Source organism: Denitromonas iodatirespirans (assembly GCF_018524365.1).
Classification (GTDB): Bacteria; Pseudomonadota; Gammaproteobacteria; order Burkholderiales; family Rhodocyclaceae; genus Nitrogeniibacter; species Nitrogeniibacter iodatirespirans.
In genome coordinates this window covers 1-57,439 of sequence record NZ_JAEKFT010000013.1, presented here as the reverse complement: position 1 = coordinate 57,439, position 57,439 = coordinate 1, and the positions used below count along the sequence as shown (strand labels likewise).

Here is a 57,439-nt window from a genome sequence, read left to right as displayed (position 1 = left end):
CCAGTCGCCCCGGCCAGGAAGCCACCAGCGGCCGCTTCCGCCATATGCGGAAGTACGTATTGCAGCTCACCAGGCAGCAGGCCGCCGTCTATCTGCGGGTGTCCCCCCGCACGATTGCAGCATGGGAAACCGACGCCTCCGCCGTTCCCTTCTCGGCCTATGAGGCATTGCGGCTGCTCAGCGAGTCGCCCGAATTCCGGTTGTCGCATCGTCGCTGGGATGGGTGGTTCGTCAATCCGCAAAGCGGCGGGCTCGTATCGCCAGACCGGGGCCGGCTGGCTGTCACCCCTGAGGAAATCAACGGCCTTCCGCAGCTGTACGCGCAGCGCGAATTCCATCGGAGCGAGGCCGACCGCCTCAAGCGCGAACTGGCCGAGGCTATCGCCGAAAACACCCGACTCCGCGAATTGTTCCTGTCCGATGGCGTGACGGATCAACTGCGCGGCATGCATGACCAGCTTTCCGGGCTCCTTGGCCGCATCGGCACGGCCAAGGTTCTCGAGTTTCCTTCCGCCAACCACGCCATCCACTCACAAGCAAAGGTCGCCGCACAATGAAACCCCGCTCACCTCTTCCCGTCCTTCTCCACCCCAAGGCGCATCTTGTCGCTGCGCTCAATCACGCCCGACTGATCGGCCGTCTGCACGACATTGCGCCTACATATGACCACAGTCGAAATAAAGCACGACGGCTGAAAGCACGGTTGAACCGTGGTTTGACCAAGTAGGCAACAAGGGCGCGACGGTGGAACCGCTGTTTCTCAGCAAAGAGGAAATCGCCGAGCTGACCGGCTTCAAGCTGCATTCCAAGCAATGCGGCTGGCTGCGTCAGAACGGCTGGATCTTCGAGCAGAACGCAAACCGCCGGCCGATAGTCGGCCGCGCCTACGCGCGCCAGCGCCTCGGCTTCGCCAGCGACTCAGCGCCCACGCCATCCACCGCCCGCCCGAATTTTGACGCCCTGCGATAAGAGAACCCCATGGGACGCCGCCGCACCAAAGACCTGAACCTGCCACCCCGGATGCACCGGAAGGGTGAAACGTTCTACTACGTCACCACCACCCAGCCGCGCAAGTGGATCAAGCTTGGGAAGGATCTGAACCAAGCGCGCATCCGCTGGGCGGAACTGGAAGGCGAGGCGAGCAGCCCGGATGACCGCACCTTCGCGATCATCGCCCGTCGCTACGAGCGCGAAATCATCCCGGCCAAGGCGATACGCACCCAGCGGGACAACATGGCCGAACTGGCCAATCTGCTGAAAGTCTTCGGCACCATGCCGATCGATGCAATCCGCCCAGCCGACGTGCGAACCTATCTCGATCTGCGGGGAAGAACCGCCAAGACACGCGCCAACCGCGAAAAGGCGTTGCTGTCGCACATCTTCAACCACGCGCGGGAATGGGGTTACACCAACGCCCCCAACCCCTGTGCCGGCATCCGCGGTCACAAGGAAACCGGTCGAGACCGTTACGTTCAGAACAATGAATTCACGGCGGTGCGCGAGCACGCGCACTACACCGTGCAGAACGCCATGGACTTGGCTCTACTGACCGGGCAGCGGCCGGCCGATCTGCTGAGACTGACTCGCGGAGATATTCGCGAAGGTGCGCTTCACATCGTCCAAGCGAAAACCGGGAAGAAGCTGGCGATTGAGATCACGGGCGAACTGGCACAGCTCATTGAGTGCATCACGTCGCGCCCGGCGAAGATCGGTAGCCAATGGCTGATTCACGATGAAAGCGGTCAGCCGCTCACCTACTGGATGCTGCGCAATCGATTTGATAAGGCCAGGACGGCGGCCGGTGTGTCGTTCCAGTTCAGGGATATTCGGGCGAAGTCAGCTACGGACATGGAAGACCTTGGACGTGCTCAGCAGCTACTCGGCCACAAGACCCGTGGTATGACCGAGCACTACACCCGACAGCGGCGCGGGGAGAGGGTGAAGCCACTTAGATAGCTGCCGAGAGGTGCTGCGGATGTCGTGGCATGGTTAGGTGTACATGCCGGCAATCGCGGCATGGACGATCCAAAGCATGCCCATGATTTGATCGCCAACATCATCATCCGACTGTTTCTTGATGCTCTCTTCTAAGTTCTTTGTGGTGGTTGCGACATCATTGATCTGTCGATCAACTTCCGTTCGAAGATCGCTCAGCTTCTTGTCGGTAGCCCTTTGTTCGTCATCAAAGCGTGCGTAAATCGAGTTGATTTGCCCCTCCAGTGCCGCCATGCGCTCTTCTAAACTCTGTCCGCTTCGGCTTTGCGATATACGACCTCCAACAAAACCACTTCTGGAAACAAGATTGGCTCCCTTGAGATAGACAGTTGTCGAGTACATCCGCAAGGGGATGCGCCGCAGATATGTAGCTAGGCGTTCTTTCATGGGCCGCAATTTGAACAGTCGAAGGTTCGAATCGATTGACTTTACAATCCACATCACGCCGAAGATTTGCAGGGCTGCCGCTACCACGCGATTTAGCTGCTTCAAACCATCCCCGAGGCCAAGCACGTATGCAATCGAGAGATGGGCAACCATAAGTGCTATTGGTAAGAAAACCGGATAACCGTCCCATATCCAAGCAGGGAGTTGCTTGATGTGTGCCCAGCGAAGGGACCAGCCACGGAACTCTTGTTTATACACTGCGGGCCCTGTCAGTCTGTACGCTGCGCCATGATACATGGCTATCAACGTGGTGCGGCAGGTGGATTGGACGCTGAGTTGCTCCTGTGGAATTGCAGGTGTTTTGGCATAGGTGCCAAAAAAAGCTTCAGCTATTTCATGTGGTTGCAAAAGAGCGATAGGCGCCAATTTTATGCCGACGCCCTAGCTTTGCGCGCTTTTTGTCACAGTTTTAGCCCGAAAGTACGCGGAAATACTGAGAGTGACAAAATGGCTGCAAAACGATGACAAAACGCTCGCAACGCCACAGGTGACGGTGCCTTTTGTAGAAAAGGGGGCGAGTTTGTAGAAACGACGTGCCGTCGAAAGCGGCTAAAACCCGCGTGGCTATTGGTGGGCCCTGCGGGACTTGAACCCGCAACCAACGGATTATGAGTCCGCTGCTCTAACCGATTGAGCTAAAGGCCCCGGCGCACGGACCCGGGCGGGTCCGTGCGGGGTGAGGCGGATCAGGAGTCGCTGTCGAGGAAGCTGCGCAAACGCTCGGAGCGCGAGGGGTGGCGCAGCTTGCGCAGCGCCTTGGCTTCGATCTGGCGGATGCGCTCGCGGGTGACGTCGAATTGTTTGCCGACTTCCTCGAGGGTGTGGTCGGTGTTCATTTCGATGCCGAAGCGCATGCGCAGCACCTTGGCTTCGCGCGGCGTCAGGGAGTCGAGGACGTCCGAGGTGGCGTTGCGCAGGTTGGAGTACAGCGCCGCTTCGTTCGGGGCGAGGGTCGAGGTGTCCTCGATGAAGTCGCCCAGATGCGAGTCGTCGTCGTCACCGATCGGGGTTTCCATGGAGATGGGCTCCTTGGAGATCTTCATGATCTTGCGGATCTTCTCCTCGGGCATTTCCATCTTCTTGGCCAGGGTGGCCGGATCGGGCTCGAGGCCGGTTTCCTGCAGGATCTGGCGGCTGATGCGGTTCATCTTGTTGATGGTCTCGATCATGTGGACCGGGATACGAATGGTGCGTGCCTGGTCGGCGATCGAGCGGGTGATGGCCTGCCGGATCCACCAGGTGGCGTAGGTCGAGAATTTGTAGCCGCGGCGATATTCGAACTTGTCCACCGCCTTCATCAGGCCGATGTTGCCTTCCTGGATCAGGTCGAGGAACTGCAGGCCGCGGTTGGTGTACTTCTTGGCGATGGAGATCACCAGACGCAGGTTGGCCTCGGTCATCTCGCGCTTGGCGCGGCGGGCCTTGGCTTCGCCGGTGGACATGCGCTTGTTGATGTCCTTGAGTTCCTTGAGCGAGATCCCCAGGCGGGTCTCCATGTCGATCAGCTTCTGCTGCTCTTCCATGACCGCGGGGTGGACCCGCATCAGGCCTTCGGCATAGCCCTTGCCGGCGGCGATCTGGTCCTTGAGCCAGTCCAGATCGGTTTCCTGGCCGGGGAAGTGCTTGATGAAGTGGGCACGCGGCATGCCGGCCCGATCGACGCACAGGCGCAGGATTTCGCGCTCGTGGCTGCGCACCTGCTCGACCATGTGGCGCACCGAGTCGCACAGGTTTTCGATCATGCGGGCATTGAAGCGCAGGTGCAGGAGCTGGTCGGAGATCTGCTGCTGCAGCGCGAGGTAGGCTGGATCCTGGGAGCCTTGCTTGGCCAGCAGTTCGACCTGCTGGGCATACAGTTCGCGCAGTGCGGCGAAGTGCTTGAGGCCTTCTTCCTTGAGGATCTTGAGCGAGGCGGCGCCGTCGTCGGCTTCGCCGTCGCCGTCGTCATCGCTGTCGTCGTCGCTGTCGTCGGCGTCGTCGTCGCTGTCTTCGGCCGAGGCGCCGTCGTCGGTGTCGTCAGTCGAGGGAGTGAGGTCTTCGTCTTCGCCGTCGTCCGGGTTGATCAGGCCGTCGATGATCTCGTCGATGCGCATCTCGTCGCGCTCGACCTTGTCGGCCATTTCGACCATGCGGGCAATGGTCGTCGGGCAGGCGGAGATGGCCTGCACCATGTGCTTGAGGCCGTCTTCGATGCGCTTGGCGATCTCAATCTCGCCCTCGCGGGTGAGCAGTTCGACCGTGCCCATTTCGCGCATGTACATGCGCACCGGGTCGGTGGTGCGGCCGAATTCGGTGTCGACCGAGGACAGGGCCTGTTCGGCTTCCTCTTCGGCATCGTCGTCGCCGGACGAGGCGACGCCGTCGGACATCAGCAGATCTTCGGCAGAGGGGGCCTCGTCGAAGACGCGGATGCCCATGTTGCTGAAGGTGGCGATGATCGACTCGATCTGTTCTGCGTCGACGAGGTCGTCGGGCAGGTGGTCGTTGATCTCGGCATAGGTCAGGTATCCCCGTTCCTTGCCCAGCGTGATCAGCGATTTGAGCTGGGTGCGACGCACTTCTGCATCGAGCGGCGTCGCCGGCGCGGTAGCGGCGAGGACTTCGCTGATGGCGTTTTTCTTGGCGCGCGGCTTGGCGGTACGACCGCGTGCCGGGCTCTTGCGTGGCGTCTTGGAGTGTTCCTGGGCCATGGTGCTCCTCGGATCTTCGGAGAAGTCGGAAAAACAGAAAATTATATTACGAATCTGAGACTTTGGGTTGTGGCTTTGGGTTCCGCTTCTTTTGTTGTAGCAGTTGTGCGTAGCGTTTCCGCTCGTCCGGCGTGAGTTCACCGGCGCGGGCGGCCAGACGGTTGAACTCATCTTCGAGCGCCTTGGCATGCAGGGCGTGGACGGTGTCGTGGAAGACGGTCTCCACCACGGCTTCGTCGATCACGTCTTCGGCCTGCTCGGCACACATGCGGGTGAGCGTGAGTTCGTGCGGCGTGTGGCGGAAGTGCTCGAGCAAGGTGCCCATCGCGCTCTTGTTGCCGAGGTCGCCGACGCTGACGGCGTCGATGATGGCGATCAGCGCGCGGCCCTCGTCGCTGCCTGGCGGGATCAGGTCCACCGGCAGGCGGGCGGCCCAGGCGGGGTGGTGCAGCACGATGCGCAGCAGGTTGGCTTCGAGCGGCCGCGGTTGGTGGCGCGGGCCCCGCACGGCGGGCGGCTCTGCGTCGTCGCGCCGGCCCTTGCCCTTGCGCCACGGTTCGTTCGTCCGGCTGGGCGGCGGCGGAGGCGTCAGGCCCCAGGCTTGCATCAGCTCGCGTTCGTCGAGCGCGCAGCGCTTGGCCACGGCCTTGAGCACTTGCAGCTTGAGCACGCCGGCGCCGATGCGCAGTACCAGCGGTTTGGCTTCGTGGGCATAGCGGGCACGGCCTTCGGCGCTGCTCAGGTCGGCCTCGCCGGCCAGTTCGCCGAGCAGGAACTCGGTCAACGGGGTGGCGTTGGCCACCTGTTCGGTGAAGGCATCGGCACCGAATTCGCGCACATAGGTGTCGGGGTCGTGCTGGTCGGGCAGGAACAGGAAGGCGACCTGTTTGACGTCGTTCAGTGTTTCGAGCGCCGCCTCCAGGCCGCGCCAGGCGGCTTTGCGGCCGGCGGCGTCGCCGTCGAAGCAGAAGACCACGCGGTCGGCATGGCGGAACAGTTTCTGGATGTGGGTGGCGGTGGTCGAGGTGCCCAGGGTGGCGACCGCGTTGGGCACGCCATGCTGGGCCAGCGCGACCACGTCCATGTAGCCTTCGACCACGATCACCGTGTTGCTGCTGCGAATCGACGGGCGCGCCTGAAACAGGCCGTACAGCTCGCGGCCTTTCTCGAACAGCGGCGTTTCGGGCGAGTTCAGGTATTTTGGTTCGCCCTGGTCGAGGATGCGTCCGCCAAAGGCAATGACATTGCCGCGGCTGTCCTGGATCGGAAACATGATGCGGTCGCGAAAACGGTCGTAGCGGCGGCCCTGGTCGTTTTCGATGACCAGGCCGGCCTCCAGCAGCGATTTGTCGGCGTAATTGGGCACCACCTTCTGCAACGACTGCCAGCCGTCTGGGGCGTAGCCGATGCCGAAGCGGGCGGCGATCTGGCCGGTCAGCCCACGGCGCTTGAGGTAGTCGATGGCGCGCTCTGCGCCTTTGAGCTGCTCGCGGTAGAAGCGTGCGGCGGCACCCATCAACTCGGTCAGCGACTGCTCTTTTTGCTGCTCGCCGCGGCGCGCCTTGCGCTCTTCCGGCACGTCCACGCCGACCTGCCGGGCCAGTTCGTGAATGGCCTCGACATAGCTCAGGCCGCTGTATTCCATCAGGAAGCCGATGGCGCTGCCATGCGCACCGCAGCCGAAGCAGTGGTAGAACTGCTTGCTCGGGCTGACCGAGAAGGAGGCGCTCTTCTCGCCATGGAAGGGGCAGCAGGCGAAGTAGTTCGCGCCCTGTTTCTTGAGCGAAACATGGCGGTCGATCACGTCGACGATGTCGACGCGCGTCAGCAGGTCCTGGATGAAACTCTGAGGGATCAAGGCGCGGGCGGGGCGGCGTTGAGTGCCGCCTTGACGCGGGCCGAAACGGCCGCCATGTCGGCGCGACCGGCCAGTGCCGGCTTGAGTTGCGCCATCACCTTGCCCATGTCGGCCGGCGAGGCGGCGCCGGTGTCGGCAATCGCTTTGGCGACGGCGGCGTCGATCTCGGCGTCCGACAGCCCGGCCGGCATGTAGGCCTCCAGCACCGAAATCTCGAAACGCTCCTGCGCTTCGAGATCGGCCCGTCCGCCTGCGGCATATTGGGTTGCCGAGTCGCGGCGCTGCTTGAGCTGCTTTTCGATCACGGCGGCCACGCCGGCATCGTCCAGCGCGGTCTGCCCGTCGACTTCCTTTTGCTGGATGGCGGCGAGCAAGAAGCGGATGGCAGACAGGCGCGCGGTGTCGCGGGCGCGCATGGCGGCCTTCATGTCATCTTGCAGGCGGGCTTTGAGCGACATGCAGTTCTCCTGGGCAGAAACGCAAAAAACCACGCCTGGTGGAGCAAGGCTGCTCCGCCAGGCGTGGTGATGCCGTGCCGAAACGGATCAATACATTTTCGGCGGCAGAGTCTGGCTGCGCAGGCGCTTGTGGTTGCGCTTGACGGCGGCGGCCAGCTTGCGCTTGCGCTCGGCCGTGGGCTTTTCGTAAAACTCGCGCGAACGCAACTCGGTAAGCGTCCCGGCTTTTTCAATGGTGCGCTTGAAGCGGCGGATGGCAACTTCAAACGGCTCGTTTTCTTTGACGCGGATCCCCGGCATTGCGTGATTCCTTGGAGGCAAATGTACAGAAACGGCGCAGTATATCGAGTCAACGTCTGCATGCCAAGTCCACCCTGCGGGGATTTGCGTCCGGCGGTGCCGGATGTGGCTAAAATGCAGGCCGTGAAACAGGGGAGCGGCATGATCGTACTGGGTTTGGAGAGTTCGTGTGACGAAACCGGCGTCGCGCTCTACGACACCGAGCGAGGCCTGATCGCCCAGCAGCTGCATTCGCAGATCGACCTGCATGCGGCCTACGGCGGCGTGGTGCCCGAGCTGGCCTCGCGCGACCATGTGCGTCGCATGCCGGTCCTGATCCGCCAGGCGTTGGCCGAGGCGGGTGTGTCGATGGCCGGGCTCGACGCCATCGCCTACACGGCCGGCCCCGGGCTGGCGGGCGCGCTGCTGATCGCGGCGGGGACCGGTCAGGCACTGGCGGCGACGCTCGGTATTCCGGCGCTGCCCATCCATCACCTCGAAGGCCATCTGCTGTCGCCCCTGCTCGCCGACGATGCGCCGGCTTTTCCGTTCGTCGCCCTGCTGGTGTCGGGCGGGCATACGCAGTTGATGCGGGTCGATGGCGTCGGCCGCTACGCCTTGCTCGGCGAATCGGTGGATGACGCGGCCGGCGAGGCCTTCGACAAGACGGCAAAGTTGATGGGGCTGGCCTATCCTGGCGGGCCGGTGCTGGCGCGCCTGGCCGACCAGGGTGTGGCCGGGCGGGTCAAGCTGCCGCGACCGATGCTGCACTCCGGCGATCTGAACTTCAGTTTCAGTGGTTTGAAGACGGCGGTGATGACCCAGCTGCGTGACGCCAGCATCGCCCCGGCGGACATGGCGGCCGAGTTCCAGGCGGCGGTGGTCGACGTGCTGGTGGCCAAGTCGCTGGCGGCGCTCAAGCAGACCGGGCTGTCGCGACTGGTGGTGGCGGGCGGGGTGGGCGCCAACCAGGCCCTGCGCGCACGGTTGAACGAAGCGACGGCGCGACGACGCCAGCGGGTGTTCTACCCGGAGCCCGCGCTATGCACCGACAACGGCGCAATGATCGCCTTTGCCGGCGCCCTGCGCCTGCTCGACGGCGAGGGCGAGGGCGAGGGCGGCGCGCATGCCGTGGCGGTGCGCCCGCGCTGGCCGCTCGACAGCCTGTCGGCGCCGCGCTGAAGGCTGAGCTACTCGGCGCTGCCGCGCTTTTTCTGGCCGATACGCGATTCGGTGCCGGCCAGCAGGCGTTTGATGTTGTCCGCATGGCGCCACAGCAACATGGCCGTCATGACCAGGCAGGCGCCGGTGATGGCCGGTGCGCCGAGCAAGACATGGGCGAACACCGGCGCGGCGATGGCCGCTACCAGCGCGGCCAGCGACGAATAGCGGGTGGTCAGGGCGACGATCAGCCAGGTGATGGCGCAGGCCAGCGCCAGCCAGCCACTGAAGGCCGCCAGCACGCCGATGGCCGTGGCGACACCCTTGCCGCCCTTGAACCCGAGAAACACCGGAAACACGTGGCCGATGAAGGCGGCGATGCCGGCCAGCGCGACTGCCACATCGGCATCGCTGCCGAACTGGCGCATCACCCACACCGCGATCAGCCCCTTGGCGGCATCGCCCAGCAGGGTCAGCACGGCGGCTTTCTTGTTGCCCGAGCGCAGCACATTGGTGGCGCCGGGATTGCCCGACCCGTAGCTGCGCGGATCGCTCAGACCGAAGGCCTTGCTGACGACGACCGCGAAGGGGACCGAGCCGATCAGGTAGGCGGCCAGCGTCAAGAGGGCGAGGGGGAGTGTCATGTCGGGGGCGGGGGCGCTTCAGGCTAGAATGGCGACAATTCTAGACGAGAGCCGATATGGATTTCATCTTCATTGAAGAGCTGCGGGTCGAGGCGCAGGTCGGGATCTATCCGCGCGAACGTGCCGCGGCCCAGACCGTCGAGTTGAATCTGACCTTCGGCGTGCCAGATGCGGCCGCCGAACGGGACGACATCGCCGACACCATCGACTACGCTCAGGTCATTGCGCGCATTCGCGAGGAGCTCGCGGTGCGCCATTTTAATTTGATTGAAACCTTGGGCGAATTCGTCGTCGCGCTGCTGTTCAATGAATTCGACGCCCCCTGGGTCAAGCTGCGCATTGCCAAGATCGGGGTCATGAAAGGCGTGCGACGCGTGGGGGTATTCATTCAGCGCGGTCGGGACGGGCGTGCCCTGGGTCCGGAATGAGGGCTGTTGCGCCCAACAAAAAGGCCGCCCCATCTGGCGGCCTTTTTGTTGGCGAAGCCGAATTACTTGATCAGCAATTCGTCGAGCGATTTGCCGGCTTCCAGCCATGCTTCGACCCAGCGCGGTTTGCGACCGCGCCCCGTCCAGCCCGCCTTGGGGTCCTCGGGGTTGCGGTATTTCATCGGCACGCGCTTGCCTTTGGCCGGCGAGGCGGCCTTGCGGCGGGGCTTCGGTGCGGCTTTCGGGGCGCTCTTGGCCGGTGCGTCGGCGAGCACTTCGTCGAGGCTGACGCCGTGCTCGGCGGCAATTTTCTTGAACTGCTTGAGGACATCCCGGCGCGCCGTCTCGTCACGACGCCGAATTTCGGTTTCCAGCTTGCCTTGCAGACGACGTAATTCAGGGACCGACATTTCGCTCAGGTTGATATCCATTCGATTTCCTCTGGAGGTTATTTTAAGTTCTCGGGTGTGGCGTCAGGTCATGGATTCGATAAATCCGTCGACCGCGGCCTGATTTTGCCATTGTTGATTTGCGAAGATCAATGTTTTTTCGCGCCGATTGTTAATTGGATTGGGGAAAACCCGAAACCGGATCGCGAATGAGCGGCGGTTCAATGAATATTGCAGAGACGCCGTACGCACGTGCCGAGTCGCTCGTCAGTCGTCGGTTGCCGTACCTTTGGCAACGGTGACGGGCGTGGGCGATAGCGCCCGGAGCAGGTCGTGGGGATGGAGTGCGACGAGAAAGCCGCGCTTTCCGCCATTCAGATATATCAGCGGCAAATCGAGAATGCTGCGTTCGATGAAGATCGGCAGAGGTTTGCGGGTGCCGAACGGCGAGGTGCCGCCGACTTGATAGCCGGTGTGTTTTTGAGCAATTTGCGGTTTGCAGGGTTGAATCAGGCGATTGCCGCTGGCCAGCGCCAATTGTTTGGTGGCCACATCCCGGTCGCCATGCATCAATATCAGCAGCGGTTTTCCGGTTTCGTTTTCCATCACCAGGGTCTTGATGACAGCGTGCTCGGGAAGATTCAGGAAGCGCGCGGCAAACGGCGCTCCACCATGCTCTTCGTAGGGATAGAGGTAGGGGGCGAAGGCAATGCGCTGGGCTTTGAGTGCGCGTGTCGCGGGCGTGTCTGGCGTATTTTGGGTCATGATTCGAATCGATTCATCCGCGGGGATGGTGAATCGCATGGAGCTGTTTCAGGCGCGCGCGAGCCACATGCGTGTAGATCTGGGTCGTGGAAATATCGGCATGACCGAGGAGCAGCTGAACGACCCGCAAATCGGCGCCATGGTTGAGTAAATGGGTGGCAAACGCATGGCGGATGGTGTGGGGCGAGATACGATCGCGCGCAATGCCGGCGCTGAGGGCATGCTGCTTGATAATGCGCCAGAACATCTGGCGGCTCATGGCAGCGCCCTGGACGGTGACAAACAGGGCGTCGCTGTGGCGTCCCTTCAGAAGCTCATTGCGCGCCGCCGACAGATAGCGGCGCAGCCAGTCGCAGGCGGCGGCGCCGATCGGCACCAGGCGCTCCTTGTCGCCTTTGCCGAGCACGCGCAAGGCACCGTCGTTGAGGCTGACTTCGAAGCCGCGCAGGCCGATCAGCTCGGAAACACGCAGGCCGGTGGCATACAGCAGTTCCAGCATGGCCTTGTCGCGCATGCCCAGTGCCGTGCCGGTGTCCGGTGCGCCGAGCAGGGCGTCCACTTCCGCCTCCGACAGGCTCTTGGGAAAGCGCGGGGCGGCCATGGGGGGATCGAGCGTCTGCGTGGGGTCGTCACGGATCCGCCCGTCCTGTTTCAAGGCATGGTAATAGCGTCGCCAGGTCGATAGCAGGCGGCGCTGGCTGGTGGCCTTGGCGCGTCGGCTGAACTCGGCCAGATACGCATGCAGGTGCGTGGCCTGGGCGGCCGACGGGGCCAGCGCATGGGTGCTGTGCAGCCAGCAGGCGAACAGTGTCAGATCGCGCCGATAGGCGGCGAGCGTGTTGCGCGACAGGCCGTCGGAGAGCCACAGTGCGTCGCAGAAGGCGTCGAGGTCCGCGGCGGTGGCCGGCGGCAAGGGCGCTAGCGCCGGCGTTCGTGCTGGATCAGCCATGCTTTGGTGTCGAGCAGAAAACCGCCGCGCGAATGGGCGAAGCCGCCAAGGGCATGCTGTGCCACCACGCGATGGCAGGGCACGATGATCGGGTACGGATTGGCGCCACAAGCCTGGCCGACGGCGCGGGCGGCGCTGCCGAGCGTTTCGGCCAGGTGGCCGTAGGCACGTACCTGGCCGCAAGGAATCGCCGAGATGGCCGCCCACACGCGCTGCTGAAAGGCGCTTCCAGCCGGATGCAGCGGCAGGTCGAAGCGGTGCTGCGGATCGTGCAGATAGGCGTCGAGCTGGCGTTGGGCTTCGAGGGCGAGGGGGTGGACGCTGGCGTGTGCGACCGTGCCGGGCGGCAGGAAGCACACTTCGGTGATGGCGTCGTCGGTTACGCGAATGCCAAGGGCGCCGAAGGGCGCCAGCATGATGCCGTCGAACGAGGATTGGGTCTGCGAAGACATGGCCGCATTGTGCGGTGACGGCGCGGACGCTTCAAGTCGGGTGGGTGCGGCGCGGCCCGAAGGCCACGCCGACCCGGTTGCTCTACCCCAGAGCAATCGGGCGCGCAGTGCGCACCCGACGCGCAGCAGTATGCCACAGCTGCCGGGGGCGGAGGCGTGGCTTATTCGCCGATCAGTGCCTGTTTCAGATCGCCCTGGGCCGGGGCTTCGCCGATCCACACCCGCAGCAGAGCGTTGGAGAAATCGAGGCCGCCGATCGGGTCGCCCTTGGGGCTGCCATTGACCACCAGGCGGGTGCCGCCGCCGGGGACGAAATCGATCTGGATACGGGTGCCTTCCTTGGCCTCCTTGAGTGCCAGCAGCGTGGCGCGGAAGGCCTCGCTGTCGGCCTTGAGCGCTTGCTGCTCGGCCTCGCTGAGGTTCTTCTTCAGGCCCTCGGAGAGCGCGTCGGCGAACTGTTCGGCGGTCAGGTCGCGCAGCGTGACGATGTCGATGCGGCGCGGCCCGTCGCTGGCCAGCACCGCCTGTGCGCCCTTGGCCTTGGCGGGCAGGTAGAGGCCCATGGCATAGACCTTGAACACGAACTTGGTGCGCAGGCCGGCGCCGTTCAGTTGCAGCGTCTGGCCGGCCATCTGGCTGTGGTCGTCGAATTTGACGCCAGCCACTTCGACGGCGGCATGGGCGGAGGCGAGGGCGAGCGATGCGCAGAGGGCGCCCAGCAGTTTTTTCATGATGTCTCCTGATTGGGATAAAAAAAGCGTCCGGAGCCCCTGCGCACCGGACGCTTCATCCTATCAAAGCCATCGCACGGTCGTGCGAAAAAACATCGCTGCCGCGATCAGCGGCGAACTTCTCCGTTGCCGAAGACGATCCACTTCTGGCTGGTCAGTCCGTCCAAACCGACCGGGCCGCGCGCATGGATCTTGTCGGTCGAGATGCCGATCTCCGCGCCCAGGCCGTACTCGAAGCCGTCGGCGAAGCGGGTCGAGGCGTTGATCATCACCGAGGCCGAATCGACCTCACGCAGGAAGCGCATGGCTGCCGTGTAGTTTTCGCTGACGATGCTTTCGGTGTGGCCGGAGCTGTAGCGGTTGATGTGGGCGATGGCCGCGTCCAGGCCATCCACCACCTTGACCGCGATGATCGGCGCCAGGTATTCCTCCGACCAATCGCTCTCCTCGGCCGGGCGCAGCTTGGCGCTGTCGATGCCGGCGGCCTCGAGGATGGCCAGGCTGTCGGGGCAACCGCGCAGCTCGACGCCCCGGGTCGCCAGCATGGCGCCCAGGCGCGGCAGCATCTCGGCGGCCACGGCGCGGTCGACCAGCAGCGACTCGGCGGTGTTGCAGGTGCCGTAGCGCTGGGTCTTGGAGTTCTCGACGATGGCCATCGCCTTGTCGGGGTCGGCCGCACTGTGCACGTACACATGGCAGTTGCCGTCGAGATGCTTGATGACCGGCACCCGCGCTTCACGCGAGATGCGTTCGATCAGGCCCTTGCCGCCGCGCGGCACGATCACGTCCACGAACTCGGGCAGGGTGATCAGATGGCCGACGGCGGCGCGATCGGTGGTGTCGACCACCTGTACGGCGGTGGCCGGCAGGCCGGCGGCAAGCAGGCCGTCGCGCACGCAGGCGGCGATCGCCTGGTTGCAGTGCAGCGCTTCCTTGCCGCCACGCAGAATGGCCGCATTGCCGGACTTGAGACACAGCGCCGCGGCGTCGGCGGTGACGTTGGGGCGGGCTTCGTAGATGATGCCGATGACGCCCAGCGGCACGCGCATCTTGCCGACCTGGATACCGCTCGGGCGGCGCTTGACGTCGGTGATCTCGCCAACCGGATCGGGCAGGGCTGCGATCTGTTCAAGGCCGGCGGCCATGTTCTCGATGCCGGGCTCGGTGAGGGTCAGGCGATCGACCATGGCCGGCTCCAGGCCGTCGCTGCGGGCCTGCGCCAGATCGGCGGCATTGGCCTTGAGCAGGGCCGACTTGTGGTCGCGCAGGCGGCTGGCGATGGCCAGCAGGGCGGCGTTCTTGGTTTCGGTGGAGGCGGCGGCCAGCTGGCGCGAGGCGTCGCGCGCTTGCTGGCCGAGCGTCCGCATGTAGGCTTCGATGTCCATGATTCGGTGCCGATCGGTTCGGTTGAGCAAAAGGGCGGCGGACGGTAATGATGCGCCCGACGCAAGCGGTCTAGATTACCGCATCGTTGCGCGCTGCGGCAAAGCCGGTGTCAGCGCGCCGGGCACAGCCTCAGGCAGAGCAGCAGGAATTCGTCCCACACCTCGCCGGGCGCGATGCCCTTGATGATGCGGTCGATCCGCGCGGCATGGGCCAGCGCGGCACGCGCGCGGCCCGGGGCTAGGCGTTGCAGGGCGCGCTGCAGCGCGTTGCGGCGGCGATCGTCGAAAACGCGCTCGGCCTTGAGGGCGGCCGCCAGCGGCTGGCCCTCGGCTTGCGCCGCCTGCAGCCGGGCGAGGGTACGGATCTCGTTGGCCAGCATCCACAGCAGCAGCGGCGCGGCCGTGCCCTCGCCAGCGAGGCCTTCGAGCAGGCGGCTGCAGCGGCCGGCGTCGCCGTCGAGCACGGCGCTGCGCAAGCCGTCGATGTCGTAGCGGGCCACATCCAGCACCGCTTCGCGCACCGCCTCCAGGCTCAACTCGCCGGGCGGATGGAGCAGGGCGAGCTTGGTGATTTCCTGGTGCGCGGCGAGCAGGTTGCCTTCGACATGCTCGGCGATGAAGGCCAATGCCTCGGTCGGGGCGCTTTGCTGCTGGGCGGCGAGGCGGCGGGCGATCCACTGGGGCAGCTGCTCGCGCGGCGGGGCATTGCATTCGACGGCCACGCCCTTCTGGCTCAGGGCGGTGAACCAGGCGGTCTTGCGTGCGGCCCAGTCGAGCTCGGGCAGGCTGATCAGGGTGAGGACATCGGTGGCGACCGACTCGGCGCGGTCGGCCAGGCGCTTGAGTGCGTCGCCGCCGTCCTTGCCGGGTTTTCCGTTGGGAATGCGCAGGTCGATGACCTTGCGGCTGCCGAACAGTGACAGGTTGCCGGTGGCTTCGAACAGGGTCTCCCAGTTGAAGCCCTGCCCGCTGATCAGGATCTCGCGCTCGTCGAAGCCCTGGCGCCGGGCCGCGGCGCGCAAGGCGTCGCCGGCTTCGGAGACGGTCAGCGGCTCATTGCCATGCAGCAGGTAGATCGCGGCCAGCGGCTTGTCCAGATGGGCGGCGAGCCGGTCCGGCGACAGGTTCATCGGGCGGCGGGCGCGTCGGTCTTGGTGGCGGCGAGGCGGCGCACCAGTTGCTGGGCGATGTCGTCTTCCATGTCGCGATAGAGCATGGCTTCTTCCTGCCCCTTGGCCAGCAGCTGGGTGTCGTCGTAGGTGACGTCGCGGCGCACCGCGATGCCTTCGGCCGGGCGCAGCGTGGTGCCGTCGGCGCGCTCCACGGCGAAGGACAGCGTGGTAAGCAGCCGGTATTCGCGCGCCTTGCCGGCGCGGTTCAGGCTGAGGATGTCGCGCTCACGCTTGATGTTGATGATGCGGATGACGACCTCGGCCTCCTTGAGGCGCTCGGTCAGGACCACGCCGTTGATCTCGAGCTGGCGGGCGATCCGGTTCATGAACGGGTCGTTGCGGCTGGCGTTGAGATAGGCGCGCTGGAACGGCATGTCGAGCTGGCCGCGCAGATGGAAGCCGCAACCGGCCAGGCCCAGCGTGGCCAGACCGGCGAGCAGCAGGCGGCGGCGGGGCGCCAGGGGGCCTGTTTTCATGGTGCGGAGCGTCCTTGGATGGGCGAGTTTTGGGGCATCAGCAGACGATATTGACCAGGCGACCGGGCACCACCACGATCTTGCGTGCCGGCTTGCCGTCCATTGCCTTGACGGCGGTGGCATCGGCCAGGGCGGCTTGCTCGATGGCGTCGCGGGCGGCGTCGGCGGCGACCTTGATGCTGCCGCGCAGTTTGCCGTTGATCTGCAGCACCAGTTCGATCTCGTCCTGCACCAGCGCGGCTTCATCGACCTCCGGCCAGGCGGCGGTGAGGATGTCGTCGCCGAAGCCGCAGTCGCGCCACAGGGCGTGGGCGATGTGCGGGGTGATCGGGTTGAGCACGCGCAGCAGGATCGACAGGCCTTCCTCGGCCACTTCGGCGTGGGCGGCGGCTTCATCGGCCGGTGCCTTTTCGAGGGCGTTGAGGATCTTCATGGTGGCCGAGGCCACGGTGTTGAACTGGTGCTTGCCGAAGTCGTAATTGGCCTGCTTGAGGCACAGATGGATCTCGCGGCGGACGGCGGCCAGGGCCTCGGGCAGCTTGGCCTTGCCGAGTTGCCGGTCGGCCGGCAGTGCAGGGCGCATCTCGGTGGCGAAGCGGTGACCGAACTGCCAGACGCGCTTGAGGAAGCGGAAGGCGCCTTCGACACCGGAGTCGGACCATTCCAGCGTCTGCTCGGGCGGGGCGGCGAACATCATGAAGAAGCGGGCGGTGTCGGCGCCGTATTGCTCGATCAGCGATTGCGGATCGACGCCGTTGTTCTTCGACTTCGACATGGTGGTGAGCTCGTGCTCGAGCGCCGTGCCGTCGGCCTTCAGCGTGGCGCCGGTGATCTGGCCCTTGGCGTCGCGCGCCAGCGCGATGTCTTTTTCCCAGTAGTAGTTCTTGCCGCCGCCTTCGGGTTTGTGGAAGAAGGCGTTGTTGAGCACCATGCCCTGGGTGAGCAGGTTGGTGAAGGGCTCGCGGTAATTCACCAGGCCGAGGTCGCGCATCACCTTGGTCCAGAAGCGCGAATAGAGCAGGTGCAGGATGGCGTGTTCGATGCCGCCGATGTACTGGTCGACCGGCATCCAGTAGTTGGTTTCGCCGTCGACCATGCTGTCGCTGCTTTGGGCCGAGGCAAAGCGCGCGTAGTACCAGGACGAATCGACGAAGGTGTCCATGGTGTCGGTTTCACGCTGCGCCGGCTTGCCGCAGGACGGGCAGGTGCAGGCGAGGAAGTCGTCGCGCTTGGCCAGCGGATTGCCCGAGCCGTCGGGCACGCAGTCTTCGGGCAGCACCACCGGCAACTGGTCGTCGGGCACCGGTACGGCGCCGCAACTGTCGCAGTGGATGATCGGGATCGGGCAGCCCCAGTAGCGCTGGCGCGAGACGCCCCAGTCGCGCAGGCGGAACTGCACGCGCTTGGCGCCCAGTTGCTTGGCGTCGAGATCGGCGGCGATGGCCTCGATCGCCTCGATCGAGCGCAAGCCATTGTATTTGCCGGAATTGACCAGCTTGCCGTGCTCGGTGTAGGCGTCGGTCCAGGGGGCGACCACCTCGCGGTAGCTGTCGTGGGTGGAGGCGACCACCATGGTGATCGGCAGGCCGTACTTGGTGGCGAAGGCGAAATCGCGCTCGTCATGGGCCGGCACGGCCATCACGGCCCCTTCGCCGTAGCCCATCAGCACGTAGTTGGCGACCCACACCGGCAGATATTCGCCGGAGATCGGGTGCACCACGCGCAGGCCGGTGTCCATGCCCTTCTTTTCCATGGTCGCCATGTCGGCTTCGGCCTGGCTGCCGTGCTGGCATTCGGCGATGAAGTCGATCAGTGCCGGGTTGCCCTCGGCCGCCTGCAGCGCCAGCGGATGCTCGGCGGCCACCGCCACATAAGTGGCGCCCATCAGCGTGTCGGCGCGGGTGGTGAACACCTTGAGCACGCCGGCCTTGCCGATGGTGCTCAGATCGTAGGGGAAGTGGACTTCCACGCCTTCGGAGCGGCCGATCCAGTTTTTCTGCATCACACGCACGCGCTCGGGCCAGCCGTCGAGCGTGTCAAGGTCGGAGAGCAGCTCTTCGGCGTAGTCGGTGATCTTCAGGTAGTAGCCGGGGATCTCGCGCTTCTCGACCAGCGCGCCGGTGCGCCAGCCACGGCCGTCGATGACCTGCTCGTTGGCCAGCACGGTCTGGTCGACCGGGTCCCAGTTCACCACCTGCGTTTTGCGCTCGGCGATGCCCTTTTCGAGCATGCGCAGGAACAGCCACTGGTTCCATTTGTAGTAATCGGGCTGGCAGGTGGCCAGCTCGCGGCGCCAGTCGATGGCGAAGCCCAGCGACTTGAGCTGCTGCTTCATGTAGGCGATGTTGTCGTAGGTCCACTGCGCCGGTGGCACGCTGTTCTTGATCGCCGCGTTCTCGGCCGGCAGGCCGAAGGCGTCCCAGCCCATGGGCTGGAGCACGTTGTAGCCGCGCATGGTGTGGTAGCGCGAGAGCATGTCGCCGAGGCTGTAGTTGCGCACATGGCCCATGTGCAGCTTGCCCGACGGGTAGGGGAACATCGACAGGCAGTAGTACTTGGGGCGGCTCGGGTCGTCGGAGACCTCGAAGCTGCGGGCGTCGGCCCAGTAGTGCTGGGCGGCGGATTCGATGGCGGCGGGCGTGTACTTGTCCTGCATGGGGGGCGGTCGGTCAGCGGGATTCAAAGCGGGGGAGTATACCGTGAAGCCCGGGCGGGTAGGGGCTGTGGCCATTGATCCGACGGATCGCGTTGTGTCCATGAAGACACGGAACAAGGCGCGCGAGGCGGCCAAGGGCGGGACCCCTTGGCAACGAGTGCAACACCGTGCCGTGTCTTCATGGACACAACCCTCCGGGCTCGTGCCTATTGGCCGCCATGGCTGCGTTGCGCCTCCTTGTCTGGGGGCCACCCAGACAGCGTCGGCGCGCCTTGCCCTGGCGGCCAATAGGCACGAGCGCGACCGTCGGATCAATGGCCACAGCCCCTTGCGGCGCCCTCGCGCGAAAAAACGGCACCCGGCCTGGAAGGCCCGGTGCCGAACTCCATCGAGGAGAGGGAGGGAGACGGTGGCTCAGGCCGCGCGACGCGGCACGCCGATACAGCGCTGCCAATGGGCGGCTGCGGCGGAGGAGAAATCTTCCATCATCGTCAGCGGCAGGCGCATGACGCGGGCCTGGCTGCGGAAGAGGGTGCTCATGCTCGGGGTGCAGAGGCTGGCTTCCTCGGCTTCGAGCAGGGCGACGAAGGCGTCCATGGCGGCGCCGAAGTATTCGGAGTTGCCGACCCAGCCGGTGTCGGCCGTGGCTTGGCGGACGGCCTTGCGCCACAGCGCTTCGGCACGTTCGATGGGTACGCCGGCACGGCGGGCATACCAGGGAAGCAATTTCGGTGCGTTCATAGTGGACTCCTGGCGCGTCTGTTGCGCGCCCTAAGCGATAGGCTGCCTTTTGGATAGCCTTCTCTGCGAGTGGTGCAGAGCAAAACAAACAGGTGTTTGAATCCTAGCAAATCCTGTGGTGCTTTGGAATTGAATAAGATCAATTTGTGTTGCAATGCACAATCAAACCTTAGTCAAATACTCGGGCTTTGGCAAGTTCAGGGTTTTGCCGCGCCATTCGACCCGACCGGCGGCGACCGGAGGGGTGGGGTAAAATGCCCGGTCATACCGGAGTCCGCATGACCGATCTGATCGCCACACTCAACGAAGAACAGGCCCGCGCCGTCACCCTGCCCGCCCAGCACGCCCTGATCCTGGCCGGGGCCGGGTCGGGAAAGACCCGGGTGCTGACCACCCGCATTGCCTGGCTGATCCAGACCGGTCAGGTCACCCCGCAGGGGGTGCTCGCCGTGACCTTCACCAACAAGGCGGCCAAGGAAATGCAGGCGCGTCTGGCGGCGATGCTGCCGGTCAACCCGAAAGCGATGTGGATCGGCACCTTTCACGGCCTGTGCAACCGCTTGCTGCGGGCACATCACCGAGAGGCCGGGCTGCCGCAGCTGTTCCAGATCCTCGATTCGGCCGACCAGCTGGCTGCCATCAAGCGGCTGCTCAAGACGCTGAACGTCGACGACGAGAAATTCCCGCCGCGCGAATTGCAACACTTCATCAACGGCCAGAAAGAGCAGGGCGTGCGCGCCGCCGCGGTCGACGCCTTCGACGATTTCACCCGCCGCCGGGTCGCGCTTTATGCGGAGTATGAGGCTCAGTGCCAGCGCGAAGCAGTTGTGGATTTCCCTGAATTGCTGCTGCGCACCTATGAGTTGCTGAGCCGCAACGAGCCCCTCCGGCACCACTACCAGCGCCGCTTCAGGCATATCCTGACGGACGAGTTTCAGGATACGAACAAGCTGCAATATCAGTGGCTTAAGCTCCTGGCCGGCGGCGAGGAGGGCGAGGCGCCGGCCTGCCTGTTCTGCGTCGGCGACGACGATCAGTCGATCTACCGTTTCCGCGGTGCGGAAGTGGGCAACATGCTGGCCTTCGAGCGCGAGTTCAAGGTGCCCAACGTGATCCGCCTGGAGCAGAACTACCGCTCCTGCGGCAACATTCTCGATGCGGCCAACGCCATCATCGCCAACAACACCCAGCGCCTGGGCAAGGAGCTGTGGACCGACCGCGGCGAGGGCGAGCCGATCCGCGTCTACGAAGCCTTTACCGATGGCGACGAGGCGCGCTGGCTGGTGGACGAGGTGCAGGCGCTGGTGCGCGACGGCATGCTGCGTTCGGACATCGCCATCCTCTACCGCGCCAACGCCTTGTCGCGGGGGCTCGAGCACCAGCTGTTTTCGGCTGGCGTGTCCTACCGGGTGTATGGCGGCCTGCGCTTTTTCGAGCGCCAGGAGGTCAAGCATGCGCTGGCCTATCTGCGCCTGATCGCCAACCCGGACGACGACACGGCCTTTGCGCGCGTGGTCAATTTCCCGACGCGCGGCATCGGCGCTCGTTCGCTCGAGGCCTTGCAGGACGCGGCGCGTACTTACAACAGCAGCCTGTATGCCACGGTGTCGCACCTGTCGGGCAAGCCGCGCGCGTCGATCGGCGCCTTCGTCCAGCTGATCGAAACGCTGCGCAACGCCACGGCGAGCTTGCCGCTGCCCGAGGCGGTCGATCATGTGCTCGACCAGTCCGGCCTGCGGGCGCACTACGAGAGCCAGAAAGAAAAGGACGGCCGCGAGCGGCTCGAGAACCTGGACGAGATCATCAGCGCGGCCACCAACTTCGTGGCCGAGAGCGAAGCGCCCGAGCCGGATGTGGCGCACCCGCTGCTGGCCGACTTCCTGGCGCACGCCTCGCTCGAAGCCGGCGACCATCAGGCCGATGCGACGGACGACGCGGTGCAGCTGATGACGGTGCACGCAGCCAAGGGCCTGGAGTTCGACGCCGTGTTTCTGTGTGGCCTGGAAGAGGGCCTGTTTCCGCACGAGAACAGCCTGATGGAAACCGACGGGCTGGAGGAGGAGCGGCGGCTGATGTACGTGGCGGTGACGCGTGCGCGCCAGCGCCTGTATGTGTCGCTGGCGCAAAGCCGCATGCTGCACGGCCAGACGCGCTACAACATGCGCTCGCGCTTCCTGGAGGAGATTCCCGAGGCGCTCACCAAGTGGCTGACGCCGCGCACCAGCGGCGGGCAGATGCAGGCGCGCCCGGCCTACTTCACGCCGTCACCGGCCGCCCCGCGGCGGCCTGCGGTGGCTGCGCGGGCGCCGGGGCGCGATCTGGGCGGCTTGCGCATCGGCCAGAACGTGCGCCATGCGCGCTTCGGTGTCGGCGTCATCGTGGCCGCCGAGGGCAGCGGTTCGGATGCGCGGGTGCATATCAACTTCGGCGCGCAAGGCGTGAAGTGGCTGCTGCTGTCGGTGGCCAAGCTCGATCCGGTGTGAGCCCGCGCTAGCTGCCGGCCAGCGCCCGGTGCAGCAGCCGGCGCACCGAGCCGGCGTCGAAAGGCTTGTCGCAGATGCCCGACACCCCGGCCTTCTCGATGGCCGCCAGGCGGCTGGCATCCTGCTCGCTGGTCACCATCAAGACCGGCACCGAGGTCTGCCAGCTGTGCTGGCGGATATGCTCGACCAGCGCCCGGCCGTCCATTTCCGGCATGTTGTAGTCGGTGACCACCAGATCGACCATCGTGTCGCCGAGGATGCCGACGGCCTCGGTGCCGTCGCCGGCTTCGATGAAATGGCGCAGGCCGAGCTGTTCGAGCACGCCGCGGATGCAGCGGCGCGCATGCGGGCTGTCGTCCACCAGCAAGACCTTGAGTTCTTCGAGGTCGAGATCGATGTCCGTCATGGGCTCGATGGCGCGCATGTCGAGCGTGGCGTTGATCGCCTGGGCCAGTTGCTCGGCCGTGAAGGGCTTGGGCACGATGGCGCACACGCCCGACTGGCGGACCGGGTCGAGCGCCTGCGGACGGGTCTCGCTGGAGACCAGGATGAAGGGCACGTCTTCCTGGGCGGGGACGCTGCGCATGCGCAGCACCAGGTCGGTGCCCAGCATGTCGGGCAGATACAGGGCGCTGATGACGATGTCCGGGGTCCGCTGCGAGAGTGCAGCCAGCGCCTGCGCGCCGGTGTCGGCGTAGTCCATCGACACGATGCCCAGCGATTCGCACAGCTGGGCGATGACTTTGCGCTGCATCGACGAGGGTTCGACGATCAACAGATCGAGCGCGGTGGCGTTGATCGAGGTGGCCATGGGCGGCTCCGTGGAAGATATGTGCCAACCACAGTTAGCGGCCATGGTCGGACAATCTTCAGCCTTTTGCCATGACGGCGGGCTGGCCGCGCACCGGCCCGGGCGGTGAGGGTGACGCCGCCCGCCGTCCCGCGCGGCTCCCGTCAGGTGCCGTATTTACGCGCCAGGGTGTCGTGCAGGGTGATGAACTCCTGCGACAGCTTGTGCTTGGGGTCGAGATGGATCATCGGCCGCGCCTGCTCGTGCGATTCCTTGATCTTGACCGAGGCCGACAGGTAGGGGGCGACGATCGGCAGGCCCTCGTCGATCAGCTCCTGCACCACCTTGCGCGGCAGGCTGGCGCGCGGTTGGAACTGATTGACCACGATGCCTTCGATGACCAGATCGCGGTTGTGGTCGGCGCGGATCTCGTCCACGTTGGCCAGCAGCGAGTACAGCGCGCGGCGCGAGAAGTCGTCGCAATCGAAGGGGATCAGGCAGGCATCGGCGGCGATCATCGCCGAGCGGGTGAAGAAGTTGAGCGCCGGCGGGGTGTCGATGTAGATCACGTCGTAGTCGTCGGCCAGCTCGTCGAGCGCCTCGCGCAGCTTGAAGATCTTGTAGCGCGATTCGAGCTTGCCCTGCAGCTCTTCGAGGTCCGGATGCGAAGGCATCACGTGAAGGCGCTCGAAGGGGCTGACGGTGACGAAATCGTCGAGCGGTTTGGGGTTGAGCTTGAAGTTGAGCGTCTGGTCGAAGAAGTCGGCCAGCGAGCTCTCCAGCGTGTCGGTGGCCTCGCCCAGCAGGTAGCGGGTCGAGTTGCCCTGCGGATCGAGATCGACCACCAGCGTGCGCAGGCCGTTGTGGGCACTGATGGCGGCCAGGTTGCAGGTGATGGTGGACTTGCCGACCCCACCTTTCTGGTTGAAGACAACGCGTCGCATGTTGGCCGATCTCCCCCGGGGTCCGGATAAATGAACGTTGGGCGCATTTTGCCAGTTAATGCTGCATTGCGGTGACCGTTGGCCGCGCCATCCGCTTCCGTCCGGGCCGGTTTCTGCGGATAATGCCCCGATCCGCCCGGAATGCGCCGCCAGCCTCTCCCCGGCCAGCGTCGCATCGCTCCACGGCCGGCACCCCGAGGTGCTGCGCAAAGAAGTCAAATCACACTGTGGAAGTTCGCAATTGGCGGGCGGTACTCCGGCACGTAGGCTGCCGGAGTTGATCGTTGCATATCGACTGAGGGAGAGACAATGGATCAGGATTTCATCGCGGCCGCGCTGGACTATCACCGCGCGCCGACTCACGGAAAAATTTCGGTGGTGCCCACCAAGGGGCTGACCAACCAGCGCGATCTGGCGCTGGCCTATTCGCCCGGCGTGGCCGCGGCCTGCGAGGCGATCGTCGCCAACCCGGCCGAAGCCAGCGAGCTGACCTCGCGCGGCAATCTGGTCGGGGTGATCACCAACGGCACCGCCGTGCTGGGCCTGGGCAACATCGGCCCGCTGGCCTCCAAGCCGGTGATGGAAGGCAAGGGCTGCCTGTTCAAGAAATTCGCCAACATCGATGTATTCGACATCGAGCTCGACCAGAACGACCCGGACAAGCTGATCGAGGCCGTCGCCGCGCTCGAACCGACCCTGGGCGGCATCAACCTCGAAGACATCAAGGCGCCCGAGTGCTTCTACATCGAGCAAGAGCTGCGCAAGCGCATGAAGATTCCGGTCTTCCATGACGACCAGCACGGCACCGCCATCATCTCCGCCGCCGGCCTGATCAACGGCCTGAAAGTGGTGGGCAAGGACATCGGCCAGGTCAAGCTGGTGTGCTCGGGCGCCGGCGCGGCGGCCATCGCCTGCCTCGACCTGATGGTCAGCCTCGGCCTCAAGCGCGAAAACGTGTATGTGTGCGACTCGCGCGGCGTGATCCGTGTCGGCCGCGACGAGAACATGGAAGCCAACAAGGCCCGCTACGCGCAGCAGACCGAGGCGGCCACGCTGGGTGAGGTCATCGAGGGCGCGGACATCTTCCTCGGCCTGTCGACCGCCGGCGTGCTCAAGCCCGAGATGGTCGCGCGCATGGCCGACAAGCCGCTGATCTTCGCGCTGTCGAACCCGACCCCGGAGATCATGCCCGAAGAGGCCAAGGCGGTGCGCCCCGACGCGATCATCGCCACCGGCCGCTCGGACTACCCCAACCAGGTCAACAACGTCCTGTGCTTCCCCTTCATCTTCCGCGGCGCGCTCGACGTGGGCGCCACCACCATCACCGAGGAGATGAAGCTGGCCTGCGTCAAGGCCATCGCCGAGCTGGCCGAGGCCGAGCAGAGCCATGCTGTGGCGGCCGCCTATGCCGGCGCCGACCTGAGCTTCGGCCCCGAATACATCATTCCCAAGCCCTTCGACCCGCGCCTGATCGTCAAGATCGCGCCGGCCGTGGCGCGTGCGGCCATGGAGTCCGGCGTGGCGACGCGCCCGATCGACGACTTCGCGGCCTATGTCGAGAGCCTGTCGGCCTTCGTGTATACCTCCGGCATCATCATGAAGCCGGTGTTTTCGCAGGCCAAGAAGATCGCCCCGCAGCATAAGCGCGTGCTCTACGCCGAAGGCGAAGACATGCGGGTGCTGCATGCGGTGCGTGCGGTGGTCGAAGAGGGCCTGGCCCGTCCGATCCTGATCGGTCGCCCGTCGGTGATCGCCCGACGCATCGCCCGTGCCGGCCTCGATCTGGTCGAAACGCGCGACTTCGAGATCGTCAACACCGAAGACGATCCGCGCTACCGCGAGCTGTGGCAGGAATACCACCAGCTGATGGCACGCGATGGCGTCACCCAGGAAATCGCCCGCGCCAAGATGCGCCGCGACACTACCCTGATCGGCTGCATGCTGCTGCGCCGCGGCGATGCCGATGCGCTGGTGTGCGGCACCTACGGCACCTACGACTATCACCTGCGGCAAGTCGAAGACGTGATCGGTCTGGCGCCCGATGCCAAGCGCTTCGCCACCATGAGCATCCTCCTGCTGCCCAAGCGCGTGCTGGCGATCACCGACACCTATGTGAACGAGAACCCGACGGCCGAAGAGATCGCCGACATCGCGGCCATGGCGGCCGACGAGATGAAGCGCTTCGGCATCAAGCCCAAGCTCGCGCTGCTGTCGCACTCGAACTTCGGCAGTTCGCGCTCCACCTCGGCGAAGAAGATGCGCATGGCGCGCGATCTGCTGGTGGCCCACCGGCCGGATATCGAATGCGACGGCGAAATGCATGCCGACGCGGCGCTCAGCCAGGAGATCCGGGATGTCGCCAATCCCGAGTCCTCGCTGGTCGGTGAGGCCAACCTGCTGGTGATGCCGAACATCGATGCGGCCAACATCAGCTTCAACCTGTGCAAGGTCGCCAACAGCGACGGCGTCACCGTAGGGCCGATCCTGCTGGGCACCGGCAAGTCGGTGCACATCCTCACCTCGTCGGCGACCGTGCGCCGCCTGGTCAACATCACGGCCCTGGCCGTGGTGGATGCCGAGGAGCACCGCGTGCGCTGAGCTGCGCCGGTGTGATCGGCCACGAACGGGGCGCCTGCGGGCGTCCCGTTCGTTTTGGTGAGCCCTCACGACCGCGAAAACCGGGGGCGGCTAGAATGATGGGCCTGAATGACGACACGAATCCGAATCATGAAATTCCGACCTATCCCCTCCTGGTGTGCAGCCGTGTGGCTGAGCCTTGCCGCGCCGGTGCAGGCCGAGCGCCTGCTGTCGGCGGAGCGTGTGCATGCCCAGGCGGGGCAGGCCTTTGCCGTGACGGTGGTCGATACGGCCGCGGCGGCCGTGCTGCCCGACGAGATCGAGGCGCACCTGGCGCTCGGTGACCGCCATGTCGCCGTCCGGCTGCATGCACTCGACGTCGCCGCCGGGGCGACCCGGCGCTACGCCTTTGCCTGGCCGGCGGAGGCGCTCGGCCTGGCCGTCGTGACCCTCGCCGATGACAGCCGTGCGCGCCTGATGGTGCTGGCCGAGCGCAAAGGCTGGGAGATTGGTGAAGATCCGCAAGCGCGTCAGCGTGCGTTGCCGGTCGAGGCCCGGCCCGCCGCGACCCCCGCACAAGCACCGACGGTGGCCGCCGAGGTGATACCGCCGACGCCGGCGCTGTCCTTCTATGACCCGATGTATTTCGTCGTCGGTGCCAACGGGGGCGCCTCGGCGCGCTTCCAGCTCAGTTTCAAATACCGCTTGTTCGACGACGAAGGGGCCTTGGTCGGGCTGCTGCCCTTCTTTGGCGGCTTGCATTTCGGCTACACCCAGACCTCGCTATGGGATCTGGGCTCCGATTCGGCGCCTTTCCGCGACACCAGCTACCGGCCGGCGCTGTTCTACGAATGGGATGTGCCGGTCGCCGCCGACAGCCGGCACCGGCTCTGGGTGCGCTCCGGCGTCGAGCACGAGTCGAACGGCCGCGACGGCGAGAAGTCGCGCAGCATCAACACCGCCTTCGTGCAGGCCGACTGGCAATACCGCCTGGGCGAAGGCGAAAGCCATTTCGGCCTGACGCCGAAGCTGTGGGGCTATCTCGAAAAATCCGACAACCCGGACATCCAGCGCTACCGTGGCTATGGCGAGCTCGGGCTGCGCTTCGGCCGTGACGACGGCTGGCTGGCCAAAGTGATGCTGCGTCGGGGCAAGGGCGGTGTCGGCACCTCGCAAGTCGATGTGTCCTATCCGCTGCGTCAGTCCATCTTTTCATCGGTCGGCGCCTTCTTCCATCTGCAATACTTCGACGGCGAAGGGGAAACACTGCTGGACTATCGCCGCGCCGGCCACCCACAATTGCGGATCGGTGTTTCCATCGTTCGCTGAATCCAGGAGAGCGCCCATGAACCAAGCCATTCGTTTCCACGAAACCGGCGGCCCCGAGGTCCTGCGCTGGGAGACCGTCGAGGTGCCCGCGCCGGCGTCCGGCGAAGTAACCCTGCGCCACCATTCGGTCGGCCTCAACTACATCGACACCTATCACCGCAGTGGCCTGTATCCGGTGCCGCTGCCCTCGGGCATCGGCCTGGAGGCGGCGGGAGAGGTGACGGCCGTCGGCGAGGGCGTCACCGAGCTGCGCGTCGGCGACCGCGTCGCCTATGCCGGCGGCCCGCTCGGCGCCTATGCGCAGCATCGCAACATGCCGGCCGACCGGCTGGTGAAACTGCCCGAGGGCATTTCCTACGAGCAGGGCGCGGCGATGATGCTGCAAGGCATGACCGCGCAATACCTGCTGCGCCGCACCTACCGGGTGCAGGCCGGCGACACCGTCCTGATCCACGCCGCGGCCGGCGGGGTCGGCCTGATCGTCTGCCAATGGGCCAAGGCGCTGGGCGCCACCGTGATCGGCACTGTCGGCTCGGAAGAAAAGGCCGAACTGGCCCGAGCACACGGCTGCGACCACGCCATTCTCTACAACCGCGAGAAGTTTGCCGACCGGGTGCGCGAGATCACTGGCGGCAAGGGCGTGCCGGTGGTGTACGACTCCATCGGCAAGGACACCTTCATGGACTCGCTCAGCTGCCTGCGCCCGCGCGGGCTGATGGTCACCTACGGCAACGCCTCGGGGCCGGTCGCGCCCTTCGATCCGGGCCTGCTGGCCAAGATGGGCTCGCTGTTCCTGACCCGGCCGACGCTCTTCGGCTACACCGCCGAGCGGGAAGATCTGGTGGCGATGGCGCAGGACTTGTTCGAGGTGGTCGGCAGCGGCAAGGTCAAGATCGAAGTGCGACAGCGCTACCCGCTCGCCGAGGCGGCCCAGGCGCATCGCGATCTCGAAGCGCGCAAGACCACCGGTTCCACCGTGCTGGAACCGTTTTGATGGGCGCTTGGCGCGCCGGGTTGGCCGCTGCGCTGCTGTGCGTGGCGGCGGCGGGGCAGGCCGCCGACCCGCTGCCCAGCCCGGCCGGCGCGGCCCATCTCAAGGCCGAGCGGGCACGCATCGAGCGCGCCTTTGTCGACGAGGTGTCGGCCGTCGCCGGCGTCTCCGGCAGCCAGGTGCGGCGCGGCATGCCCAACGGGCCGCGCATCACCGACACCGGCCGTAGGGTCATTGAAAGCCTGGAGCATCAGACTGGTCGCACGCTGAGCGACGACCAGCGTGCCGCCATCCAGGCGGCCGATGCGCGGCGCGAGGCGGCGCTGGCCCGCGCGCGGGCCGAGGCTGCCCGACGCTGAGGCTTACCCTCAATCACAAGGACGCTCTCCATGGACCTCCCCGCCCATCAACTGACCATGACGGTGCTGATGACGCCCGAGATGGCCAACTTCTCCGGCAAGGTGCACGGCGGCGCCGTGCTGCGCCTGCTCGACCAGGTCGCCTACGCCTGTGCCAGCCGCTACGCGGCGCGCTACGTGGTGACGCTGTCGGTCGACCAGGTGATGTTCCGCGAACCGATCATCGTCGGCGAGCTGGTCACCTTCCTGGCCAGCGTGAACTACACCGGCAAGTCGTCGATGGAGGTCGGCATCAAGGTGCTGGCCGAGAACATCCGCACCCAGGAAGTGCGTCACGCCAACAGCTGCTTCTTCACCATGGTGGCGGTCGGCGACGACGGCAAGCCGGTGCCGGTGCCGCCGCTGCGCCCCTTCAGCCCCAAGGAAAAGCGGCGCTTCGAGGCGGCCGAGGCGCGCAAGACCCTGCGCCTGGAGCTGGCGCGTCGCTTTGCCGAAACGCACGGTCACGAGGGCGGTGCCTGATCCGGTGTCCCGATCGACCGATTGCGAACAGCCCCGCACTGTGCGGCTGAGGGGAGGCTCCGCCGTGCCTGCGCCCCGCATGCCCACCCCGGAGGAGTTCATCGACGCGCTGTTCGCGCGGGTGCCGGTGATCTGGGCGAGCGTCGGCCTGATCGGCGCCAACCTGCTGATCTTCGCCGCGCTGGCCGTTGCCGCCGGGGCGCTGTGGCATGTGCCCGGCGCGCTGCTGGCCGACTGGGGCGGCAACTACGCGGTGCAGACTCACGGTGGGCAGCCCTGGCGGCTGGTTACCGGCCTGTTCCTGCATGGCGGCTTGCTGCATGTGGCGCTCAACATGCTGGCGCTCTACCAGGGCGGCCAGCTGGCCGAGCGGGTGTTCGGCTCGCGCCCTTTCCTGATGCTGTATCTGGCCTGCGGCGTGGTGGCCAGCGTGGCCAGCGTGTGGTGGCGGCCGAGCGGCTTGAGCATCGGCGCCTCGGGCGCGGTGTTCGGCGTTTTCGGCGCCTTGCTCGGCTATGTGCTGGTGTGTCGGCATGCGGTGCCGGTGGCGATCGCCCGGCGCCTGCGCCGCGGCCTGCTGATCTTCATCGCCTATTCGCTGGCGGCCGGGGTGTTGCTGCCGGGCATCGACAATGCGGCCCATCTCGGCGGACTGCTGACCGGCATCGTGCTCGGCGCGGCGCTGGCCCCGGTGCCCGGGCCGGGCGCCGGGGCACGGCGAACGCTGGCGGCGGCCCTGGTGGGACTGGCGGCCGCCGGCCTGTGGCTGGCGGTGCCCCCGCCGCCCCAGCCGCGGCCCGCCGCCACCGTGTCGATCGAGGCGCCGCTGCGCCATCTGCTGGAGACGGAGCAGCGGCTGGTGACCCGCTACCATCTGGTGCTCGACGCCTTGCGGTCCGGGCAGATGCCGGTGGGCGATGCGCTGCGGGTGATCGAAACCGAATTGATGCCCGGCTGGGCGGCGCTGGCCGACGCCTTTGACGCGGCCCCGGCCAGTGCCCTGCAGGCGCCGGCCTTTGCACGCTATGCCCGCTTACAGCGCGAAGTGCTGCAGGCGCAGGCCATGGGCTTGCAGACGGGCGATCGGCGCTGGACGGAGCTGGCGATTGCCCTGCAGGCGTCGGCCGACGCGCTGATTCGCGATACGCTGAGGGCCGACGGGGCTGCGCCCCGCTGAGCCGGCCCGCATCGGGGCCCGGCCCCCGATCCTGTGACGAGAACCCATGACCGAATTGCTGAACGCGCTGGCGTTTTCCTTCTCCGTGACCGGCCCGATCTTCGTGGTGCTGCTGCTTGGCGTCGGGCTGATGCGCATCGGTCTGCTCAACGACAATTTCGTCGATACCGGCGCGCGGCTGGTGTTCAACGTGGCCTTGCCGGCGCTGCTGTTCATCAGCATCAGCAAGACGCGCTTCGAGGCGGCGGCCAATGTCGACCTGATCCTGTTCGGTCTGGTCGGCACGCTGCTGCTCTTCATCGCGCTCGAATGGGTGGCGCGCCGCTGGGTGGCGACGCCGAGCGACCGCGGGGTGTTCGTGCAGGGCTGCTTCCGCTCCAACATGGGCATCATCGGCCTGGCGTATTGCGTCAATGCCTATGGCGAGGCCGGGCTGGTGGCCGCGTCGCTGTATCTGGGCATCGTCACCATCTTGTTCAACGTGCTGGCGGTGATCACGCTCAGCCGGTCGCTGGGCACCCACCAGAGCTTCGGCCGGATGCTCAAAGGGATTGCCCGCAATCCGCTGATCATCGGCATCGTGCTGGCGCTGCCGGTGTCGTGGGCGGGCATCGAGCTGCCGGCGCTGGTGCGCCAGTCGGGGCAGTATTTCGCCAATCTGACGCTGCCGCTGGCCTTGTTGTGCACCGGGGCGGCGCTGGATTTCGGCCAGCTGCGGCGGGACATCCGCAACACCCTGCTGGCCGGCGGCATCAAGCTGGTGGCGGTGCCGCTGCTGTTCGTCGCGGCCGGGCTGGCGCTGGGGTTTCGCGGGGTCGACCTCGGCGTGCTGTTGCTGATGTCGGGTGCGCCCACTGCGGCGGCCAGCTATGTGATGGTGCGCGCCATGGGCGGCAATGCCGCGCTGGCCGCCAACATCATCGCGGTGACCACGCTCGGCTCGATCCTCACCACCAGCCTCGGCGTGCTGTTGCTGCGCACCGCCGGGCTGATGTAGGCGCTACGACAGCCGTCCGCGCGGGGTGGCGATCAGCTGGTCCACATCGTCGACATCGAGCGGGCGGGAGAACAGATAGCCCTGCGCTTCGGTGCAGCCGCGGGCGCGCAGGAACTGCTGCTGCGCGGGTGTTTCGACCCCTTCGGCGATCAGCCCCAATCCGAGGCTGGTGGCCAAGGCGATGATGGCGCCGGTGACGGCCACGTCGTTGGGGTCGCCGGGCAGATCCTGGACGAAGGAGCGGTCGATCTTGATGCGGTCGATCGGCAGGTGCTTGAGCAGCGACAGCGACGAGAAACCGGTGCCGAAGTCGTCGATCGAGATCAGCACGCCGAGTGCCTTGAGCCGGCCCAGCAGTTCGCGGCTGTGCTCCACCGCCTGCAGCGTGCTCTCGGTGATCTCCAGTTCCAGCTGGTTGGCCGGAAAGCCGGTGACGGCGAGGGCGTCGCGGACGGTGTCGTGGAAGTCGCCGGTCGTCATCTGGCGGGCCGATACGTTGACCGCCAGGCGCAGGTCGGCGAAGCCCTGGCGCATCCAGCGCAGTGCCTGGGCGCAGGCGGTATGCAGCACCCAGCTGCCGATGTAGTCGATCAGGCCGCATTCCTCGGCCACCGGGATGAAGCGGTCGGGGCCGATGCGCCCGTGGCTGGGTTCGTCCCAGCGGATCAGGGCTTCGAAGCCGACCAGTTGTCCGTCGTCGATGCGGACCACCGGTTGGTATTGCAGCAGCAGCTGGTCACCGGCGATGGCCCGCAGCAGCCCCTGTTCGATGTGCAGCCGCTCCATGGCGCGATCGGCCATGTCGGACGAGTAGAAAGCGAAACGGTTGCGGCCCCGCTCCTTGGCGCCGTACATGGCGCTGTCGGCGGCCTGGATCAGGCCGGTGAAATCGGTGGCGTTGTCGGGATAGACGGCAATGCCGATGCTGGCCGAGACGCTGATGCGCTCGCGTTCGAGCTCGACCACGGTGCGGATCTCGCATAGCAGTTTTTCGGCCAGGCTGGCGCAATCCTCGAAGCGCGCGACCTCCGGTACCACCACCACGAATTCGTCGCCGCCGAGGCGGATGGCGGTGTCGGTGCGCCGCAGGACGCGGCTGATGCGCTGCGCCACCTCGGTTAGCAGCTGGTCGCCGGTGGCGTGGCCCATGGTGTCGTTGATCAGCTTGAAGCCGTCGAGGTCGATGAACAGCACCGCCACGCGGCTGCCGTTCTGGTGGGCGCGTTCGATCTCCTTCTCGATGGCGTCTTCCAGCATGTTGCGGTTGCCCAGGCCGGTGAGCGTGTCGTGGTAGGCCAGGTGGTTGATCTGCGCCTCGGCACGGCGCAGCGCGCCGGTGTCGGACATGGCCAGCACATAGTTGCCGATATGGCCCTGGGCATCGCGCACCACGCACAGGTGCTGCCAGGCGGGGAACATGGTGCCGTCGTGGCGCACGCAGGCCACCTCGCCGCTCCAGTAGTCCGACTCGCTCTCGCGCAGGCGGGTGTAGAAGGCGTCCTCGCGCCGTCGTGCGTAGAGGAAGTCATCCGGCTCGCGTCCCTGCACATCGCTTTCGGCGAAACCGGTGAGCGTGGTGAAGGCCGGGTTCACCGAGATGACGCGACGCTGGGCGTCGAGGATGGCGATGCCCTCGCCGGTGCTGGTGAACACCACGGCGGCGCGGCGCAGGCGCTCTTCCTGCTCGCGCTGGGCGGTGACATCGCGGATCACGCCGACGGCGCGGTCCAGGTCGCCGCCGGGGCGGGCGAAGGCGCGGGCGTGGAAGTCCACCCAGCCGTTGCGGCCCTGGCCCGGCATCTCTTTGAGCTTGACGGTGGTGCGGATGGCCTCGCCGCGTGTCAGCGCCTCGGCGATGGCCGGCCGGTAGGCCGCGTCGATGCGCGACAGAAAGCCGCTGTCGGTGTCGTCCAGCGATTCGGGGATGTGGCCGACGATCGATTCGAACTGCCCCTCGCCGATGAAGCGGGCGGCGGCGGCATCCCACTCCCACACGCCCAGGCCGGCGACGTCCACCGCCAGGCGCAGACGCTCTTCGCCTTTCTCGACCGCGATCTCGGCACGCCGGCGCGCCAGCGCCATGCGCACCGTGGCCTGCAGTGCCCGGGTTTCGACCGGTTTGACCAGATAGCCGTAGGGGCTGCTCTGCTCGGCCTGATCGAGCATGGCCTGGCCGGCGAAGGCGGTCAGGAACAGCACCGGGATGTTGTGCTGCTGCAGGATGCAGGCCGCCTGCGTGCCGTCCATCGGGCCGTCGAGATGGATGTCCATGAGGACCAGGTCGGGCTTGAGCAGCGGCCCGTCGGCCACCGCCTGTTCGCCGCTGGAGGCGACCATCACCACCTCGTGGCCGAAGGATTCGAGCGTCTGGCGCAGATCGAGGGCGACGATGCGTTCGTCCTCGACGATCATGATTCGGCCACTCATCGTGCCTCCTGCGGGGTGGTGCTGATGATCAGTTCGAAACGGGTGCCGTGTTCGCGAAACACCTGCCACTGGCCGCCGGCCTGATCGCTGAGCAAGGGGATCAGCTGCATGCCGAGCGAGCGGCTGGTGCCCGGCGAGACATCGGGCGGCAGGCCGACGCCGTCGTCGGCGACGGTGATCGCGCAATGGCGGTCGTCGACCGGCGCCAGGGTCACGTCGATATGACCGCTGCGCCCGTCGGGGAAGGCGTGCTTGATGGCGTTGGTGACCAACTCGTTGACCAGCAGGCCGCAGGGCACGGCGCGCTGCAGGTTGAGGTGCATTTGCTCGGCGGCATTGACCTGCAGCGTGAAGCGCGCCGGGCCGTCGCGATAACTCTCCTGCAGCAATGAGCACAGGCGCTGCAGGTAGGTGCCCAGGTCGACCTGCGAGAAGTCGTTGCGCTCGTACAGCAGCTGGTGGATCAGCGCCATCGCCTTGACCCGCCCCTGGCTCTCCGACAGCGCCTGGCCGACCGAGGGGTCGGCGCTGCGTGCCTGCAGGTTGAGCAGGCTGGAGATCACCTGCAGGTTGTTCTTCACCCGGTGGTGGATCTCGTGCAGCAGCACGGTTTTTTCTTCCAGCGCACGCTCGATCATCTGGCGGTCGGCCTTGCGGCGGGTGACGTCCTGGATGGTGGCCAGCACCATGGTGCCGGTTTCGGTGGGGATCGGGTTGAGGCCGATCTCGACCGGAAACTCGCTGCCGTCCTTGCGCCGCGCGTAGAGCTCGCGCCGCCCGGCCATGTCGCGCGCCGTGGGCTCTTCCAGGTAGCCCTGGAAGAGCGCGCCATGGGCGCTGCGGTGGCGCTGCGGCATCAGCATCTCGATGGTGTTGCCGAGCATTTCGCCGCGGGTGTAGCCGAAGATGCTCTCCATGCCGGTGTTGACCAGCACCATGTGGCCGCTGGCGTCGACCATGGCCAGGCCGTCGGGGGCGGACTCGACCACCTGGCGGAAACGCTGTTCGGAGCGCTGCAGCGCCGCTTCGCCGGCCTTGCGATCGCTCACGTCGATGGCGCTGTAGATCAGGTGGGTGATGGCGCCGTTGTCGTCGTGCACCGGCGACAGGATCAGATCGATGGTGACGAAGCGCGTGCCGGCCATGCGTTTGTCGATGTCGAAACGCGGCGTGGCGCCGGCGGCGGCACTGCGCACCGCACGGCGGATGCGGCGGGAGATCTCCGGGTCCAGGCTCCACCAGTAGCAGTCCCAGAACTTGCGCCCGCGCACATCGTCGAGCGTGATGTCGGCCGCTTCGAGCGAAGCCCGGTTGGCTTCGAGCACGGTGCCGTCGGGGGCCAGCACCCCGACGAAGGTGAAGATGTGGTCGAGGATGTTGTGCGCCAGCGGCGCGCTCGTCGGGGTCGTGGCGGTCTCGATCAGCAGCAGCAAGGCGCCGTCGGCCAGCGGCTGGCAGCGGCAATGCAGAATGTCGGCCAGCGGCGTGTCGGGGTCGGCATCGGCGATGAGGTCGGCGCTTTGCAGCGTGCCCAGCGAGCGCGTGCGCTGCATCAGTGCCATCAGCCCGGCCGGGTCGATCGGCAGCAGCATTTCGCAGGGTTGGCCAGGCAACGGGGTGAGCGGGTGCGGCAGCAGCTCGGTAAAGGCCGGGTTGACCGCCACGAAGCGCCATTGCGCATCGATCACCGCGGCCGCCATGGGCAGGGCAGACATCGGCACGGCCGATGCGTCGGCCGTGGCGCGGTCGGTCCCCGCAGGCCCTTCCGTCCGTGAAGGCTTGCGTGGGTCCATCAACATGCGTCTCTCCTTGGGGCCCACGTGCTCCGGCCGCTGACCTCAAGCGGCGGCGGGCCCCACGAATCTGGGGGTTTCTTTCGCCGCCGGGATCGTGCCCGGCGGTCGGTCCGCCGCCGCGTTCGACGCCGACGACAAGACCTTGTCACTATAGCCCGTTCGGCATGAAGCGGCGCACGCCGGCGCGGTGGCGGCACGACGAACGGCGATGCGCCGGCGGGCGCCGGCCGGCGCGGGGCGGGTGTCCCGGCGTGGCTGGCGGGTGTGGCCCGGAGGCGCCAGCGTGGCGTTTGCGCGGTAGAATCCGGCCCCATGAACACGCCCACCGATCCCCGCTTCATCCACCTGCGCCTGCACACCGAGTACTCGATTTCCGACGGCATCGTGCAGGTCGGCCAGGCCATTTCCCGCGCCGCCGCCGACGGCATGCCCGCGCTGGGCATCTCCGACCTGGCCAACCTGTTCGGCATGGTCAAGTTCTACAAGGGCTGCCGCGGCAAGGGCATGAAGCCGATCATCGGCGTGGACGCCTGGATCACCAACGACACCGACCGCGACAAGCCCGGCCGCGTGCTGCTGATCTGCCGCAACCGCACCGGCTACGGCCAGCTGTGCGAGCTGCTCACCGAGGCCTACCGGGTCAATAAGTACCGCGGCCGCGCCGAGATGCGCGCCGAGTGGTTCGACAATGGCGCGGCCAGCGACCTGATCTGCCTGTCCGGCGCGATGCTGGGCGATGTCGGCCAGGCCGTGATGAATGGCAACCTGGCCGCCGCCGAGCAGTGCGCCCGTGCCTGGGCGGCGCGCTTCCCCGAGGGCTACTACATCGAGCTGCAGCGTGCCGGCCATCCGGGCACCGAAACCTATATCCGCGCCGCGGTGCAGCTGGCCGCCAAACTCGGCCTGCCGGTGGTGGCAACGCATCCGGTGCAGTTCCTCAAGCGCGACGACTTCAAGGCCCACGAGGCGCGGGTGTGCATCTCGCAAGGCTATGTGCTGGCCGACAAGCGCCGGCCCAAGGACTTCACCGAAGAGCAGTACCTCAAGAGCCAGGACGAGATGGCCGAGCTCTTCGCCGACCTGCCCGAGGCGCTGGCCAACAGCGTGGAGATCGCCAAGCGCTGCTCGCTCACCGTGCAGTTGGGCAAGAACTTCCTGCCGCTGTTCCCCACCCCCGAGGGCATGACGCTCGACGACTTCCTGGTCGCCGAGGCCAAGGCCGGGCTGGAGGTGCGCCTGCAGGAGCTGTATCCCAACGAAGTCGAGCGCGAGGCCCAGCGCCAGCGTTATTTCGACCGCCTCAAGTTCGAGACCGACACCATCGTGCAGATGGGTTTCCCGGGCTACTTCCTGATCGTGGCGGACTTCATCAACTGGGCCAAGCAGAACGGCGTGCCGGTCGGCCCGGGGCGGGGTTCGGGGGCCGGCTCGCTGGTCGCCTACTCGCTGCGCATCACCGATCTTGACCCGCTCGAATACGCGCTGCTGTTCGAGCGCTTCCTCAACCCCGAGCGGGTGTCGATGCCCGACTTCGACATCGATTTCTGCCAGGACAACCGCTACAAGGTCATCGAATACGTGCGCGACCGCTACGGCGCCGACGCCGTGAGCCAGATCGCCACCTTCGGCACCATGGCCTCCAAGGCCGTGGTGCGCGACGTCGGCCGCGTGCTCGATCTGCCCTACGGTCTGTGCGACCGGCTCTCCAAGCTGATCCCGGTGGTGCAGAACAAGCCGTTGTCGCTCAACGATGCGCGCGACCAGGAACCGCAGATCAACGACCTGATGGCCGACCCCGGCGACGGCGAGTCGATCCAGGAGCTGTGGAGCCTGGCCGAGCCGCTCGAAGGCCTGTCGCGCAACGTCGGCATGCACGCCGGCGGCGTGCTGATCGCACCGGGCAAGCTCACCGACTTCTGCCCGCTCTACATCGCCGACGGCGAGGACGCCACGCCGGTGTCGCAGTTCGACAAGGACGATGTCGAAGCGGTCGGCCTGGTGAAGTTCGACTTCCTCGGCCTGCGCAACCTGACCATTCTCGAGCTGGCGGTCGACTATGTCGAACGCCTCTCCGGCAAGCGGCCCGACCTGGCCGGCCTGAGCTTCGACGACCCGGCCGCCTACCAGATCCTGAAAGACGCCAACACCACGGCGATCTTCCAGGTCGAATCGGACGGCATGAAGAAGCTGCTCAAAAAGCTCGGCCCCGACCGCTTCGAAGATATCATCGCCGTGCTCGCGCTCTACCGCCCCGGCCCGCTCGGCTCGGGCATGGTGGACGACTTCATCCTGCGCAAGAAGGGCCAGCAGGCCATCGACTACTTCGATGACGCGCTCAAGGCCTGCCTGGAGCCGACCTACGGCGTGATCGTGTATCAAGAACAGGTGATGCAGATCTCGCAGATCATCGGCGGCTACACGCTCGGCGGTGCCGACATGCTGCGCCGCGCGATGGGCAAGAAGAAGGCCGAGGAGATGGCCCGCCACCGCGAGATCATGCGCGAGGGGGCGAAAAAGCAGGGCTTTACCGAAGAGCTGGCGATGCAGCTCTTCGACCTGATGGAGAAGTTCGCCGAGTACGGCTTCAACAAGTCGCACACCGCGGCCTATGCGGTAGTCACCTATCACACCGCCTGGCTCAAGGCGCACCACTGCGCCGCCTTCATGGCGGCCACGCTGTCGTCGGATCTCGATCAGACCGATACGATCAAGATCTTCTACGAAGACGCGATCTCTCCGATCAACAAGCTGGTCATGCTGCCGCCGGATGTGAACGAATCGGACTACCGCTTCGTGCCGGTCGATCGCAAGACCATCCGCTACGGCCTCGGCGCCATCAAGGGCGCCGGCGAGCCGGCGGTGCGGGCCATCATCAAGGCGCGCGAGGGCAAGCCCTTCACCGATTTGTTCGATTTTTGCGAGCGGGTGGACCGGCGCTCGGTGAACCGCCGCGTGGTCGAGGCGCTGATCCGCGCCGGCGCCTTCGATGCGCTCGACCCGGATCGCGCCAAGCTCATCGCCACCGTGCCGGTGGCCATGGAAGCGGCCGAGCAGATCGCCGCCAACGCCTTGCAGGGCGGGCTGTTCGACGCGCTGCCCGATGCCGGCGGGCCGATGGCCGACTATGTGAGCGTGCGCCCGTGGACCGAGCGCGAGCGGCTCAAGGAAGAAAAGACCGCGATCGGCTTCTTCCTCTCCGGCCACCCCTTCAACAGCTTCAAGGCCGAGGTGCGCCGCTTCGTACGCCGCACTCTGGCCCAGCTCGAACCGAGCCGCGACCTGACCACCCTGGCCGGGGTGGTGATGGATGTGCGCACCAAGATGACGGCGCGCGGCAAGATGGCCTTTGTGGTGCTCGACGACGGCACGGCGGTGCGCGAGGTGTCGGTGTTCTCCGAGCTGTTCGATGCGCGTCGCGGCAAGATCGTGGTGGACGACGTGCTGATCGTCGACGCCAAGATCAGCAACGACGACTTCACCGGCGGCCTGCGCATCGTCGCCGACAGCATGCAGACGCTGGCCGAGGCGCGCAGTCGCTTCGCCCAGCGCCTGGAGATCCGCCTCAACGGCGAGGTGGCCGAAGCCGGCAGCGCCAGCGCCGCGGCCCAGCGCCTGGAGACGCTGCTCGCGCCCTACCGCGAGGAGGGCTGCCCGGTGCTGGTGCGCTACCGCAATGCCGAGGCCGAGGGCGACCTGCCGCTGGGCAACGGCTGGCGGGTGCGCCTCGAAGACGCGCTGCTCGACAGCCTGCGCGAATGGCTGCCGGCCGATGCGGTCGAGGTGCGCTACCGCTGAGCGATTGGCGGCAGACAAAAAAAACGCGGCCGCTCGGCCGCGTTTTTTATGCTGGCGCCGGATTACAGCGCTTCGGCATGCTCGCTCAGGTAGGCGGCCACGCCGTCGGTGCTGGCCTTCATGCCGGCCTTGCCCTTGTTCCAACCGGCCGGGCAGACCTCGCCGTGCTCTTCGGTGAATTGCAGCGCATCGACCACGCGCAGCATTTCGTCGATGTCGCGACCCAGCGGCAGGTTGTTGACCACCTGGTGCTGCACCACGCCGTCGCGGTCGATCAGGAAGGAGCCGCGCAGCGCCACGCCGCCTTCGGCTTCCACGTCATAGGCGCGGCAGATCTCATGCTTGATGTCGGCGACCAGGGTGTAGCCGACCGGGCCGATGCCGCCCTTGGCGACCGGGGTGTTCTTCCAGGCCAGGTGCGAGAACTGACTGTCGATGGACACGCCCAGCACTTCGACATTGCGCTTCTTGAACTCTTCCAGGCGGCGATCGAAGGCGATCAGCTCGGACGGGCAGACGAAGGTGAAGTCCAGCGGGTAGAAGAACACCACGGCGTACTTGCCTTTGGTGACTTCGGAAAAGGTGATGTCCTTGATCTCGTTGTTGCCGAGCACTGCGGTTGCGGTGAAATCGGGGGCTTTCTTGCCGACCAGAACTGCCATGGTGGTGTCTCTCTCTATGAGTGTGGGTGAAAGGATGGGCGATTATCCCGAGCGCAAGCGCGCTGCGTCAAATGGCCGGCGGGCCGCGCGCGGGGCGATACCGTGGTGAACGGTACAATCCCCCGGCGATGGCGGTCGCGCCACCCGGTGCGCCGGCGCCATCTTGCCGGTAGCGCCTCGCGGGCGGGGCAAGGATCGGAGGATGCGATGAAAGGCTCGAAACTGCGCGGCCACAGGCTTGGCGCTCGCGCCCTGGCAGGCTGCCTGACCTTGGGCATGGCGCTGAGCGCGTCGCTGGCCGGCGCCGCCGGCCCCGCCGTGATCGTCGCCGAGAGCCGGTTGCAGGCGGTGGTCGAGGAGCTGCGGGTATCGGGCACCGTGACCGCACCGCGCTCGGCGCGGTTGTCGCCCGAGGTGGCCGGCAAGGTGGCCGCGTTGAGGGTCGATGTCGGCTCGCGGGTGAGCAAGAACGAGATCCTCGTCGAGCTCGATGCCGAACTGGCGCGCCTCGACCTGGAGGTGGCACAGGCGGCGGTGGCGCAGGCCAGCGAGGCGCTGGCCGATGCGCGCCGGCGCGAGGCCGATGGGCGGCGCCTGGCCAGCGCGCGCAGCCTTTCCGCGTCGGCCCATGAAGCCCTGCAGTCCGAGGTGCGCGCCGACGCCGCGCTGCTGCGCCAGCGCGAGGCGGAGCGACGCGGGGCGCAGGCGCGTCTCGAGCGGCATGTGCTGCGGGCGCCCTTCGACGGCGTCATCAGCGCCAAGCTGACCGAACTGGGCGAGTGGATCGCGCCCGGTGACGAGGCGCTGGCGCTGGTCGCCGAGCGCGGGCTGTGGGTCGATCTGCAGGTGCCGCAGGCGTATTTTCCACGCCTCGATCCCAAGGTGCCGGTGCAGCTGCGCCTCGACGCGCTGCCGGACGAGGCCCTCGAGGCGCGCATCGAGCGCATCGTGCCGGTCAGCGATGCGAGCGCGCGCAGTTTCCTGCTGCGGGTCGGTATCGTGCGCGACGGTCTGCCGATGACGCCCGGCATGTCGGCCAGCGCGGTGCTGCGCCTGGACGCCGGGCGCGAGCGCGTGGTGGTGGCGCGCGACGCGCTGCTGCGCCATGTCGACGGCCGGGTGACGGTGTGGGTGGTCGAGGCGGCCGGGGCGCAGACCCAGGTGGTCGAGCGCGTGGTGCGACCCGGGCTGGGCTTCGACGGCATGGTGGAGATCGTCGATGGCCTCGAGGCTGGCCTGCGCGTGGTGGTCGAGGGCAATGAGTCGCTGCGACCGGGGCAGGCGGTGACGGTGGCCGGGGCGCGCTGATGTTCGAGCGCATCGTCGATCGCGGCACGCTGATGACGGTCACGGTGTTGATCGTGACGGTGATCGGCATCGTCGCGGCGCTGCGTATTCCGGTGCAGATGATCCCCGATCTGGATGTGCGCACGGTTACCGTGCGCACCGTCTGGCCCGGCGCGACGCCGCAGGACGTGGAGAAGGAGATCCTCGTCGAGCAGGAGGAGTACCTGCGCACCGTGCCGAGCCTGCAGCGGCTGGTGTCCACCGCGTCTTTCGGCCGGGCGGACGTGCAGCTCGAGTTTCCGTACGGGGTCGACATGAACGAGACCCTGATCCGCATCACCAATGCGCTCAGCCAGGTGCCGTCCTACCCCAACAACGTGGACCAGCCGCGAGTGTTCGCCACCTCGTTCTCGGCTAACTCCTTCATGTATTTCCGCATCTCGCCGCTGCCGGGCAACCCGCGCCGGGTGAACATGGTGATGATGCAGGACTTCATCGAGGACAACGTCCAACCGCGTCTCGAGCGCATCCTCGGCGTGTCGCAGATCAGCGTCTATGGCGGCGCCGAGCGGCAGATCCAGATCCTCGTCGATCACGCCCGCCTGGCCGAGCACGGCCTGTCGGTGCTCGATGTGCGCGACGCCGTCGGCGCGCGCAACCGCGACGCCTCGGGCGGCGAGATCGAGTCGGGCAAGCGCCGCTACCTGCTGCGCACCATCGGGCGCTTCGAGACGCTCGACGATCTGCGCGGCTTGATCCTCGCCCGCCGTGGCGACACGCTCATCCGCCTCGGCGACCTGGCGGAGATTCGCCAGGGCCACTTCGAGATCAGCAGCCGCATGCTGATGGACGGCGAATCGGTGATCGGCCTGTCGGTGCGGCGCGAGCCCGGCGCCAACGTCATCGACATCAAGCGCGCCATGGTCGCCGAAATCGAGGCGGTCAACCGCGAGGTGCTCGAGCCGGCCGGCATGACGCTGCACCTGATCGCCGACGACGTGGGCTATGTCGAGGCCTCGCTGGCCAATGTGTGGCAGAACCTGATGATCGGCGCGCTGCTGGCGAGTGCGGTGATGTATCTCTTCCTGCGCTCGTTCAAGGCCACGCTGGTGGGGGTGATGGGCATCCCGGTATGCACCATCGCCGCCTTTCTCGGCCTGCTGCTGGCGGGGCGCACGGTCAATGTCATCTCGCTGGCCGGCGTGGCCTTCGCCATCGGCATGACGCTGGACAACAGCATCGTGGTGCTCGAGAGCATCGAGCTGGCGCGCCAGCGCGGCATGGACCGCGTCCGCTCGGCGGTCGAGGGGGTGCGCCAGGTGTGGCCGGCGGTGCTGGCCTCGACACTCACCACGGTGCTGGTCTTCGTGCCGATCCTGTTCATCGCGCAGGAGGCAGGGCAGCTCTATTCGGACATCGCGATCGGGGTGTCGGCCTCGATCTTGGCCTCGATGCTCGTCGCCATCACGGTGCTGCCCACGGCCTGCGCACGCCTGTCCTTCGGCGCGCTCGAGGAGAACACCATGCCGCGTGGGCTGCGGGCCCGGGTGCTGGCCGGCGTCGACCGCCTGATGGTGAGCCGCCCGCGCCGCCTGGCGGCGATCGTCGGCACCGTCGCGGCGAGCCTCGCCATCCTCCTGTGGCTGACGCCGGCGGCCGAGTACCTGCCCGAGGGCGAGGAGCCCAAGGCCTTCGCCCGCATGAATGCGCCGCCGGGCTACAACCTGGCGTCGATGGAGCGCATCGCGGCGCAGGTCGAGGCGCACTTCCTGCCCTACCGCAATCAGGCGCCCGAACGCTTCGATGCCGGCCAGGCCGAGGTGCCGCCGATCCGCTACTTCAACATGCGAGTCCAGGACAGCGGGCTGTTCGTGGTGGTCGAACCGCAGGATCCGGCCCACATCCGGCCGCTGATGGCGGCGCTGGAGGCGCATTTCGACCAGTACCCGGGCATGCGCGCCTTCGTCTCGCGCGGCTCGATCATCACCAGCAACGACGGTGGCACGCGCAGCGTCAATCTCGACATCGCTGGCCCCGATCTGGCCACCATCTACACGGTAGCCCTCGGCGCCTACCGCCGCGCCCAGGCGGTGTTCGATTCGCCGCGCATCAATGCCCAGCCGGCCACGCTGTCGCTGTCCCAGCCGCTGGTCGAGTTGCGCCCCGATTGGCGGCGCGCGGCCGAACTCGGCCTGTCGGCGGGTGACATCGGTTTTTCCGTGGCGGCGCTCTCCGACGGTGTCTTCGTCGATGAATTCCTGCTCGACGACCAGAAGGTCGACATCTACCTGTACGGCCAGGCCGGTCATTCGGCCCCCCTCGACAGCCTGGCGCAGTTGCCGATCCACACGCCCGCCGGCGCGGTGGTGCCGCTGGCCACGGTGGCCGAGATCGTCGAGCGCGTGGACACCAGCACCATTCGCCGTGTCGATGGCCGGCGCATGGTGACGCTGAACATCATCCCGCCCGAGGCGGTGGCGCTCGAAGACGGCGTGCGCATGGTGCGCGACGAGGTGGTGGGGCACATGCGCGCGTCCGGCCAGCTGCCGGCCAGCGTCACGGTCGGCCTCTCCGGCGCCGGCGACCAGCTCGACGCCACGCGCGCGGCGCTGTCGGGCAACTATGTGGTGGCGGTGGTCATCATCTACCTGCTATTGGTGGCCATCTTCACCCACTGGGGCTATCCGCTGCTGATCATGACCACCATCCCGCTCGGTGTGGCCGGCGGCGTGTTGGGGCTGTGGCTGATGAATGCGGTGGGTGCCCTGCTGCCGCTGCTCGGTCTGCCGCCGCTGAGCCAGCCTTTCGACATGATCGCCATGCTCGGCTTCCTGATCCTCATGGGCACGGTGGTGAACAATCCGATCCTGATCGTTCATCAGGCCATGACCAATGTGCGCGAGGGGGGCATGGAGGCGCTGGAGGCGGTGCGCGACGCGGTGGCCACGCGGCTGCGGCCGATCGCCATGTCCACGCTCACCACGGTTTTCGGCCTGGCGCCGCTGGTGTTCATCCCCGGGGCGGGCACCGAGCTTTATCGTGGTGTCGGGGCGATCGTGCTGTTCGGGGTGCTGGGCACGGCCGTGGTGGCGCTGACCTTTCTGCCGGCGCTGACGGTCATGGTGCTGCGCTGGCGTCGGCCACCGGCGGCGGCGACGCGCTGAGCCCGCCGGCCGGTCGAGCCGCCGCGGCACAGGCATGGGCGCGCGCCAGTGCGTCGGCGAGCGAGCCGACGATGTTGGCCTCGCCCAGCTGCGCGGCGAAGCCCGAGCGCGCGATCAGCGAGGCGGGCTGCGCGTTGAGTTCGCACAGGATCAGCGCGGCGCCCTGCCGGGCCAGCGTGCGGTGCAGGTTCTGCAGGATCTCGAGGCCGGTGGTGTCGATGTTGATGACCTTGTCGAGGCTCAGGACGATCACCGCCGGGCGGGTGTCGGCCGCCACCAGCAGCGATTCGAGCTTGTTGGCGGCGCCGAAGAACAGGCTGCCGAACAGGCGGAAGACCTGGATGCGCTGGCGGTCGGCATCGCTGACATCGGCGCCCAGCGGCACCGGTTCGATGCGCGTCAGGTCGGAGACGCGGCGGATGAAGAACAGGCTGGCCAGCACCAGGCCGAGTTCCACCGCCAGGGTCAGGTCGAACACCACGGTGATGAAGAAGGTGGACAGCAAGATGGTGCGATAGGCCACCGAGAAGCGGCCGAGCGTCTTGAAGGCATGCCATTCGCCCATGTGCACCGACACCATCACCACGATGGCCGACAGCGTGGCCAGCGGGATGTGATGGGCCAGCGGCGCCAGTGCCAGTACCACGGCCAGCAGCACCAGGGCGTGGATCATGCCGGCCACCGGGGTGCGCCCGCCGCTGCGGATGTTGGTGGCGGTGCGGGCGATGGCGCCGGTGGCGGCAAAGCCGCCGAACAGCGGTGCGACGATGTTGGCCACGCCTTGCGCCAGCAGCTCTTGGTTGGGGTCGTGGCGGTCGTCGATCTGGCCGTCGGCGACGCGGGCCGAGAGCAGGGACTCGATGGCGCCGAGCATGGCGATGGTCAGCGCCGGGGCGATCAGCTTGCCGAGGTTGGAGAGGTCGAGGTCGGGGAAGGCCAGTGCCGGCACGGCCTGCGGGATGCCGCCGAAGCGCGAGCCGATGGTGTCCACCGGCAGGCCGAACAGCGCGGTGACGGCGGTGCCGATGGCCAGCACGCCGAGCGGGCCGGGCAGGCGGCGCATCCAGCGGATGCGCTGGGCGAGGCGGTTCCAGCCGACGAGCAGCGCCAGCGAGGCGACGGCGAGCACCACGGTGGGCAGGTGCGCGGTGCCCAGCGCGCCGGCCAGGGTGGTGACCTTGCCGAAGAACTCGCCGGGCAGCTGGTCGATTTTCAGGCCGAGGAAGTCCTTGATCTGCGAGAGGAAGATCACCACGGCGATGCCGTTGGTGAAGCCGATCACCACCGAAATGGGGATGAAGCGGATCATGCTGCCGAGTCGGAAGGCCCCCATCGCCACCAGCATCAGGCCGGCGAGCATCGAGGCGATGAGCAGGTTGGCGACGCCATAGTCGACGACGATGGCGTAGATGATCGGGATGAAGGCGCCGGTGGGGCCGCCGATCTGCACCCGCGAGCCGCCCAGCAGCGAGATCAGGAAGCCGGCGATGATCGCCGTCCAGATGCCGGCGGTGGGCGACATGCCCGAGGCGATGGCGAAGGCCATGGCCAGTGGCAGGGCCAGCACGCCGACGGTGATGCCGGCTCCGGCGTCGCCGGCGAACTGGGCTCGGTCGTAGCCCGGCAGGGTGTCGAGCAACCGTGGGCGAAAGCGCATTTAGGCTCCTCGAGCGGGGGCGGGGTCAGGCGTCGGGGGCGACGGTGAAGTCGGTGGGGATCGGGTCGGGCAGTTCGGCCTCGCTCACTTTGACGCGGGCGACACGGGCCTGCGGCGGGCCTTCATGACACCAGGCGACGAAGGATTCGAGTGCCAGCTCGGTGCCGATGGCCAGCGCTTCGACCGAGCCGTCGGTGCCGTTGCGGACCCAGCCGCACACGCCGAGCCGATTGGCCGCCTCGGCGGCCGAGGCGCGATACCACACGCCCTGGACGGTGCCGGTGATGATCAGATGCTGAGCTAAGGGGCTGCTCATGATGCTTCCTCCTTGGCGGCTTTGCGCCTGAGTTGGATGCGACGGAGTTCGACGACGCCCCAGAAGTCGAGCACCAGGCCGATGGCCACCATGGCGATGGCCTGGGCGGTGGACGACGGGATGCCGTCGAGCAGGGCCATGTCGGCGATCAGGTAGAGCGCGCCGAGCACGGCGATGATGGAGCCGACGAGATGCAGGGCCACCCATTTGGCCATGCTGCCGCCGGTGTCGGTTTTTCCGTGAGTTGCGTTCATGGTCACTTCACTCGCATGCCGGGCGTGGCGCCGGCGTCGGGGGAGAGGATGAACAGGCCGGGCGTGCTGCCGCTCTCGTCGGAGGCGGCCAGCACCATGCCCTCGCTCATGCCGAACTTCATCTTGCGCGGGGCGAGGTTGGCCACCATCACGGTGAGCCGGCCGACCAGGGTGGCCGGGTCGTAGGCCGACTTGATGCCGGCAAACACCTGGCGGGGCTTTTCTTCGCCGATGTCGAGCTGCAGGCGCAGCAGCTTGTCGGCGCCCTCCACATGCTCGGCGCTGACGATGCGGGCGATGCGCAGATCCACCTTGGTGAAGTCGTCGATGCCGATGTGCGACTCGGCGGTGGTGGCGGCCTGGGCGTCTTTTTGCTGGCTTTCGGCATGGCGCTGGCGGCTGTGGCTGTCGGCGGCCGGTGCGGGGGCCAGCGAGGCCTTGTTGGCCTCGATGAGGGCGTCGATCTGCTTGCGCTCGACGCGGGTCAGCATGTGGCTATAGGGCGCGATGGCATGGCCGGCGGGCAGGGTGTCGGTCAATTGGGTCCAGCGCAGCGGGGCGATGTCGAGGAAGGCCTCGACCTGCGCGGCGACCGCCGGCAGGATCGGCTTGAGCAGGCCGGCGAGCACACGGAACTGGTTGAGCGCGGTGCTGCACACGGTGTGCAGGCGCTCGGTGTTGGCCGCATCCTTGGCCAGCTCCCAGGGCTTGTGGTCGTTCACATACTGGTTGGCCACATCGGCCAGACGCATGATCTCGCGCAACGCGCGGCTGTAGTCGCGTGCCTCGTAGGCGCGCGCCACCTCGCCGCCCTCGAGGCTGGTGCGATAGGGCGCCAGCGCGTCGAGATCCGGCGCGGCCAGCTTGCCCTCGAAGCGCTTGGTGATGAAGCCGGCGCAGCGGCTGGCGATGTTGATGAATTTGCCGACCAGGTCGGCATTGACCTTGGCGATCATGTCGTCGAGGTTGAGGTCGACGTCTTCCATGGTGCCGTTCGACTTGGCGGCGAAGTAGTAGCGCAGCCAGGCCGGGTTGAGCTTCTGCTCGACATAGGAGCGGGCGGTGATGAAGGTGCCGCGGCTCTTGCTCATCTTGGCGCCGTCGACGGTGAGGAAGCCGTTGACCGCCAGTTGCGTGGGCGTGCGGTAGCCGGCGAACTGCAGCATGGCCGGCCAGAACAGGGCATGGAAGTAGAGGATGTCCTTGCCGATGAAGTGCACCAGCTCGGTGCCGTGCTTGGCTGCGGCGGCGCCGTCGATGAAGCGCTCGATGTCGATGCGGCCGGTCTTGTCGGCCAGGTGCTTGAAGCTGGCGAAGTAGCCGATCGGCGCGTCCAGCCAGACATAGAAGTACTTGCCCGGCGCGCCGGGGATCTCGAAGCCGAAGTAGGGCGCGTCACGCGAGATGTCCCAGTCGGAGAGCTTGTTCTCGCCCGGGCTGCCCAGCCACTCCTTCATCTTGTTGCTGGCCTCGGTCTGCAGGCGGCGCGTGCCGTCGGCGGCGGTGCCTTGCGTCCAGTCGCGCAGGAAATCGACCGCGCGCGGGTCGGAGAGCTTGAAGAAGTAGTGCTCGGAGCTGCGCATCTCGGGCTTGGCGCCGGAGACGGCGGAGACCGGGTTCTTGAGGTCGGTGGGCGCGTAGGCGGCGCCGCACACTTCGCAGTTGTCGCCGTACTGGTCGAGCGCGCCGCACTTGGGGCATTCGCCCTTGATGAAGCGGTCGGGCAGGAACATGGCCTTGACCGGGTCGTAGAACTGCTCGATGGCGCGGGTTTCGATCAGCCCGGCGGTCTTGAGCTTGCCGTAGATGTCCTCGGCGAACAGGCGGTTCTCTTCGCTGTGCGTGGAATGGTAGTTGTCGAAGGCGACGTCGAAATCGGTGAAGTCGCGCAGGTGCTCGCCATGCACCCGGCCGATCAGCTGCTCGGGGGTGACGCCTTCCTTTTCGGCGCGCAGCATCACCGGCGTGCCATGGGTGTCGTCGGCGCACACGTAGTGCACGCTGTGCCCCTGCATGCGCTGGTAGCGCACCCAGATGTCGGCCTGGATGTACCCGACCAGGTGGCCGAGGTGGATATCGCCATTGGCGTAGGGCAAGGCGTTGGTGACGAGGATCTGGCGCGACATGGTTTCCTGCGCTGGCGGTCAAAGACCGCAAGTTTATCAAAGGCGGGCGGGCTCGCGGCGGGCTTAAGGCAGCGGCGTCAGGAACAACTCCACCCGGCGGTTGCGGGCACGACCTTCGGCGGTGTCGTTGTCGGCCACCGGTTCGGACTCGCCGCGCCCTTCGGCATCGAGGCGCGCGGGGGCGACACCGCTGCGGTCGATCAGCGCGGTGCGCACGGCTTTTGCGCGGGCGCGCGACAGCTGCATGTTGTAGCCCTCGCGGCCGGTGCTGTCGGTATGCCCGACGATGCGCACCACCAGGCCATGGCGCTGCTGAAGGATGTCGCCCAGACGGTCGAGCATGGCGGTGAAGCGCGCGGTCGGCGTGGGGCTGCCGCTGGCGAAGGCGACATCGTCCTGGAGCGTCAGCTGGAGGGTGTTGTCGGTACCGATCTGGCTGTGGAATCTATCGGTACCGGCGTCGGCATTCAGGGCATCGAGTACCGGCTGCCAGTCGTAGTCGGCGATGGCTTTGCGCGGCGCGGGGGCGGTGTCGGCCGGGGCGGTCGGCGTGTCGGCGACCGGGGCTTGGCTGGCGCAGCCGGAGAGCAGGGCGACCAGCAGCGTCAGGGCAAGAAAGGGGCGAATGGCGGGCATTGCGTTCGTCGGCTCGGCGGGTTGGCGGGGGCGCTGCGTACGCGCTCAGGGGCCGAAGGATAACCCTGTTCGTGTCAGGGGAGGCGAATGCAGTCGGCTTCGGTATGATGCGCCTGTTGGGCAGCACCGAATGCCCGTTCCCGATGTGGAGTCAGCATGCAAATCGATCAGGATCAGATTCAGGCAGCGCTCAAGAACGTGGTCGACCCCAACACGGGGAAGGATCTCGTGAGCAGCCGCTGCGTTCGCGATGTCGCCGTCGACGGCGGCAAGGTGTCGGTGGCGGTCGAGCTGGGTTATCCGGCGCGCAGCCAGGAGGCTGCCCTGCGCGCGCAGGTGGCCGAGGCGGTGGGGCAGGTGGCGGGCGTGTCGGCCGTCGACGTCAATCTCACCACCAAGATCGTCGCGCACGCTGTGCAGCACGGCGTGAAGCTCTTGGCCGGCGTCAAGAACATCATTGCCGTGGCCTCGGGCAAGGGCGGCGTGGGCAAGAGCACCACGGCGGTCAACCTGGCCCTGGCGCTGGCCGCCGAGGGCGCGCGTGTGGGCGTGCTGGACGCTGACATCTACGGCCCCTCACAGCCGCAGATGCTCGGCCTGCAAGGCGCGCAGCCAGCCTCGCCGGACGGCAAGACGCTGACGCCGATCGAGGCCTTCGGCGTGCAGGCGATGTCGATCGGCTTCCTGGTCGATGTCGAGACGCCGATGGTGTGGCGCGGTCCGATGGCGACGCAGGCGCTCAAGCAGCTGCTGACCGAGACCAATTGGCAGGATCTGGACTACCTGATCGTCGACATGCCGCCGGGCACCGGCGACATCCAGCTCACGTTGTCGCAGAGCGTGCCGCTGACCGGCGCGGTGATCGTCACCACGCCGCAGGACATCGCCCTGCTCGACGCGCGCAAGGGCGTCAAGATGTTCGAGAAGGTGGGGGTGCCGATCCTCGGCGTGGTCGAGAACATGAGCCTGCACATCTGTCCGAAGTGTGGCCATGAGTCGCACATTTTCGGTACCGGCGGCGGCCAGAAGATGTGCGAGGACTACGGCATCGCCTTCCTCGGCGCCTTGCCGCTCGACATGCAGATCCGCTCCGAGGTCGATGCCGGCCGGCCGACCGTGGTGGCCGAACCGGACGGGCGCATCGCCGGCCTGTATGGCGAAATCGCCCGCAAAGTGGCCGGCAGCGTGGCGATCCGGGCCAAGAACATGACCCACAAGTTTCCCAATATCGTGGTGCAGAACACCTGAGCCGACGACGGACCTTGATTCGCCCCGCCGCGCCGCTAGAATAGGCCGCTTTATCAAGCGACGCGCCCGCGGGGCGGGTCTGACCGGAGTGTGAGGATGTCCATCAAGTCGGACAAGTGGATTCGCCGCATGGCGCAGGAACACGGCATGATCGAGCCGTTTGCGCCCGAACTGGTGCGCCAGAACGGCGGCGGCAAGATCGTGTCGTATGGCACCTCGAGCTACGGCTACGATGTGCGCTGCGCCAACGAATTCAAGATCTTCACCAACATCAACTCGACCATCGTCGATCCGAAGAACTTCGATTCGGGCAACTTCGTCGATTTCGTCGGCGACGTGTGCATCATCCCGCCCAACTCCTTCGCCCTGGCGCGCACGGTCGAGTACTTCCGCATTCCGCGCAATGTGCTGACGGTGTGCCTGGGCAAGAGCACCTACGCGCGCTGCGGCATCATCGTCAATGTGACGCCGCTCGAGCCCGAGTGGGAAGGCCATGTGACGCTGGAGTTCTCCAACACCACGCCGCTGCCGGCCAAGATCTATGCCGACGAGGGCGTGGCGCAGATGCTGTTCTTCGAGTCGGACGAAGTGTGCGAGACCTCGTACAAGGATCGCGGCGGCAAGTATTTCGGCCAGAAAGGCGTGACGCTGCCGAAGATCTGATGCTCGGCCGGGCCGCGCCGCCCGGCACGACAAACTGTCACCGCATCGCGGTAGGATGTGCCCACAGCCCAAGCGGCGTGGGCCTTATTCATTTCAGGGGGCGAGGATGCGTTTCCAGTTTCCGATCATCATCATCGACGAAGACTTCCGCTCGGAGAACACCAGCGGCTTCGGCGTGCGCGCACTGGCCAAGGCGATCGAGGGCGAGAATATCGAGGTGCTGGGCGTCACCAGCTATGGTGACCTGGCCTCCTTTGCCCAGCAGCAGAGCCGGGCGTCGACCTTCATCGTGTCGATCGACGATGAGGAATTCAATTCGCCCGAGGCCTCGGACAAGGCGATCAACGACCTGCGCCTGTTCGTGCAGGAGATCCGCTTCCGCAACGCCGACATCCCCATCTTTCTGTATGGCGAAACGCGCACCTCGCGCCACATTCCCAACGATGTGCTGCGCGAGATGCACGGCTTCATCCACATGTTCGAGGACACGCCGGAGTTCATCGCGCGCTATGTCGTGCGTGAGGCGCGCAGCTACCTCGACAGCCTGCCGCCGCCCTTCTTCCGCGCCCTGACGCACTACGCCGCCGACGGCTCGTATTCGTGGCACTGCCCGGGGCACTCGGGTGGGGTGGCCTTCCTGAAAAGCCCGGTGGGGCAGATGTTCCACCAGTTCTTCGGCGAAAACATGCTGCGTGCCGACGTGTGCAACGCGGTCGACGAACTCGGCCAGCTGCTCGACCATACCGGCCCGGTAGCCGCGTCCGAGCGCAATGCGGCGCGCATCTTCCACTGCGACCACCTGTACTTCGTGACCAACGGCACCTCCACCTCCAACAAGATGGTGTGGCACTCCACCGTGGCGCCGGGCGACGTGGTGGTGGTGGATCGCAACTGCCACAAGTCGATTCTCCACTCGATCATCATGACCGGCGCGGTGCCGGTGTTCCTCACGCCGACGCGCAACCACTACGGCATCATCGGGCCGATTCCGCTCGAAGAGTTCAAGATCGAGAACATCCGCAAGAAGATCGCGGCCAACCCCTTCGTGAGCAAGACCGCGGCCAAGAACCCGCGCATTCTCACCATCACCCAGTCGACCTACGACGGTGTGCTGTACAACGTCGAGGCCATCAAGCAAATGCTCGACGGGGAGATCGACACGCTGCACTTCGACGAAGCCTGGCTGCCGCACGCCGCCTTCCACGATTTCTACGGCGATTATCACGCCATCGGCGAAGACCGTCCGCGCTGCAAGGAGTCGATGATTTTCTCCACGCAGTCGACGCACAAGATGCTGGCGGGGCTGTCGCAGGCATCGCAGATCCTGGTGCAGGACTCCGAAGAGCGGCAGCTCGACCGCGACATCTTCAACGAGGCTTACCTGATGCACACCTCGACCTCGCCGCAGTACTCGATCATCGCCTCCTGCGATGTCGCCGCGGCGATGATGGAGCCGCCGGGCGGCACCGCGCTGGTCGAGGAGTCGATCGCCGAGGCGCTCGACTTCCGTCGCGCCATGCGCAAGGTGGACGCTGAATTCGGCGACGACGACTGGTGGTTCAAGGTGTGGGGGCCGGAGTACCTGTCCGACGACGGCATTGCCGAGCGCGAGGACTGGATGCTGCAGGCCGGCGAGCGCTGGCACGGTTTCGGCGATCTGGCGCCGGGCTTCAACATGCTCGACCCGATCAAGGCCACGCTGATCACCCCGGGGCTGGATGTGGACGGCGATTTCGCCGACTGGGGCATCCCCGCGGGCGTGCTCACCAAATACCTGGCCGAGCACGGCATCGTGGTCGAAAAGACCGGGCTCTACTCCTTCTTCATCATGTTCACCATCGGCATCACCAAGGGCCGCTGGAACACGCTGGTGACCGAGCTGCAGCAGTTCAAGGACGACTTCGACCGCAACCGCCCGCTATGGCGCGTGATGCCCGAGTTCATCGCCAAGCACCCGCGCTACGAGCGTGTCGGCCTGAAAGATCTGTGCCTGCAGATCCATGCGTTCTACCAGGACCATGACGTGGCGAAGCTGACCACCGAGATGTATCTGTCCGACATGGTGCCGGCGATGCGCCCGACCGATGCCTTTGCCAAGACCGCGCATCGTGAAATCGAGCGAGTGCCGATCGACGAGCTCGAAGGCCGCGTCACCAGCGTGCTGCTCACACCCTATCCGCCGGGCATCCCGCTGCTGATCCCGGGCGAGCGCTTCAATGCGACGATCGTGCGCTACCTGCGTTTCGCGCGCGATTTCAACGGCAGCTTCCCCGGCTTCGAGACCGATATCCACGGCCTCGTCAAAGGTGAGGTGGACGGCGAAACCCGCTACTGCGTGGACTGCGTGATTCAGGACTGAGCGTGGCGCCCCCTGCCGTTGCGGCCGGGGGCGTCAGCGCACGCGACGGTAGTCGACGAAGTCTGCGGCGTGGTCGTTGTCCGCATCCTGCGGCTGGTGCAACCGCGAGGTTTCCTCGAACGCCGAGCGGTCAAAGGCGGGAAAGAACGCATCGCCATCGACGTCAGCGTCCACTTCCGTCAACACCAGACGATCGGCCTGCGGAAGCGCCAGCGCGTAGATCTGCGCGCCACCGATGACGAAGAGGCGAGCGTCGTCCGGGCAGGCCGCGATGGCCGCCGCCAGATCGCCCGCCACGCAAGCGCCCGGTGCGACATAGGCCGGGTCGCGGCTGATCACGATGTTCTGGCGGCCGGGCAGGGGCCGACCGAGCGACTCCCAGGTCTTGCGCCCCATCACCACCGGATGGCCCAGTGTCGTGCGCTTGAAATGCGCCAGATCCGCCTTCAGGCGCCAGGGCAGGGCGTTGTCTTTGCCGATGGCGCCATTGCGGGCGACGGCGGCGATCAGCACGATTTCGGGGCCGCTCATACGGCCACCGGTGCGCTGATGTGCGGATGCGGATCGTAGCCTTCCAGTGTGAAATCCTCGAAGCGGAAGGCGAACAGATCGGTCACATCCGGATTGATATGCAAGCTCGGCAGTGGCTTCGGCGTGCGGGACAGTTGCAGGCGGGTCTGCTCCAGGTGGTTCTGGTACAGATGACAGTCGCCGCCGGTCCACACGAAGTCACCCGGCTTGAACCCGCACACCTGCGCCACCATCAAGGTCAGCAGGGCGTACGAGGCGATATTGAAGGGCACGCCGAGAAAGATGTCGGCGCTGCGCTGGTAGAGCTGACACGATAGGCGCCCGTCCGCCACATAGAACTGGAATAGCGCATGACAGGGCGGCAGCGCCATGCGGTCGACGTCGGCCGGATTCCAGGCCGAGACCAGGTGGCGGCGCGAATCCGGGTTGCGCCTCAGCCCCTCGACCAACTGCCGGATCTGATCGACCTCGCCGCCGTCGCGCCCCGGCCAGTGGCGCCACTGGTGACCGTACACCGGGCCGAGGTCGCCGTTTTCGTCGGCCCATTCGTTCCAGATCGAGACGCCGTTGGCTTTCAGATAGGCAATATTGGTGTCGCCGGCCAGAAACCACAGCAACTCGTGGATGATCGAGCGCAAGTGGAGTTTCTTGGTGGTCAGCAAGGGGAATCCCGCCGCCAGGTCAAAGCGCATCTGGTGCCCGAACACCGACAGCGTGCCGGTGCCGGTGCGGTCGGATTTGCCATGGCCGTGTTCGAGCACATGGCGCATGAGGTCGAGATATTGTTGCATTCGGCCAACCTGTCGATTCATGGGAACGGGCGATTGTACCGCGGGCCCGAGGCGGTGCGCGCAGGCTCGGGGGGCGGCAGGAAAACCATGCCGCGTGGAAAGCGTTGTGTGGAATAATGCTCGAAACGACAACGAGATGCGGCAATTGCGTGAGCACCCCATGTTCCTGAATGCGCCGGCCCTTTCGCTAGAGAAATCGCGCCTGCTGGACGAAGTCCGGTGGCGCCTGCAATCGCTGCCGGAACATGAGCCCGGCTTGGCGCTCGATGAAATTGCCGCGGGTATCGAGTTGATGCTTGAGGGCACCGACTGGTCAGTGCACGAGCTGAGCACCGCCCTGCGGGAGTTCGATGAGTCCGCCCAGCCGGTCATCCGCCAGGCAGTGAAGGGATTTCTGCAGTCGGCCGCGCTCGGGACGGGGCGTGGTGAAGTGTTGCATGCCGCGTCGACCCGCCTGTTCGGTGCCGTCGTCGAAGCCGGGCATGCGATCTTGCAGCGTCAGCGCTACGCCCCCGCGATTCAACCCGATGCGGCCGCCGAAATCGCGGCACGCCTGATGCGCGCCGAAACCGGACGGCTCAAGTGGGCACACTTGCTCTATGGCCCCTACGACGATGCCCTGTGGCAGCAGATGGGCGCCGTATTTCTTGAGGCGGAGGAAGACGGTCGCCTGATGCTCCCGGTGCACCTGCGCCAGGGGCGCGATACCGAGACGTCGACCTACCGAGAATATCTGCGGGCCGTCGCGCTGCAGTGCTCGGGGCTGGAGCAGATGCCGGTCGAGCTGGTGGATGTGGCCGACAGGCTGATTCTCCATCTGTTGCCGGCTCTTCACCTGGGGGCCGGGCCGGTGGAAGGGGCTCGTTTTTTTGTCTCCCCGATTTTGGGCGGTGCGCCGCGCCGCTTGGTCAAGGCGCTTTCTGCCGAAGAGCCCGCGTGGTACTTTTCGCCGTTGCTTGCCGACCGGGTGCTGGGTGAGTTGGAAGCGATGCTGAAAAAAGGCGTCATCCCCAGCGGGCTCGGCGATGGCCCGGTGGCGAAAGAGCATATTGCAGCCTGCATCCGGCACTTCCGTCGGACCTGGTACGACACGCCCGCCGCCCGCCGCCACCGCCGCCATGCGATGGATGGCAAGCTGAGCGCGGTTCGTGGCGTGCTCTCATTCAACCAGATCCTCTCCGGCGGGACGTCGGGCGATATCGCAACCTGGGAGCTGCGGGATGTCAGCCTGAGCGGCCTGGGGGCGCTTGCGCCGGTATCCGAGTTCGGCATGCCTCGCATCGGCGAGTTGGTGGCCGTGCGCTCCGAGGACGCTGCGCCTTGGCGTCTGGGCATGGTTCGACGGATCCAGCGCGGCGATCTCAGTCGAGCCTTCGTCGGTATCGAGACATTTGCGCTCGAACCGCGTGTCGTTCGAGCTGATGACGGACGCGCGCCGATGGAAGTGTTGCTATGCGACCCGCTGCGACGGGGCGCCCAGCTCCGGGTCGTTGCGCCTGCCGGCGTCTTGCGCTCGAGTGCGCCCCTGTTCGTGGCCGAGCAGGGCAGCATTCAGAAGTTGAAGCCGATTGGCGCAGCCTGGCGCGGCCATGAATTCGAGGTCCGCACCTACGTCGCGGTGTAGCCGCCCCGCGGCTCGGTCTTTTCCATATCTCCCAATGAGGCATGTCCGAAAGAAGGCTCCTCTGTGTCGGCCCCGCAGAATTCCAGTTTTTTGAAGAATGTTTGGCTGGGTGGTTGACAGTGATTTTTGGATGACTATAATTCGCACCTCGCTTGAACGCAGTGCGGTTGAGCGAGGCGCCCGGAGCGGGTTTCGGTAGATGGGAAGTGGCTCTGGGGGTTGACGAGGCGGGTTGGTTGTGTAAGAATTCCGCTTCTT

Annotated in this window: 48 protein-coding genes and 1 tRNA gene (1 of these 49 cut by a window edge); 20 read left to right on the top strand and 29 right to left on the bottom strand. The window is 66.4% G+C overall.

Annotated features, from left to right (window positions below; genetic code table 11):
• From I8J34_RS12815 to I8J34_RS12805, 3 genes are all read left to right on the top strand, one after another.
• Positions 1–557 carry the 3' portion of a hypothetical protein gene (locus I8J34_RS12815; protein ID WP_214361832.1) on the top strand. 181 nt of this gene lie to the left of the window's left edge, so 557 of the gene's 738 nt are visible here — the last part of the coding sequence; its start codon lies off the left edge, out of view; the stop codon is at positions 555–557.
• 187 nt (positions 558–744) lie between these two features.
• Positions 745–969, top strand: a complete 225-nt coding sequence (locus I8J34_RS12810; protein WP_214361830.1) for a DUF4224 domain-containing protein — start codon at positions 745–747, stop codon at positions 967–969.
• Positions 970–978: 9 nt separating this feature from the next.
• A complete protein-coding gene (locus I8J34_RS12805; protein WP_214361825.1) occupies positions 979–1,956 on the top strand; it encodes a tyrosine-type recombinase/integrase in 978 nt (325 codons plus the stop codon).
• A gap of 33 nt (positions 1,957–1,989) precedes the next feature.
• On the opposite strand, the gene I8J34_RS12800 is transcribed toward I8J34_RS12805, so the two are convergent.
• The 6 genes from I8J34_RS12800 to rpsU all read right to left on the bottom strand — a co-directional run bounded on the left by I8J34_RS12800 (position 1,990) and on the right by rpsU (position 7,748).
• A complete protein-coding gene (locus I8J34_RS12800) occupies positions 1,990–2,808 on the bottom strand; it encodes a hypothetical protein (RefSeq protein ID WP_214361824.1) in 819 nt (272 codons plus the stop codon).
• 202 nt (positions 2,809–3,010) lie between these two features.
• Positions 3,011–3,087, bottom strand: a tRNA-Ile gene (locus tag I8J34_RS12795).
• A gap of 41 nt (positions 3,088–3,128) precedes the next feature.
• Entirely contained in the window at positions 3,129–5,132 is a 2,004-nt protein-coding gene (gene rpoD, locus I8J34_RS12790) for an RNA polymerase sigma factor RpoD (RefSeq protein ID WP_214361823.1), read from the bottom strand.
• Positions 5,133–5,178: 46 nt separating this feature from the next.
• Entirely contained in the window at positions 5,179–6,990 is a 1,812-nt protein-coding gene (gene dnaG / locus I8J34_RS12785) for a DNA primase (protein ID WP_214361822.1), read from the bottom strand.
• On the bottom strand, positions 6,987–7,448 hold the full coding sequence (locus tag I8J34_RS12780) for a GatB/YqeY domain-containing protein (RefSeq protein ID WP_214361820.1): 462 nt from the start codon (positions 7,446–7,448) through the stop codon (positions 6,987–6,989). Before I8J34_RS12780 ends, dnaG begins: the two co-directional genes overlap by 4 nt.
• Before the next feature lie 87 nt (positions 7,449–7,535).
• Positions 7,536–7,748 carry a 30S ribosomal protein S21 gene (gene rpsU / locus I8J34_RS12775; RefSeq protein ID WP_144179261.1) on the bottom strand — a complete coding sequence of 71 codons (213 nt, stop codon included), beginning with the start codon at positions 7,746–7,748 and terminating at the stop codon, positions 7,536–7,538.
• A gap of 141 nt (positions 7,749–7,889) precedes the next feature.
• On the opposite strand from rpsU, the gene tsaD reads away from it, so the two are divergent.
• Positions 7,890–8,909 (top strand): tRNA (adenosine(37)-N6)-threonylcarbamoyltransferase complex transferase subunit TsaD, encoded by a 1,020-nt coding sequence (gene tsaD, locus I8J34_RS12770; protein WP_214361818.1) that lies wholly within the window; start codon positions 7,890–7,892, stop codon positions 8,907–8,909.
• A gap of 8 nt (positions 8,910–8,917) precedes the next feature.
• Here the strand turns inward: tsaD and plsY are convergent, their stop codons facing one another.
• Complete coding sequence (gene plsY / locus I8J34_RS12765) at positions 8,918–9,532, bottom strand: glycerol-3-phosphate 1-O-acyltransferase PlsY (protein ID WP_214361816.1); 615 nt, start codon at positions 9,530–9,532, stop codon at positions 8,918–8,920.
• 56 nt (positions 9,533–9,588) lie between these two features.
• On the opposite strand from plsY, the gene I8J34_RS12760 reads away from it, so the two are divergent.
• Positions 9,589–9,960, top strand: a complete 372-nt coding sequence (locus tag I8J34_RS12760; protein WP_214361815.1) for a dihydroneopterin aldolase — start codon at positions 9,589–9,591, stop codon at positions 9,958–9,960.
• A gap of 62 nt (positions 9,961–10,022) precedes the next feature.
• Here the strand turns inward: I8J34_RS12760 and I8J34_RS12755 are convergent, their stop codons facing one another.
• From I8J34_RS12755 to I8J34_RS12710, 10 genes are all read right to left on the bottom strand, one after another.
• The gene (locus tag I8J34_RS12755; RefSeq protein WP_230411821.1) at positions 10,023–10,391 is read right to left on the bottom strand and encodes an H-NS histone family protein; all 369 of its coding nucleotides are present in this window, start codon (positions 10,389–10,391) and stop codon (positions 10,023–10,025) included.
• A 225-nt stretch (positions 10,392–10,616) separates the two neighbouring features.
• Positions 10,617–11,153 carry an aminoacyl-tRNA deacylase gene (locus I8J34_RS12750; protein ID WP_230411820.1) on the bottom strand — a complete coding sequence of 179 codons (537 nt, stop codon included), beginning with the start codon at positions 11,151–11,153 and terminating at the stop codon, positions 10,617–10,619.
• Positions 11,128–12,063, bottom strand: coding sequence for a site-specific tyrosine recombinase XerD (xerD, locus tag I8J34_RS12745; RefSeq protein ID WP_214361813.1), 936 nt, complete (start codon positions 12,061–12,063; stop codon positions 11,128–11,130). Before xerD ends, I8J34_RS12750 begins: the two co-directional genes overlap by 26 nt.
• Complete coding sequence (locus I8J34_RS12740; RefSeq protein ID WP_214361811.1) at positions 12,033–12,515, bottom strand: methylated-DNA--[protein]-cysteine S-methyltransferase; 483 nt, start codon at positions 12,513–12,515, stop codon at positions 12,033–12,035. The genes xerD and I8J34_RS12740 overlap by 31 nt, the downstream gene beginning before the upstream one ends.
• A gap of 161 nt (positions 12,516–12,676) precedes the next feature.
• Positions 12,677–13,246 (bottom strand): chalcone isomerase family protein, encoded by a 570-nt coding sequence (locus I8J34_RS12735; protein WP_214361809.1) that lies wholly within the window; start codon positions 13,244–13,246, stop codon positions 12,677–12,679.
• 107 nt (positions 13,247–13,353) lie between these two features.
• Complete coding sequence (locus tag I8J34_RS12730; RefSeq protein WP_214361803.1) at positions 13,354–14,631, bottom strand: glutamate-5-semialdehyde dehydrogenase; 1,278 nt, start codon at positions 14,629–14,631, stop codon at positions 13,354–13,356.
• A gap of 110 nt (positions 14,632–14,741) precedes the next feature.
• Positions 14,742–15,761, bottom strand: a complete 1,020-nt coding sequence (gene holA / locus I8J34_RS12725; RefSeq protein ID WP_214361799.1) for a DNA polymerase III subunit delta — start codon at positions 15,759–15,761, stop codon at positions 14,742–14,744.
• The gene (locus I8J34_RS12720) at positions 15,758–16,279 is read right to left on the bottom strand and encodes an LPS-assembly lipoprotein LptE (RefSeq protein ID WP_214361797.1); all 522 of its coding nucleotides are present in this window, start codon (positions 16,277–16,279) and stop codon (positions 15,758–15,760) included. Before I8J34_RS12720 ends, holA begins: the two co-directional genes overlap by 4 nt.
• 37 nt (positions 16,280–16,316) lie before the next feature.
• Positions 16,317–18,935: a leucine--tRNA ligase gene (gene leuS, locus I8J34_RS12715; RefSeq protein WP_214361796.1), complete on the bottom strand. Its 2,619-nt coding sequence runs from the start codon at positions 18,933–18,935 to the stop codon at positions 16,317–16,319.
• 414 nt (positions 18,936–19,349) lie between these two features.
• Entirely contained in the window at positions 19,350–19,676 is a 327-nt protein-coding gene (locus I8J34_RS12710) for a hypothetical protein (protein ID WP_214361794.1), read from the bottom strand.
• Between the two features lie 278 nt (positions 19,677–19,954).
• Here I8J34_RS12710 and I8J34_RS12705 point away from each other — a divergent pair, with 278 nt between their 5' ends.
• Positions 19,955–22,159 carry a UvrD-helicase domain-containing protein gene (locus I8J34_RS12705; protein ID WP_214361793.1) on the top strand — a complete coding sequence of 735 codons (2,205 nt, stop codon included), beginning with the start codon at positions 19,955–19,957 and terminating at the stop codon, positions 22,157–22,159.
• 7 nt (positions 22,160–22,166) lie between these two features.
• Here I8J34_RS12705 and I8J34_RS12700 read toward each other — a convergent pair whose 3' ends face one another.
• Together I8J34_RS12700 and I8J34_RS12695 are read right to left on the bottom strand one after the other, a co-directional pair.
• Positions 22,167–22,970, bottom strand: a complete 804-nt coding sequence (locus tag I8J34_RS12700; protein WP_214361791.1) for a response regulator — start codon at positions 22,968–22,970, stop codon at positions 22,167–22,169.
• A 143-nt stretch (positions 22,971–23,113) separates the two neighbouring features.
• Positions 23,114–23,893, bottom strand: coding sequence for a ParA family protein (locus I8J34_RS12695; RefSeq protein ID WP_214361789.1), 780 nt, complete (start codon positions 23,891–23,893; stop codon positions 23,114–23,116).
• A gap of 309 nt (positions 23,894–24,202) precedes the next feature.
• On the opposite strand from I8J34_RS12695, the gene I8J34_RS12690 reads away from it, so the two are divergent.
• The 7 genes from I8J34_RS12690 (at position 24,203) to I8J34_RS12660 (ending at position 31,845) form a co-directional block, all read left to right on the top strand.
• Positions 24,203–26,491 (top strand): NADP-dependent malic enzyme, encoded by a 2,289-nt coding sequence (locus I8J34_RS12690; RefSeq protein WP_214361788.1) that lies wholly within the window; start codon positions 24,203–24,205, stop codon positions 26,489–26,491.
• 129 nt (positions 26,492–26,620) lie between these two features.
• A complete protein-coding gene (locus I8J34_RS12685) occupies positions 26,621–27,799 on the top strand; it encodes a phospholipase A (RefSeq protein WP_214361786.1) in 1,179 nt (392 codons plus the stop codon).
• Positions 27,800–27,815: 16 nt separating this feature from the next.
• Positions 27,816–28,793: a quinone oxidoreductase family protein gene (locus I8J34_RS12680; RefSeq protein WP_214361784.1), complete on the top strand. Its 978-nt coding sequence runs from the start codon at positions 27,816–27,818 to the stop codon at positions 28,791–28,793.
• Positions 28,793–29,149, top strand: coding sequence for a hypothetical protein (locus I8J34_RS12675; protein WP_214361783.1), 357 nt, complete (start codon positions 28,793–28,795; stop codon positions 29,147–29,149). The genes I8J34_RS12680 and I8J34_RS12675 overlap by 1 nt, the downstream gene beginning before the upstream one ends.
• 30 nt (positions 29,150–29,179) lie before the next feature.
• On the top strand, positions 29,180–29,671 hold the full coding sequence (locus I8J34_RS12670; RefSeq protein WP_214361782.1) for an acyl-CoA thioesterase: 492 nt from the start codon (positions 29,180–29,182) through the stop codon (positions 29,669–29,671).
• A 64-nt stretch (positions 29,672–29,735) separates the two neighbouring features.
• The gene (locus I8J34_RS12665; protein ID WP_214361781.1) at positions 29,736–30,848 is read left to right on the top strand and encodes a rhomboid family intramembrane serine protease; all 1,113 of its coding nucleotides are present in this window, start codon (positions 29,736–29,738) and stop codon (positions 30,846–30,848) included.
• A gap of 46 nt (positions 30,849–30,894) precedes the next feature.
• The gene (locus tag I8J34_RS12660; RefSeq protein ID WP_214361780.1) at positions 30,895–31,845 is read left to right on the top strand and encodes an AEC family transporter; all 951 of its coding nucleotides are present in this window, start codon (positions 30,895–30,897) and stop codon (positions 31,843–31,845) included.
• A 3-nt stretch (positions 31,846–31,848) separates the two neighbouring features.
• Here the strand turns inward: I8J34_RS12660 and I8J34_RS12655 are convergent, their stop codons facing one another.
• Together I8J34_RS12655 and I8J34_RS12650 are read right to left on the bottom strand one after the other, a co-directional pair.
• Positions 31,849–34,272, bottom strand: a complete 2,424-nt coding sequence (locus I8J34_RS12655) for a two-component system response regulator (RefSeq protein WP_214361779.1) — start codon at positions 34,270–34,272, stop codon at positions 31,849–31,851.
• Complete coding sequence (locus tag I8J34_RS12650) at positions 34,269–36,071, bottom strand: PAS domain-containing HWE histidine kinase family protein (RefSeq protein ID WP_214361778.1); 1,803 nt, start codon at positions 36,069–36,071, stop codon at positions 34,269–34,271. Before I8J34_RS12650 ends, I8J34_RS12655 begins: the two co-directional genes overlap by 4 nt.
• Before the next feature lie 309 nt (positions 36,072–36,380).
• Here I8J34_RS12650 and dnaE point away from each other — a divergent pair, with 309 nt between their 5' ends.
• Positions 36,381–39,863, top strand: coding sequence for a DNA polymerase III subunit alpha (dnaE, locus tag I8J34_RS12645; protein WP_214361777.1), 3,483 nt, complete (start codon positions 36,381–36,383; stop codon positions 39,861–39,863).
• 62 nt (positions 39,864–39,925) lie between these two features.
• On the opposite strand, the gene I8J34_RS12640 is transcribed toward dnaE, so the two are convergent.
• Positions 39,926–40,525 carry a peroxiredoxin gene (locus I8J34_RS12640; protein ID WP_214361776.1) on the bottom strand — a complete coding sequence of 200 codons (600 nt, stop codon included), beginning with the start codon at positions 40,523–40,525 and terminating at the stop codon, positions 39,926–39,928.
• Positions 40,526–40,732: 207 nt separating this feature from the next.
• On the opposite strand from I8J34_RS12640, the gene I8J34_RS12635 reads away from it, so the two are divergent.
• The gene (locus tag I8J34_RS12635; RefSeq protein ID WP_214361775.1) at positions 40,733–41,833 is read left to right on the top strand and encodes an efflux RND transporter periplasmic adaptor subunit; all 1,101 of its coding nucleotides are present in this window, start codon (positions 40,733–40,735) and stop codon (positions 41,831–41,833) included.
• Positions 41,833–44,976 carry an efflux RND transporter permease subunit gene (locus tag I8J34_RS12630; protein WP_214361774.1) on the top strand — a complete coding sequence of 1,048 codons (3,144 nt, stop codon included), beginning with the start codon at positions 41,833–41,835 and terminating at the stop codon, positions 44,974–44,976. The genes I8J34_RS12635 and I8J34_RS12630 overlap by 1 nt, the downstream gene beginning before the upstream one ends.
• On the opposite strand, the gene I8J34_RS12625 is transcribed toward I8J34_RS12630, so the two are convergent.
• From I8J34_RS12625 to I8J34_RS12605, 5 genes are all read right to left on the bottom strand, one after another.
• Complete coding sequence (locus I8J34_RS12625; protein WP_214361773.1) at positions 44,930–46,633, bottom strand: SulP family inorganic anion transporter; 1,704 nt, start codon at positions 46,631–46,633, stop codon at positions 44,930–44,932. The two genes, I8J34_RS12630 and I8J34_RS12625, sit on opposite strands and share 47 nt — an antisense overlap.
• A 25-nt stretch (positions 46,634–46,658) precedes the next feature.
• Entirely contained in the window at positions 46,659–46,949 is a 291-nt protein-coding gene (locus tag I8J34_RS12620; protein WP_214361772.1) for an acylphosphatase, read from the bottom strand.
• Entirely contained in the window at positions 46,946–47,203 is a 258-nt protein-coding gene (locus I8J34_RS12615; protein ID WP_214361771.1) for a hypothetical protein, read from the bottom strand. Before I8J34_RS12615 ends, I8J34_RS12620 begins: the two co-directional genes overlap by 4 nt.
• A gap of 2 nt (positions 47,204–47,205) precedes the next feature.
• Complete coding sequence (metG, locus tag I8J34_RS12610; protein WP_214361770.1) at positions 47,206–49,329, bottom strand: methionine--tRNA ligase; 2,124 nt, start codon at positions 49,327–49,329, stop codon at positions 47,206–47,208.
• Between the two features lie 63 nt (positions 49,330–49,392).
• A complete protein-coding gene (locus I8J34_RS12605; RefSeq protein WP_214361769.1) occupies positions 49,393–49,965 on the bottom strand; it encodes an OmpA family protein in 573 nt (190 codons plus the stop codon).
• 156 nt (positions 49,966–50,121) lie between these two features.
• Here I8J34_RS12605 and apbC point away from each other — a divergent pair, with 156 nt between their 5' ends.
• From apbC to I8J34_RS12590, 3 genes are all read left to right on the top strand, one after another.
• On the top strand, positions 50,122–51,213 hold the full coding sequence (gene apbC / locus I8J34_RS12600) for an iron-sulfur cluster carrier protein ApbC (RefSeq protein ID WP_214361768.1): 1,092 nt from the start codon (positions 50,122–50,124) through the stop codon (positions 51,211–51,213).
• A 96-nt stretch (positions 51,214–51,309) separates the two neighbouring features.
• Positions 51,310–51,876, top strand: a complete 567-nt coding sequence (gene dcd / locus I8J34_RS12595; RefSeq protein WP_214361767.1) for a dCTP deaminase — start codon at positions 51,310–51,312, stop codon at positions 51,874–51,876.
• A gap of 106 nt (positions 51,877–51,982) precedes the next feature.
• A complete protein-coding gene (locus tag I8J34_RS12590) occupies positions 51,983–54,235 on the top strand; it encodes an arginine/lysine/ornithine decarboxylase (RefSeq protein ID WP_214361766.1) in 2,253 nt (750 codons plus the stop codon).
• A gap of 33 nt (positions 54,236–54,268) precedes the next feature.
• Here the strand turns inward: I8J34_RS12590 and I8J34_RS12585 are convergent, their stop codons facing one another.
• Both I8J34_RS12585 and I8J34_RS12580 read right to left on the bottom strand, forming a co-directional pair.
• The gene (locus tag I8J34_RS12585) at positions 54,269–54,766 is read right to left on the bottom strand and encodes a dihydrofolate reductase (protein WP_214361765.1); all 498 of its coding nucleotides are present in this window, start codon (positions 54,764–54,766) and stop codon (positions 54,269–54,271) included.
• On the bottom strand, positions 54,763–55,557 hold the full coding sequence (locus I8J34_RS12580; RefSeq protein WP_214361764.1) for a thymidylate synthase: 795 nt from the start codon (positions 55,555–55,557) through the stop codon (positions 54,763–54,765). Before I8J34_RS12580 ends, I8J34_RS12585 begins: the two co-directional genes overlap by 4 nt.
• Positions 55,558–55,651: 94 nt before the next feature.
• Here I8J34_RS12580 and I8J34_RS12575 point away from each other — a divergent pair, with 94 nt between their 5' ends.
• Entirely contained in the window at positions 55,652–57,181 is a 1,530-nt protein-coding gene (locus I8J34_RS12575; protein WP_214361763.1) for a cyclic-di-GMP receptor FimW-related protein, read from the top strand.
• The last annotated feature ends 258 nt before the right edge of the window (positions 57,182–57,439 follow it).

Coding starts and splice junctions, on each gene's coding strand:
- I8J34_RS12805 (WP_214361825.1), top strand. CDS start 979: ATGGGACGCCGCCGCACCAAAGACCTGAACCTGCCACCCCGGATGCAC.
- rpoD (WP_214361823.1), bottom strand. CDS start 5,132: ATGGCCCAGGAACACTCCAAGACGCCACGCAAGAGCCCGGCACGCGGT.
- I8J34_RS12780 (WP_214361820.1), bottom strand. CDS start 7,448: ATGTCGCTCAAAGCCCGCCTGCAAGATGACATGAAGGCCGCCATGCGC.
- rpsU (WP_144179261.1), bottom strand. CDS start 7,748: ATGCCGGGGATCCGCGTCAAAGAAAACGAGCCGTTTGAAGTTGCCATC.
- tsaD (WP_214361818.1), top strand. CDS start 7,890: ATGATCGTACTGGGTTTGGAGAGTTCGTGTGACGAAACCGGCGTCGCG.
- plsY (WP_214361816.1), bottom strand. CDS start 9,532: ATGACACTCCCCCTCGCCCTCTTGACGCTGGCCGCCTACCTGATCGGC.
- I8J34_RS12760 (WP_214361815.1), top strand. CDS start 9,589: ATGGATTTCATCTTCATTGAAGAGCTGCGGGTCGAGGCGCAGGTCGGG.
- I8J34_RS12755 (WP_230411821.1), bottom strand. CDS start 10,391: ATGGATATCAACCTGAGCGAAATGTCGGTCCCTGAATTACGTCGTCTG.
- I8J34_RS12750 (WP_230411820.1), bottom strand. CDS start 11,153: ATGCGATTCACCATCCCCGCGGATGAATCGATTCGAATCATGACCCAA.
- xerD (WP_214361813.1), bottom strand. CDS start 12,063: ATGGCTGATCCAGCACGAACGCCGGCGCTAGCGCCCTTGCCGCCGGCC.
- I8J34_RS12740 (WP_214361811.1), bottom strand. CDS start 12,515: ATGTCTTCGCAGACCCAATCCTCGTTCGACGGCATCATGCTGGCGCCC.
- I8J34_RS12735 (WP_214361809.1), bottom strand. CDS start 13,246: ATGAAAAAACTGCTGGGCGCCCTCTGCGCATCGCTCGCCCTCGCCTCC.
- I8J34_RS12730 (WP_214361803.1), bottom strand. CDS start 14,631: ATGGACATCGAAGCCTACATGCGGACGCTCGGCCAGCAAGCGCGCGAC.
- holA (WP_214361799.1), bottom strand. CDS start 15,761: ATGAACCTGTCGCCGGACCGGCTCGCCGCCCATCTGGACAAGCCGCTG.
- I8J34_RS12720 (WP_214361797.1), bottom strand. CDS start 16,279: ATGAAAACAGGCCCCCTGGCGCCCCGCCGCCGCCTGCTGCTCGCCGGT.
- leuS (WP_214361796.1), bottom strand. CDS start 18,935: ATGCAGGACAAGTACACGCCCGCCGCCATCGAATCCGCCGCCCAGCAC.
- I8J34_RS12710 (WP_214361794.1), bottom strand. CDS start 19,676: ATGAACGCACCGAAATTGCTTCCCTGGTATGCCCGCCGTGCCGGCGTA.
- I8J34_RS12705 (WP_214361793.1), top strand. CDS start 19,955: ATGACCGATCTGATCGCCACACTCAACGAAGAACAGGCCCGCGCCGTC.
- I8J34_RS12700 (WP_214361791.1), bottom strand. CDS start 22,970: ATGGCCACCTCGATCAACGCCACCGCGCTCGATCTGTTGATCGTCGAA.
- I8J34_RS12695 (WP_214361789.1), bottom strand. CDS start 23,893: ATGCGACGCGTTGTCTTCAACCAGAAAGGTGGGGTCGGCAAGTCCACC.
- I8J34_RS12690 (WP_214361788.1), top strand. CDS start 24,203: ATGGATCAGGATTTCATCGCGGCCGCGCTGGACTATCACCGCGCGCCG.
- I8J34_RS12685 (WP_214361786.1), top strand. CDS start 26,621: ATGAAATTCCGACCTATCCCCTCCTGGTGTGCAGCCGTGTGGCTGAGC.
- I8J34_RS12680 (WP_214361784.1), top strand. CDS start 27,816: ATGAACCAAGCCATTCGTTTCCACGAAACCGGCGGCCCCGAGGTCCTG.
- I8J34_RS12675 (WP_214361783.1), top strand. CDS start 28,793: ATGGGCGCTTGGCGCGCCGGGTTGGCCGCTGCGCTGCTGTGCGTGGCG.
- I8J34_RS12670 (WP_214361782.1), top strand. CDS start 29,180: ATGGACCTCCCCGCCCATCAACTGACCATGACGGTGCTGATGACGCCC.
- I8J34_RS12660 (WP_214361780.1), top strand. CDS start 30,895: ATGACCGAATTGCTGAACGCGCTGGCGTTTTCCTTCTCCGTGACCGGC.
- I8J34_RS12655 (WP_214361779.1), bottom strand. CDS start 34,272: ATGAGTGGCCGAATCATGATCGTCGAGGACGAACGCATCGTCGCCCTC.
- I8J34_RS12650 (WP_214361778.1), bottom strand. CDS start 36,071: ATGTTGATGGACCCACGCAAGCCTTCACGGACGGAAGGGCCTGCGGGG.
- dnaE (WP_214361777.1), top strand. CDS start 36,381: ATGAACACGCCCACCGATCCCCGCTTCATCCACCTGCGCCTGCACACC.
- I8J34_RS12640 (WP_214361776.1), bottom strand. CDS start 40,525: ATGGCAGTTCTGGTCGGCAAGAAAGCCCCCGATTTCACCGCAACCGCA.
- I8J34_RS12635 (WP_214361775.1), top strand. CDS start 40,733: ATGAAAGGCTCGAAACTGCGCGGCCACAGGCTTGGCGCTCGCGCCCTG.
- I8J34_RS12630 (WP_214361774.1), top strand. CDS start 41,833: ATGTTCGAGCGCATCGTCGATCGCGGCACGCTGATGACGGTCACGGTG.
- I8J34_RS12625 (WP_214361773.1), bottom strand. CDS start 46,633: ATGCGCTTTCGCCCACGGTTGCTCGACACCCTGCCGGGCTACGACCGA.
- I8J34_RS12620 (WP_214361772.1), bottom strand. CDS start 46,949: ATGAGCAGCCCCTTAGCTCAGCATCTGATCATCACCGGCACCGTCCAG.
- I8J34_RS12615 (WP_214361771.1), bottom strand. CDS start 47,203: ATGAACGCAACTCACGGAAAAACCGACACCGGCGGCAGCATGGCCAAA.
- metG (WP_214361770.1), bottom strand. CDS start 49,329: ATGTCGCGCCAGATCCTCGTCACCAACGCCTTGCCCTACGCCAATGGC.
- I8J34_RS12605 (WP_214361769.1), bottom strand. CDS start 49,965: ATGCCCGCCATTCGCCCCTTTCTTGCCCTGACGCTGCTGGTCGCCCTG.
- apbC (WP_214361768.1), top strand. CDS start 50,122: ATGCAAATCGATCAGGATCAGATTCAGGCAGCGCTCAAGAACGTGGTC.
- dcd (WP_214361767.1), top strand. CDS start 51,310: ATGTCCATCAAGTCGGACAAGTGGATTCGCCGCATGGCGCAGGAACAC.
- I8J34_RS12590 (WP_214361766.1), top strand. CDS start 51,983: ATGCGTTTCCAGTTTCCGATCATCATCATCGACGAAGACTTCCGCTCG.
- I8J34_RS12585 (WP_214361765.1), bottom strand. CDS start 54,766: ATGAGCGGCCCCGAAATCGTGCTGATCGCCGCCGTCGCCCGCAATGGC.
- I8J34_RS12580 (WP_214361764.1), bottom strand. CDS start 55,557: ATGCAACAATATCTCGACCTCATGCGCCATGTGCTCGAACACGGCCAT.